We start from the raw sequence: 57,671 nt of genomic DNA on the forward strand, positions 1-57,671 counted from the left end.
CAGACCCCCGTCACGCTAACGCTTTAGCACACTGGGGGTCTGACCCTTGAATTTGCAAAAAAGTACCAGGCCCCATGTGACTCTTCACACAACTCCTAGTACCAATTGATTACACTACTTCAGATAGATTTTTCAACGCCACTCGCGTTTGTTCCCCTTTTCCTTTTCTCAAGCTGATCATAGCAATAAAGGAGATACAGTAGAGGATCGCTAAGTAGCTCATGGCTATTGTGACGTTTGCGTGCTGCAGAATGAAGCCTACAAAAATGGGAGATAAGCCCCCTAATGCCCTGCCAAAGTTAAAGATGGTGTTCGTTGCCGTGCTGCGAACTTCTATTGGGAAGTAATAGCTAATCAGTGCACCGTAACCGGCAAACATTCCGTTCGAAAAGAATCCAACGATGGCGCCGCCAATTAACACACCTGCTGCTCCCGTTGCAAAGGAGTACAAGAATACTGCCACGGCTGAAGCAGCTAGGAAGAATCCATACGCTTTCTTCATGCCAAATCGATCCATCACTTGACCAAATGTTAACATCCCTGCCATCATTCCGACTGCAGTACTAATGGTCCATAAGGCAGAACCGGAAACCGACAACCCTTGTGAGGTCTGCAAAATCGATGGCAGCCAGATCATCAAACCATTATAGCCGGCAATTTGCACCGAAGCCATGATCGCTAATGCAATGGTCGTATAGGCTGTCCGTGGATTTGCAAATAATTGTTTTACATTTCCTTGCTTTACAGCTGCTTGCCGTTTTTCCTTTTGCGCTGCCAGCCATTCTGGTGATTCGTTTAAATTTTTCCTGACAAAGAAAGCAAAGATCACCGGGATAATGCCGACAAAGAACAACCCTCTCCAACCAAATGTCGGCAGAATCATGGCACTTAGCAGGGCAGCTAGGATCACCCCAAATTGAGCTCCAATACTGACATAGGATGAGGCACGGCCTTGTTTATTCTTTGGCCATGCTTCAGCGACAAGCGTCATACCAATTCCATATTCTCCGCCTGCACCTACGCCTGCAATAAACCTGAAAAGGTATACTTGCTCAACATTTCCCGCCAAACCTGTTAACGCTGTTCCAATTGCGAATATTAAGACCGTATACGTAAAAACTTTCACTCTTCCAAACTTATCTGCTAAGATCCCGAAAAGGATTCCCCCAAATAACATACCTAAGTTGGTGATAGAGGAAATCAAACCTCCTGTTGCCATGTCTAGATGAAATTCAGCGATGATCATGGACATAGCGAAGGAAATAAACATAATGTCCATTCCTTCTAAGGTCAAACCTGTTACCGATGCGACAACTGTCTTTTTCTGATAATTCATTCTGTGTTTCTCCTTTCGAGCCTCACTGGACTTGATTAAAAGATTTATTTAGCAAAAAAATGCCCTTTCATCCGAAGGACAAAAGGGCATTCATAGATACACAAATAGCATATATGAAGTGTAAAGTTCACCCTTTTTAGCCTCTCTGGACTACCTTTAAAGGAAATTTCTTTATAATCCTATCATGCCTATCGGCCGTTGTAAATTTTTTTTACGAAAACTCTTAAAACTTATTAGTGATTTATATCACTATATAAAACTGCCAATTTTTATATACAAATGGATCACAAATCATGGAAAGAGGTAATGATGGTACAAGGATGTCAGAGCGGCATGTTTGGAAATGGTCCTGTCACACTTTCAGAGGGACTAAATAAATTGGTGAGCGAACATATCCCATTACGGAACAGTTTATTTTAAAATCATTTGGCGTAGGCAATCCAGAAGCACAGATGACTCCTGTCAGTGCTGACATTTTTATGGTCATGTGTCCCATTGCTCTACCAGCAAACAAACCTTTCATCGCACTTTTTCCACCTGATTTTTCAATGATAATCCGAGTTTCGTCAACCAATACTTTTGTACCAGATTTAAAGTCGAATGTTTTCATCTTTATCTCCTCCCGCTTTACTTTAGTGGTTATATTTTCCACTATCTGTGATAATTGTCATAGTAAGAATAGAAACTATCATTTAAAAGCAGCATTGTCACTTGTCGAATTATCATGTTTAAGTCTATATGTATGATTCATCATACTTTTTCACAAAACTAAAATGCAATTGTAAATTTATGCTAAAATATTTATAAAAATTTCAAAAAAGAGAATAAAAAAGAGGTTAAGGAGAGCGATTATATGGACAGAATTATTTTATTCGACGGTGAGTGCAACTTTTGCGACCTAAGCGTACAATTCATCATTAAAAGAGACCCAAATGGACTCTTTAAGTTCGCTTCGTTACAAAGTGATATTGGAAAAGAGTTATTACATAAATATAATGCTCCAGATGATCTAGATAGCTTTGTTCTTCTGGAAGATAACCATTGCTACTTTAAATCTTCAGCAGCCCTACAGGTATGTAAGAACTTAAAAGGAGCGTGGAAGTTACCGTACTGCCTATTAGTCGTCCCGAAACCTTTGAGAGACTTTTTTTATGAAATTATCGCTAAAAATAGATATAAATGGTTCGGTAAAAAAGAAAGTTGTATGTTACCAACTCCAGAAGAAAGAAAACGGTTCTTATAAGACCGAAATATCTAAATAACAGTAATCTTCAGGTCGGAGATACCCCTTTTTTAATAGCCAAGAAAGCATCCCTCTGCTTGACCCGGTAATTAATGCGACCATTTCTTTTAAACCTAAATCCATGATGATCTCCTATCTGGAACAATGCTATTTTGATTATCTGATCACTTAATTCTACAAAACCATCAAATCTCCTTCCTTATTAATCCCTCTTAAAACACCCCGCAATAGCAGGAAAGCTCATGAAATCCTTCCTCATCTCCCGAAACGAAATCACTTCTTTTCCTCTAGTAAGCTGGAAATCTAACGAATATTCGTGACAGTTCAATGGGGTTTGATGAAATGTGGTGCGATAGAATTGGATTGCCTCTTGCTCGCTGGCTGCGAAGATAAAGATAAAATCCTTCTGACTCCTCTTCAATGAATAGATGCCAATCTTATGAAAACCTAACACATTGTTTTGAATCAATTCCGCTACTTTCTGATGATCCGCTTGATTTAAGTCTATTTTAGATATGTTGTCATCTAAAGAAATTTTATGCTCTGTTAGTAAATGGTAGATATAATGAGCTAATGAGGATTCTTCAAAGAGTAAACAATCTTGATAAAGATCTTTCACAACCATGTGATCACACCCCGTTATTAGATAGATTCATCCGTAGACTTCGTTCCTAAAAACTGCCTAAAGCTTATACCAGTGCAAGATTCAGTTCCTTTTGGTCCTCAATCGCCCCTGTATGCTCGTTATAATTCACCGCGATCGTTCCAACTGGACCATTTCGATTTTTCGAGACAATGATTTCAAGGGAATGATTCTCTGACTCTTTGTCATAATACGCTTCCCGGTACAGGAACAAAATGACATCAGCATCCTGTTCGACACTGCCCGATTCCCGAATATCAGACATCATCGGCCGTTTATTGGCCCTTGATTCCACCGAACGATTAAGCTGGGCCAAACAAATGACAGGGCAATCAAAATCCTTCGCCATCATTTTGAGGGATTTGGAGATTTCCGTGACTTGTAAATGGGCATTCCCACCGTAGAATTGATTTGAATGAATTAGGGTCAAATAATCAATAAAAACGATTGGTTTCTTGTGCGGAAATCGACTGATTACCTTTCTCATTTTCGCTCTTATTTCGGAAATCGTTTGTCCCGCCCCGTCAAATATTTGCATATTGGTTTCATTTAAATCATTAATTACATCGGACCAGTTGTTCTTTTGACTTTGACTTAACATCCGTTTCGGATCGCGCATTTTTGCCCGATTAATGCCCCCAGTTGAGGCAATTAAGCGAGAGGTGATCAGCTTTTCTGGCATTTCTAAGGAAAATACCAGTGGCAGGAATCCCGTCCAACCAGCCATTTTTGCAAAATGAAGCATCACATCGGTTTTTCCCATCGAGGGTCTTGCCGCTAGAATCGTCACTTCCCCGCCTTGAAAGCCTCCTGTCACATCATCAAGTTTTTTAATACCGGTTGTTACACTCTTAAGAAGTAGTTGATCTTCCCAGGGTGCCTCATAGATCGTGGACAATGCTTGTTGTAAGGACGTATGATCATCCATCTTCATTTGGTTAATTTTATCCAACTCGGCAATGACTTTCGCAATCTCCCAATCATTCATCGCTGCAACCGTTAAGATGTTTCTCTTCTCCCGTTCTTTCCACAGTTCAAGAATGAGCTTCTCCGTTCCGTCAAATTTCTCTACATCCGCATACGATAACAGCTCCGAAAGGTAAGACATTCCACCTAATGATTCAAGGTCTGGTAAGGTGGTCAAGTGAATCAAATCAACATGCTTACCTGCTCGATGTAACTCAACCATTCTCCGCATGATTTCTTTATGCCGTGTACTTTCCAGCTGTTCCGGTTGTACCACGGTATCCTTGAGTAAGTACTCCGCCTTCATTAAACTTCCTAAGAATGCTCTTTCAGCCATACTCATCACGCTTCACCTCTTGTTAGGTCGAGTTCAAACGTGCTTGGAATATCTCTTCCCGCAGTTGCTTGTCTTGTCTTTCGTACAGGCTCTTGGTTTTCCTGATGCACATCAATTTCTTCTACGGTCAGTAATGATTCGTTATCCCAGTTTTTGAGGATCCCCACAATATAATTCAGCTTTCGCTTGTTATTCGCACAGGCAATATTCATCGCTTTTAAAATCAATTCTTTTGGCTGTAAAAAGCTAGAATCATCTAACCAAGCTAACAGCTGCTGTTTTGCATTCACATTCGTCAAACCAAATCCATTTGCGTCCCAAAACTCCACAATTTCTTGAACCTCTTCTATTCTTTGTTTACTCTGTGATGGATGCTCTTTGGCTGGATGACTCTCAACATTTTGCTGACAAGCTTTTTGTTGTTGTTTTTGTTTTTCTTTTTGTTTTTCTTTTTGCCCACCTATGGTCTGAGGAGACAAGAACGATTCGTCCAATTTTTCAATTTCAGTTTCATATGTATTATTTTCAGTTTGAGTGCTAGCTTTCTTGCCGTAACACGGCTCTTCTTGTTGACAAAAAGCTTGATAGAGGCTGCGAATTTCCTGTTTGACTATCGATTCCGATACATATTCGATGAGAGAGTGATCCTCGACCTCTTTTAATTCAGAAACAATACAATCCATCACTGGCTTCCCACCGGCATTCAGGTTATATTTCCCCCAGTTTTTAATCGCGAGTTCTCTTGTTTCAGAATTGTAACGAATCACTTTATGATGCAGGATGAATCGGTCCATTAACGATTGAACAGTTTCAATTGAATAGCCCAAATCAAAAGCCATTTGTTTTTTGGTAATTTTATAGACTCCTATTTGAGTCGTATTTGGATTAGTAAGAATATAAAGGTAAAAATATTTGTCCTCCGGAGTCATCTCCTCTGAAACAACCGGATTCTTCCAGAAATCCGTACGGACTATTCGATACTTTGCCATCTTTAACCACTGCCTTTCTTTTAATAAAATTCCTTCCTACTTGTTATGTAATTAATTGAAGAAAATGGTTATATGTTTTTCATTAGAATATTTTATGACACCCTTCCATCCCCTGTCCTTAGCGAGATCTTTATGTAAAAACCTTCGTCTTCAGCACTTCTACAATATCGAGATTTTCGGGGTATTGCGAACTTCCTTTTACCATTTCTGAGGGGATTTTTAGAGCGAAACGACAAAAAAACGCCTTCAAAAATGATTTTTGAAGGCGCTTTTTGCCATTTTGGGTTATTTTTAGCATATTTTTCGAAAGTTCAGTTGTTTTTTTATAAGCAATTATTTAAGGAAAGTAGATGTCTTATAAACATTCTAAGCCCCTTAAGGGGCTTAGAATGTTTTTGATCAACTGAAATTTCTCTATTCAATGTCCCAGATTACAAAATCGTCATCCATGTTTTTATTGCCGTAGCCAAAATCAAAATCCCCATAATCCCTTGCAAAACTTTCGTATTAACTCTTTTCCCAATATGGGCTCCTATAGGTGAAGCCATTAAACTGGCAGCTACCATGATCATCGAAGGAAGGATTGGCACTTGACCTGTTGAAATTTTTCCAGAAACAGCTCCAATGGATGAAATAAGTGTAATGGCTAAGGACGAGGCAATGGTCATTCTTGTTGGAATCTTTAAAACCACGAGCATAATTGGTACTAACAAGAATGCTCCTCCGGCTCCTACAATACCAGCTCCAATCCCCACGATAAAAGCGAATAGTGCTGCAAACCACTTGTTAAATTGAACTTGTTCCAATGGAATATCATCCATTCCTTTTCTGGGAACAAACATCATCACAACGGCAATCAATGCTAAAATTCCATAGACAATGTTAATGCCGCTTTCCGGCATGTGAGTAGAACCAAATCCTCCCATAATGCTTCCAATCAATATACTACTTCCCATGTAGGTAATAAGTGTTTTATTTAAATATCCACCTTTACGATAAGCCAGAACCCCACCTAATGTCGCAAAGAATACTTGAATAGCTGTAATGCCTGAAACTTCGTGTGCAGTAAAATGACCGACACCCAGCATAACAGGAATATATAGCAACATAGGAAAGTTAATAATAGCTCCCCCTATTCCTAACATACCTGAAATAAAAGAGCCTACAAATCCAATTAGGAAGATCGTAAACAGTAAGCCACTATCCATGTTGTCCTCCTCTTTTGAAAAGGGAACCTTCATTGGTTCCCTTTTCGTTTTACCCTTTTTTGTTTGTACAATCGGCGTGGGACATGCCAAGTTTGGCATCCACTATTTTCAACTAATCCCTCCTTTTTACCATTAACGAATAGCACAACGGTTTGGACCGATTTCCATTTCACGTTGTTGTTCAATATCTGGGTTGACTTTTCCCATATTGGTTTGACGAATCTCTTGATAAGCGTTTGGCTGCGGTGGCAAGTTTTCCGTTACCATTTTTCTGAATTCTTCTTCGTCTTCAATGTTTAGACCATGATTTTTAGAAAACAATGTCCCTAATTTTTCTGACACACTTCCATCATCATTTAACTCATCCAACATCATAAAGTGTGCTGGTAGAACAATAAGTTCTTCTGATACTTCTCTGTAACGTATATAAAGAGTTTCTCTTAGATCTCCTACCCAGTCTTCTGCCTTACCTGCTAGATCCGGTCTTCCGATTGAATCAATGAACAAAATATCACCTGAAAGCAGGAACTTTTCATCTACTACAAAGGACGTGGAACCAATCGTGTGACCTGGAGAATACATTGCGTGAATATTTATAATCGTATTTCCGATTATTACGTCATTACCGTCTTCTAATGGTTGGTATCCAAAGGTTACTTCTGTTGCATCCTTTGATGGAAGCCAGTAGGTTGCACCCGTTTTTTCTGCAATTAAGCGTCCACCAGAAATATGGTCCGCATGAAGGTGTGTATCAAATACATGAGTCAATTTCGCACCGATTCTTTCAGCAAAGTCAAAATAGGTTTTTGTCATGCGTGTTGCATCGATCAATGCTGCTTCCCCGTTTGACACCACCATGTAGGATAAACAGCCTTTACCGATTCGAACAAACTGAAAAATTTCGCCTCCATCATTTAGGTCTCCCACTTTTACCGGTACTAAATGTTCACTCCATGCTTTCATTCCACCCTTAAGGTAGGACACGTTTAACCCAGCATCAGAAAGCATTTCTGCCACCATTACCGATGAACCTTCCTTTGCACAAACGACCAATACTTCTTTATCAGTAGGGATTTTTTTAATGATTTCTTCTACACCATCAAGCAATTCAAAATAGGGAACATTTAAATACTCAAAGTTTTCTCCTTCAATTTTCCAATCTTTAAAATCACTTTCATTACGTACATCAAGAATAAATAACTCTTCTTTATCAAAAATCTTTTTCGTTACCTCTTTTGAAGTCATCCCAGTTATAGTCATCTACCAATTACCCCCTACCGTATTATTTTATTTAAAAAAATAGGCTGATTTAAAATTCAGATTTAATGGAATTCCTATCCATTCCTCCATTATTTATGGATACCTGTTGTTTTCCCAGTCCACTGATTCATACCCGGTACAACATTCATAACGTTTGTAAAACCTTTTTTAGTTAATTTTTGTGCAGCAAGATCACTGCGGTTTCCTGTCCGGCAAACCACAAAAATTTGATCCTGTTTGTTTAATTCATTCAATCGGTCTTCCAACTCACCTAATGGAATGGAGATGGCGCTCAGAATATGGTTGAAAGCGTATTCTGCAGCTTCTCTAACATCGATAATTACGATATTTTCATTTGATCCAAGTATTTGCTCAAGATCTTCATTATTGATAACATTTGGATGTTTCTTTTCAGTGGCATCCTCGTCAGAAGATTTACGAAGATAATGGTTTAATACTTCGCCTGCTGCAATTGTCCCTAAATATTGATGACCGGCACTTTCAGCCCAGGCTTTCATGTCCGCTTTGGACCCTTTATCTGTCGCTTGCACTTTTAATACTTGCCCTGCGTCCAGATTATTCATTGCTTTTTTTGTTTTTACTATAGGCATCGGACATGCTAATCCTTTTGCATCTAAAATACCGTTTGCTTTTATGTTATCCATGTTGGACCTCCTGATTTATACCCACAAGGGGATTGTTTTTGTTAAAAAATTTATTCCACTTTACCTTCCCAAGCAAGCATACCACCCATCATGTTGGTCACGTTAAATCCATAGCTTTCAAGGAATTGTGAGGCACGACCACTTCTGCCTCCTGAACGGCATACCATGATATACTCTTTTGATTTATCTAATTCATGCATGCGAAACTCAACTAATCCTAATGGAATGTTTACGACACCTGGGATTTTTCCAGCTGCAACTTCATCCACTTCACGCACATCTATTATATTTAATTTCTTTCCTTCGTTTAATAATGTTTCAACCTCTTTTGCTGTCATTTGTTTCATCTTCATGTTCCTCCTGTTATGATGGTTTAAGTCCAAGCACTCATGCCGCCTTTGACGTTTGTTACTTTTGAAAATCCTAATTTTTTTAGGACCTTACTTGCCTGCCCACTTCTCATCCCACTTTGACAAATCACGATTACTTCTTTTTCCTTGGAAAGCTCTTTCTCTGCTTTTTGGTCAAGCTGATGAAGGGGGATATTTTTAAAACCCCTAATATGATTTCCTTTAAACTCTGCAAGTGTACGGACATCAACAAATTGTTTGTTTTTGTCATTCAATTCTGTTTTCAATTCTATTGTCGAAATAGTATTAACACCTTTAGTTGGCAAAAAGCGTTTCATTAGAAAGAATAGAATTACTACGATAACAAGATAATTTACATATTCCATTTGCTTTCCTCCTCGATGTAGGGGGAATCTCCCCTATCAATAAGTTTTATATAAACAGATTCACATTACCTTCCTGTGCATCTGCTAAGTATGCGGCAACTCCAGCATATTCAATGTGATCTAGAAGTTCTTCTTCCTTAAGACCCAACAGGTCCATCGTCATGGTACATGCTACAAGTTTTACATCCTGTTCTTGCGCCATTTCGATTAATTGCGGTAAGCCAAGAGCATTATGCTTTTTCATAATATCTTTGAGCATTTTCGGACCGAATCCTCCAAAGTTCATTTTAGAAAGGCCCATTTTATCAGCGCCTCTCGGCATCATTTTTCCAAACATTTTTTCCATGAAGCCTTTTTTTACTGGAATGTTTTCTTCTTTACGCAAGGCATTTAATCCCCAAAACGTATGAAAAATGATTACTTCATGATCATAAGCAGCTGCACCATTTGCAATGATATAGGCCGCCATTGCTTTATCGTAATCTCCACTAAATAAGACAATGGTTGTTTTTTTCTTTTCAGTCATGTTATGAACCTCCTAGATGTGATTTCATTAATACCCATATAGGTATTAATGAAATCAAAAAAATATCCGTTTTAAAGTTGATTACCGTTACCCCTATGGGTATTTATAATAGTAAAAATAAAAGAGGGTGTCAACCCTTTTTTATCGACTTTTTACTAGCAAATTAACAGCTTCTTGTACTAATTCTTCCATGGTTTTTTCACCTTGTTCATTTGCATTTTGAACACATTCCACTAAATTGGAACTAACAATAACTCCAATAGTACGGTCGATGGCACTTCTAGTTGCTGATAACTGGGTGATAACTTCTTTACAATCCTTGTTTTCTTCCATCATTTTTAAAATTCCTCGTAACTGTCCTTCAATCCGTTTTACTCTATTTTTCATTTGATCATTGTATTCCACTGTTTTTGCCTCCTTTATCAATTAATTTCTATTTTCAAGGTCTGTCCTACAAAAGAAAATGGCTTTGATTACATAAAATATTGATTAAAATGTTACCGGCTAAAATTAAAAATATCATTGACAAGTTCTATAATATACCCCTATAGGTATGTTGTCAATAATCTAATTTGAAAATAAATTAGAAGAAAAAGACTGCAATCTACAAGGCGGTCAAAGAAGGATTTGAAATGTAAATAATAAAATCATATACTTTTATCCTATCTCATTTTTATTCTATAACTGTTTCCCCACGGTCGTTTGTTGTTTCAACCTTTTTGTTTAGATTACCTCCAAATACAGAGGAATATGTTTTCCATCCTCCATCTAAATTCATTGCCTTAAACCCACTTTTATTTAAGATGCGTGTTGCCAGATATCCTCTTAAGCCAACCTGACATGAAACATAAATTGGTTTATCATGTGGCAGTTGAATCATTTTACATCTTAAATCATTTAATGGAATATTAATGGATCCTTTAATAAATCCAAACTCACGCTCCATTGGCTCACGAACGTCAATTAATAGTCCTCCCCCAGCAACAATTTCATCTATTTCATGCCATTGTATTGTTTCCAATTCGCCTTCCATGATATTAGAAGCCACATATCCAGCCATATTCACAGGGTCTTTTGCTGAAGAATATGGTGGTGCGTAAGACAATTCAAGATTGGTTAAATCTTCGACCGTTAATCCACCTTTAATAGCAGTAGCAATCACATCCATGCGCTTATCAACCCCATCAGCTCCAACCGCTTGTGCACCAAAGATTTTTCCAGTTTCTTTATCAAAAATTAATTTTAAAGCAATTGGTGCTGCACCAGGATAATACCCTGCATGTGAGCTTGGATGAATATGAACGACCTCATACGAAAGGCCTAAATGTTTCAATATTTTCTCATTGTTGCCTGTTGCTGCAACCGTTAAATCAAAAACTTTCGCAATCGAAGTACCTAATGTTCCTTGGTATTTTTCTTTTTTGCCCATCATATTATTTGCCGCCATGCGTCCTTGACGATTAGCTGGTCCTGCAAGTGGAATCATTGCCCTTGTACTGCTTATATAATCGACAACCTCTACCGCATCCCCAACTGCATAAATATCCTCATGAGAAGTTTGAAGAAATTCATTTACCACGATTCCCCCACGCTCTCCTAACTCCAATCCGGCAACTTTGGCTAATTCATTTTCCGGTCTGACACCGATAGAAAGAATGGTCATATCTGTTTCGATTTCTGTTCCATCAGAGAGATTAACCTTCTTTCCTTGGTCGGAAAATGACTCGATACCATTTTCAAAAATTAACTTCACACCTTTTTCTTTTACATGCGTGTGGAGAATACTAGCCATTTCTATATCGATTGGGGCCATAATTTGATTACTCTTTTCGATGATCGTCACTTCTATTCCTCTATCTGCCAAGTTTTCAGCCATTTCAATCCCAATAAATCCTCCACCAATGACTACAGCTTTTTTAGGATGATGAGAATCAACATAGTTTTTAATTTTATCTGTATCAGGAATATTTCTTAACGTAAATAATGTCTGATTTTCATTTAATCCTGGAATAGGGGGTACAATCGGTCTTGCTCCTGGTGATAATAATAACTTGTCATAGGATTCCTCGTACACTACTCCAGTTTTTACATTCTTTATCGTTACGTTTTTGGCTTCAGGATGTATGTTTACTACCTCGCTTAAATTGCGAATATCAAGGTTAAAACGTTCTGACATTCCTTTAACCGTTTGCACTACTAATTTTTCTCTGTCCTTGATCGTTTCACCAATGTAATAGGGTAATCCACAATTAGCAAAAGAAATATGTTCTCCTCGTTCCACTAGGATGATTTCCACTTCTTCACTAATTCTTCTTAATCTTGCTGCAGCTGTTGCTCCACCAGCTACTCCACCCACGATGATGATTTTTTGTGTCATGTTTTTCCCTCCAAATTTTTATATGGTAATTTCATTCTTTATAAATGGTATTTTTTTTTAGATATACCCCAGTGGGTAGTATACCTATATGGGTATTATAAAATCTAAAAAATATATATGAAAGTATTTTAAAAGATTTTCACAGAATCTTCACAATCAAAGGGAAAATATTCATATTTAAGAGCCATCTATAAAAGAACCCGTTTATATAAATATGCCATCTAAAACCGCTTCACCTGGAATTTGTCCGTAGCTCAGTTCCTCCTGTGCTCGGCGTATGGCTTGCAGCCCTTCTTTTTTCGCTAAATAAGCTCCAATTACCCCAGTTAGAATAATTAAAATTAATGTCGGCAACACACCCATCGTTTTACCAGAAAACAGCAAAACTCCTATATCCATCGCAGGAATAATGATGATTAATAATAATAAAAAGCGCATCTTTATCCACCTTTCTATAGACTTGTCTATAGTATCCTTGATTCCATTTTCATAAATTATCTAGTAAACTTGATCATAAAAAATATTGGTCGGTATGAAATCAATCCCCTCGCCTGTCTGTTTGACCAGAAAAAAGGGTCAGACCCTAAAGCATGCTAAAGAGTTAACATGCTGGGGGTCAGACCCTAAAGCACTAGGTCCTATCTTTCACTACTTCCATTCTTGAATCATCCACCATCATTTTCAAATCATGACCTGATGGATTCTGAAATAAGCGAAGTCCAAACTCTTGGGCTACGGCGAAAAGATGGTCAAAGATATCTGCTTGTATCGATTCGTATACTTCCCATCCTATATCATTTGAAAATGCATAGATTTCAAGTGGCAGCCCATGTTCTGTTGGCGCTAACTGTCTAACCAACAAGGTCATTTCTTGATTAATTCTAGGGTGAAGTTTCATGTAAGTGCTGATATAAGCCCGAAATACACCGATATTGGTAAGGGACCTTCCATTCACTGGATTGCTCCGATTAATATCGTTCTGAGTATTATACTCTTCAATTTCACGTTCCCGATCGATCATATAGTCCGAGAGAAGATCGATTGTATAAAATTTCTTCATCATTTCCCCGGTACAAAATGAAATACTTGTTACATCAATAAATAATGATCGCTTGATCCGTCGACCCCCAGAGTTTTGCATCCCTCTCCAATTTATAAAAGAATCGGATATCATAGCATAGCTTGGAATCATGGTAATCGTTTTGTCCCAATTTTGTACCTTTACTGTATTTAAAGAAATATCAATAATATCTCCATTTGCCCCGTATTTCGGCATTTCAATCCAATCACCAACCCGAACCATATCATTGGAAGCCAATTGAATCCCTGCAACAAGTCCTAATAACGAATCTTTAAAAACCAACATTAGTACTGCCGAGAGAGCACCAATCCCGCTTAGAAAAACAAGTGGACTCTTTCCGAACAGGTTCGCAATCACCAATATTACCCCAAATGTTATTACAATAATTTTAATTACTTGAATGTACCCTTTAATTGGCTTGGTCTTAGATATTTCATAGGTTTGATAAATATCATTAATCGCACTTAATAAGTGGTTCAACACCAGTAATCCTATAATGATTAGATAGGCAATTGCACCCTTTTCTATCAAATTCTGATAGCTTGGAAAGGTTGGTGAAAACAAATAAATAATGATTGCAGGAACAAAATGCGCTAATTTATGAAAAACCCTTCTCTCCAAGAGTATATTATCCCACGTGAATTTGTTATTTTTCACAATATGAGTTATTACCCTAATTACTACTTTTCTCGTGATAAAATGCGCTACAACACAGATTATCGATATAAATAGAATCATAATCATAACAGAAAGATACCCAGCGATGGTGGGATCTATATCAAAGTCTAAAAGCAGACCACTTATATAATTCAAATATTTTTCCTCCTTGATGTTACTTTGAAATATCTACAATAATAACAGAAAGTCGCTCATTTATATGGGGGCCACAATATTCACATTGAGGATCCTGATTTGATCGTCAAGGCGATTCAAAGAGTTCTTCATGTAGGAGCATATTCTACCATTCAATAGCCTAGTACGTAAATAAATCTATTTTTATTCGTTAAAACAGATGAAAACTCCAAAGAACCTACTCAGATTTTGAGTAGGTTCTCATTAAGGCTCAGATTCAATAAACTTTAAATAAGTTATTTTCATACTTCGAAAAATATTCCCTTTTCAAAAATGGGAATTTAGAATTTTTTCATTTTTCTGTTGAGCTACATATGATAAAGCATCGATAACTTTAAATGGAAGGAGGAGTTGATGTTGAGTGAGGAGAAAAAAGGTAAGTCTCTGTGGAAACCGCTTTTGGCTGCTCCCGCTTTATTTTTTCTTGCCCCTCTGGGCATCGGAATGTATCTAACACATCCCTTCCCGGCAAAAACCACGAAAACACCAAAAGAATACGGTCTTGAATTCGAAGATATTGAATTTTTCAGCCGAAAAGATCAAATAATGCTGTCTGGCTGGTGGATTCCAGCTGCTTCAAAGCAAAGCAAGAAAACGGTCATCACTGCACACGGTTATATGAACGAACGGGCCATGGAAAGGATTGAAGGACTGCAGCTCACCAAGGTTCTTTCAGAACAAGGGTATAATGTGCTGATGTTTGATTTCCGCAATGCCGGGAAATCCAAGGGGAAAACCACAGGAATCGGATATTTTGAAAGGCACGATTTATATTCGGCGATTGACTTTGCCATTCAGGAAAAAAATCAGGAAAAGATCGCTCTACTTGGCTGGAGTATGGGAGCTGCTAGCGCGCTTATTGCGGGATGCGAACATCCTGCTGCTTCCGTCATCATTGCCGACAGTCCCTTTTGTGATTTAGAGGCTTTTTTGAAAGAAAATCTTTCTCATTGGACCAAGCTACCAAAACGTCCATTTACGCCGATTGTTTATCATTCGATGCGAAAGATCCTCAAAATTAACCCCGCTGAAGTTTCCCCCATCAATCATGTTAAAAACACAAAAGGAAAATCCTTCTTCGTCATCCATAGTCAGGCAGATAAAGCCATTCCTTATACCGAAAGCGAAAAATTATTTCAAGCTATATCATCCGATAACCATAAAGAATTGTGGCTGACGAAGGAGTGTGAACACATCCATTCGTATCTTTCAAATAAAAAGGAGTATACACGTCATGTACTCCAGTTCCTAAATAAATACTTAAAGTTGGACTAAAGTCATTCATTTTATTGCCATGGATTCCTTTATTGGAAGTTTAGAACTGAAATTTAATAATAATGGCACTTTAAGTTATTCCACCATTTGCTGAATAAGAAAACTCGAGAAAATAATTGGTATTCAAAGGAGAAAAACTCCTTTATGTCGAAAATAGTATATAAAGGGGATGACCCAATGAATAAAGTTGGTTTATTAAAAAATCTACGCCATGCCAGTCGAGGGAATCTATTTTCAACAGAGATTACTAAGACTACAAAAGAAGATGAAAAAAAGATTGAAGAATGGGTTGGAGAATTAGAAAGTGAAGGAAAAATTAAGTTAAGAGAATGTGTTCAGCGAGAATACTCCATTTTTTTACATGGAATTATTAAGTATGCATCCGAATAATCGGGTGCTTTTTTGGGTTTGAATTTGGGAGGCAGTAAAAAATGCAGGCGGAGGGAAAGACCCTTAATCTTTTCTTCCGTATGTGTTTGTCAAATTTTTTGTAACTGTTGGAAACTAAAGAAATCATAAAAAATATTTCATAAAAAACCAACATAAATTAACAATCCAGTGTTAATTTATGTTGGTTTCCCTTTTTATTCATCTCTTTAAGCGATTATTATAATGAAAAAGTTTGTCTAAATCTGCAACCATTCTGCGGCACTTATTATAATCCTTTTCACGCTGTTTTTCCACTCGCATTCTCACTGAATGATGTCTTCTGTAGTCTTCATATCCTACTCCATGAGCACTACGTATCGCTTTTTCCATTTCGCTCGTATAACTTAATTGTAAATGATTGATAACAAATCATTCCTTTCAGATTTTTTCCGATGGCGAATTGATTTTTGAGTAGGTTTCATCTTACCAAGAAATTCATGGTCACACAAAGTCGAAAAATCGGAGGAATCTGCTGTATTACGGTATGTCATCCAAACACGGTAAAATACCACTGATATCCTTACCTTTTCAGCCACATCCTTCCATATAGTGCATGTCCTAAACATTTGGCCAAAGATATGCTGCGTCAAAGACCCCCCCCTCAATAGCTATTAAGGAAAGTAGTTGTCTCCCTGCAGGTATTGGTTTTGGAATATATAATCGTCATGATGCTTTTGATTTTCGTGTGATTAATATCACAAAACTACTGAAAAATTTAGCGTATCCTATATGTAGATATCATTAGATTCGACCGCCATCAAAGATGATAAGAATTACGAGTGAATAGTGAATGATGGTTAAGGAGGGAATTTTCAGGGGGACTTCAAACGTTGGATTAGCTGCTCCACTGCAACAATTAAAGGACGAGCATGTGCGTTGAAAGTAGAATTGTAATAAAAAGATTATAAAAGTAATAGGCAATTTTTTTACTCACTACTATTTGTATTATTTTTCTAATAAAGGAGATTTATAAATGACTGAAGATAAATTGTTAGATTTAATTAGTCCTGAAGCTGTGATTAATTTTGAAACTGGTGCGATTAAAGCAAGTACTTTGGATTCAATTATCAACCTTTTGCCATTTGAAATGGGCTTTTGCGATGCCAACGATATTTTCCGCTGGTATTCAAATAATCCAAACCGCGTGCATGGTCGCCGTAAAGAAGCGATTGGTCGCCCTGTGCTAGAGCTTCACCCAAAAGTGGCTCACCACGTTGAAAAATTGTTGAATGATTTCCGTTCAGGAAGACGCGACGAATGGGAATTTTGGTTCCCAAAACACTCCGGAGAATCAGGTCAAATTTACCAAAAATTCATGGCAGTACGTGATGAAAATGGAAAATACCTTGGCTGTATGGATGTGACCGTTAATATTGACCTATTCCAAGGAAAAGAAGGTAAAAATACTCCTGAAACTATTGAAGAATTTAAAACTGTTATGCCTAAATAGTAAAAAAACACCTTTCTCATTTGAGAAGTAGGTGAAAAACACATTGAATTCTTCATTTAAAGGGTTCTGTTTTGAAGTGCTTTTCTTAAAATACGTGCCGAAATGACAGTCGTATTGGCATAGTTATTAGTATTTATAAAAGTAAACTCGCCATCATAATTGGCGAGTTTCTTTATAGGAATTCAACATCCTGGTTTTATATAGAACCTACTTACTTGTGATACGGTTCACCTTAATGCATCAAAATGAGGTTCCCTTGCATTTTTGAGATACTACCCAATAATAAATACGAATTAAGCCGAATTTTCCGGCTATTTATCAGCTCGGTGCTTAACCCGATTCCCCCGATTAAAAAATGCGGCCCTCTTGATTCTAGAAGCGGGAATGGAACACGAGCTTCTGAATGGATGTGGATGCAAAAGGTACTGTATCCTCCAATCACTTGAATTTATCATTTTTTGTCGAACTTTTTTGAATTATTTATATCCTTTGCTTTTACTATTTATAGTATTATGAATATAGTTCATTGATACTACAAACTAGATAAAGGCAAACCTCTCGAAAGATTGGGACGCAAAGTTACAGGTCTAAGGTTCTAAACTAGGATGGCTGTGCTGCCTCACTGAAGAGGAGAGAAAATGTATGCAATTTGACCGAAGCTATCCAGCATATTATGATGGGAGATATTTAGACCAAATAACAGAAAGAATTCGGGAAAATCAAAAAAAGTGCCATACGGTAGTTGTAAAACCAGAAATACCAACGGGTATAGCATTACAATTTCGTTATCCACACCCACTAGAAGAACAATATTTAAATGTTTCAGCTAAACATTAACAGATAATTATGATTATAGATCGGGTACAGTTTAATCTGTACCCTATTTTTATTTTGTTTGGTGATAAAATACCAAATTTACAAAGATCTATCATCGTTTGGTTTTAACCTTCTGCTTGGGGAATGACCCCAACTTCTCCAAGCAACTAGTTCATATTTAGTTCATAAACAATCTATATAATCCGTTTATCAAATGTTGAAAGGATTAGATATAGATGGAGAGTATTACAAAATATAAAGAACCAGTTTTAGCTGATAAGAGTAATAAAATTCTGGTGATGATGGGTTTAATCATCGGACTGATTTTTTCGGAGTTGGATGAAACAGTTGTGAATACAGCCATGCCGACAATCATTCGTGATTTAGGCGGATTAGCGATGTATGGATGGGTCGGAGGTGTGTATATGTTAACCATGTCCGCATTCATGCCAATATTGGGGAAATTAGCGGATTTAATGGGGCGCAAAAAGATATATTTAACGAGTATGGCCTTTTTCATAGCTGGATCCATTGTCTGCGGGTTATCAAATTCTATGACCCTTCTCCTGATTGGACGTGGGATTCAAGGGTTGGGAGCGGGAGGTTTAATGCCGCTTGCGATGACCATTTCAAGTGATCTATTTCCAGTTGAGCAGCGAGCAAAAGTCCAAGGATTTATGGGACCGATTATGTTTATTCCCATGTTATTAGGGCCATTAATGGGTGGATATTTTGTCGATCAGGTAAGTTGGCATTGGATCTTCTTTGTGAATATTCCTGTCGGAATCATAGCAGCCCTTCTGCTGGCAAGTGGGTTACGTGAAACAGCTATTAAGAAACAAGTGGTGATTGATTGGGGAGGGGCATTTTTATTAGTTGCTTCCATTGTCTCCTTACTGATCACACCTGTTCTTGTTGAAAATAATGGGTACACTTGGGGGTCCCCGTTAATTATTAGTTTGCTTTCTCTAGGGGCCATTTTGATTGGAATATTTATTTGGGTCGAGTCGAAGGTAAAAGAACCAATTGTTCCTTTGCATTTGTTTAAAAACCGCAACATTCTTATTTTATCTTTAATTGTCTTTACTGTAGGAGTCGGTTTAATGGGATCATTTGCTTCCTTCCCATATTTTGCACAAAACGTGCTGGGACTTTCTCCAACAGAGGCTGGCTACCTGACATTGCCAATGATGGTAGGAGCAGTGGGGTCAGCTATGGTAAGTGGATTTCTCTTAACAAAAGTGCGCTACCGCGAACTATTTGGAATTGCCTTTATCATGCCAATGATTGGGTTCTACTTGTTTTCTCATATGAGTATTCATACAACCATTATTCAAATTATTATCTTCTTTTTCATAACAGGTCTTGGGTTAGGCGTTTTATTTGGCGGGGATAACCTCATTGTTCAGGAGTCTGTGGAAAAAGAACATAAAGGAATTGCCCTTGCAACCGTTCCATTATTCCAAACCATTGGTGCTACAGTTGGAGTAAGTCTGTTTGGAAATTTGTTATCATCTACCCTTACCTCCAAATTACAAAGCTTAGGTGATAAGCTTCCTGAAAGTATGGCAGCAAATATGAAGAGTCTTGCTGCTGCGGGGGTTCCTCAAGGGTTACCGACAGGGCTAGTAACACAAATTAAAACATTATTCATTCAATCATTTCAGCATATTTACATGTATTCATTTGTCATTGCGATCCTTTCGTTTGTCTTATGTTGGTTTTTGAAAAAAGAAGTACTATCCACGAAATCCGACGAAGAAAATATGATAGAGGAATAGCTGTGGTAAATTGAAGATCCAAGGGGACGGTTCTGCTGGTTTTTTTGTGTATGGTAAAGTGAGAAAAGCCATGAGAACCGTCCCTGTGGTTATTCCATATCTTCGTTTAGAAAGGTCCTCTGAAAATCTCATTAGATTGAATATTGATATAGAAACTTTGTTTTTGTTCATCCATCCGATCATCTCCTATCGTTTTTGCATGTTTACCACAACTTTGAATGTATTAACCATTTCTCCATTCGATGCAATCATTCTCTTATACACTTCCTTTACCGGAACATGCAGTCATCAAAACTAAAAGTAAGACCATCATGACTAACTAGCTGCGAGATTTCCTACATTTCAATATCGAAGGACTTCCGTCTATAACTTGTAGGGCAAATGCAGGCAACAATATAATGATGATTACAGAATGAAACCACCCTTCTGTTCTACACGAGGGCGGTTTTATGTATTCCTTGCCTATGAAGAAAGAGAAAAAATTTGAACGACTTAAAGCCCTTCCGATGTGAAGCTTAATGAAGCAACAGACCATCCAAATCGAGGATCTCCATTTTTTTCTGTGGGTGTTGCTTAATTAAGCCCGCACTCTCAAATTCCGTAAACTTGCGGCTGATCGTTTCGGGTGTTGTTCCAAGGAAAGAGGCTAAATCCTTCTTACTCATTGGAAGAGTAATCACGTTCGAGTCCCCTTCTCCCTCAAGACATTCTGCCAAGAATAACGCAATCCTGGTTTCCACCTTTTCGGCTGCAAAACGGGCCGTCTGCCGTTCCGACTGGGCCAGCCGTCGGGAAAACTCCGCCAAAATCTCCAAGGCAATCGGTGGATAGCGCAAAAGAAATTGCTGTAAGTCTGAACGTGTAATCAAACAAATCCGCGTATCGTTCATCGCTTCCGCAAAGGATTCATGACACCCTTCATTAAAGAGCGCTAATTCACCGGTAAAATCACCGGGATACAAAATCCGCAGCAGCTGCTCTTTGCCCGTATCAGACAAACGATAAATCTTGACCCTCCCCTTATTCACAATATATAGGGAATCTGATAGATCTCCCGCCTTGTAAATCATTTCTCCTTTTTTAAAAGAAACACTTGTGACACACTTCATGATTTCATTTAATGGTTCTTCCGGCAAATGGTTAAAAATCGGTACCAAAGAAACACATGCTGACCCAAGAACATGACAACTTGTATGATCACATGCCATCCTTCCACTTCCTTCCCAATCTCACCTACTATAACGCTTTTCCTCTTCCCTATTGTCTCCAGACACCATGTCCTTGCTCGATTGAAATCCAATCAGTCTCATAGCATTCACTATGACTAACAAGACACTGGCCTCATGAATGAACATACCCGACGCCAAATGGACAGACCCAAATAACACTCCTGCTAATAAAACCAATACAATCACGACAGCAAAATACGTATTTTGCTTTATATTTCGAATCGTTGCTTTCGATAATGTATACGCATGTGCCAATTGCTCCAACCGGTCAGCCATCAACACGACATCCGCCGTTTCTACTGCCACATCCGTGCCGCCTCTCCCCATTGCTAGACCAATATCAGCCGTTGCAATCGCCGGGGCATCGTTAATCCCATCTCCTACCATCGCTACTACGTACCCACTTTCTTTTAATTGTTTCACAAAAGCCGCTTTCTCTTCTGGCAGCAACTCTGCAGCGTATTCATCCAACGCTAATGTTTGGGCTGTTAACGCAGCAGTATGACGATTATCTCCCGTCAGCATCACGATTTTCTTAATACCGTTTTTTCGCAATTCAGCTATGGCATTCGGCGCATCTTGACGTAATTGATCCGCAATCGAAATAACCCCGGACAATTTGCCATCAATTGCCGCAAACACAGCCGTACTGCCTGATTTTTCTTGATGTACAGCGTATTCTCCAACCTTAGGCAGAATCACAATCTGTTCTTTTTCCATCAGCTTTCGATTTCCTACAGCTATCGTATGCCCATTGATTGTGGCACAGATTCCCAATCCTTTCAATACTTCCCCCTGCTTCGACTCATTAGTTATCGGAAAATTTCTCGCTTCAGCCTCTTTGACGATCGTTTGTCCCAGATGGTGCTCAGAAATGGTCTCAGCTTGGGCAACTAAATGGAGAAGATCCGCTTCTCCATAACTGCTAAAGGTTTTAATATCGACAACTTCGGGTTTTCCATTTGTGAGCGTTCCTGTCTTATCAAAAACCATCGCATTCACTTTGGCAAACGTGTCCATGATCTCACCGCCTTTAATTAGGACACCATGCTTGGCGCCATTGCCGATGCCCGCTACGCTCGAGACAGGAGCGCCAATCACTAATGCACCTGGACAGGCAATCACTAAAAAGGTAATCGCCATATGTATATCCCTTGTTCCGCCCAAAACGAGCATGGATAAGAGAACTACTACAGGTGTATAGATGGCAGCAAATTGATGGAGGAATTTCTCCGCAGGAGTTTTCGATTCTTGCGCTTCTTCGACCAGCTCCATGATTTTGGCAAACGTCGTATCATCTCCCACTCTTTCCGCAGTGATTTCAATATAGCCATTATCAACAATCGTGCCGCTAAACACTAGGTCACCTTGGCGCTTCGTTACTGGGACCGCTTCCCCCGTAATCGCTGCTTCATTCAAAGAGGCCTGTCCGGAAACAATCCGTCCATCCACCGGAACCTTTCCGCCAGAGCGGATCATTACCCGGTCCCCTACGACCACTTCTTCCACTGGAATCGTCATCGGTGTTTCAAAGCGGATGACCATTGCCTCCTGCGGTGCCAGATCGGTTAATTCCTTCAGTGACTTGCGCGTTTTTGCGAGAGTCCGTGCTTCTAAATAGTCGCCAAATAGGAATAGGAAGGTGACCACCGATGATTCGGTATATTCTCCTAGTAAAACGGCACCGATGACTGCGATGCTTACTAATAATTCTATACTAAACACTCTCATGCGCAGGGCCTGAAAGGCTTTTGTGAAAATAGGCAAACTGGCCGAAATGGTTGCGATGAGAAGCGCTAAGTTCTTTCCATCTTCATGATGAAAAAATCCTAAAATAAAGCCAACAGCAATCAGTACAAACGAAATGGCTGTTATCTGGTTTTTATACTGGTGGATTCTTTGAGCCATCTTCTCTTTCCTCCTAAACTATTGATGAGAAAAGGCTAATTAGGATACTTTTGCAGATAACACCGAATACCCGAGTTTCGTAATCGTTGTTTCTATTTGTTGCGGAGTTAGTTGTGCCTCGTTAAAATCGACTTTTACCTTGCTGGATTGAAAAAGGACCTTTACTAAATCGACACCAGTAGTTTTAGTTAAGGTAGTCTCAATCTTTTTAATGCATGATGGGCAGGTTAATGGTTCTAATTGAAATACAGCTTTTGCCATCTTCTTTTCCTCCTCTAAATTGATTGCAAATTTTCTCGTAGCCACTCTTGAAATATCTTTTACATCAACAGAATACTCCATGATTGCCATAAAAAAATTGACCACCGTCATGTTCTAGTAGGAAAAATTCTCAAATCAAATTATGAACCCCAGCCATATCCTTCAAGCATTTTTATACATTGGTCAAGGATTCGTAAGCCTTCTTTTCGTTTCTGAGTCATTTGATTCTTGATTAGGTAATAGATTCGGTCTGGTGGTGGGTCCTCAAGCCGGTATATCCTTTTATCTGGACACTTGTTTAGTTCATTGGCGATAGATAAAGGAATAAATACTATCAACCGCTCCAATCACTGGCAGAAATATAAAATCAACTTATAAAGAACAACTCAAAAAGACGCACCAATATCGGTACGCCCTTGGATCTATAACAAGAAGATTCATCAAGAATGAATACCTCATTCATGATAATACCAAGCCCTTTTCCTAATTTATGTCATTCAGTCAACTAAACTACTATTTGTTTCAATTCTTACGATATTGTTGGCGATAAACTCCGCTATTTCTTTGTCAGAAAAACCCAATCGGTCTAAAATCTCCTCTGAATGTTCACCTAGAGTTGGAGGTGGGGTAAACTCTATTACAGCAATGCCTGGCCTTTTAATCGCAGCACTGGGAACAGGCACATCCGTATCTCCCATATTTATCGTATTAATCATATCTCTATGTTGGATTTGCGGATTATTGATAACTTCTTCTAAATTATTGACTGGACTGCTAGCAATCCCCTTTTGTTGTAAAAGTTGAAAAGCTTCCTCTTTTGTATGTTGAATCGTCCACTCAGCAATCGTCTTATCGACTATTTCTCTGTTTTTGAATCTTCCTTCTTCCAGAAAGAAGGGTGAATGGCTTTGACCCCATTCACTTTTGCCAATTAGTTTAGCCAATTCGATCCACTTTTTTTCCGGTGTGTTTATATAGGCTCCTAAAAATACATACCCATCTTTTGTTGGAAATGCTTTCGAATATTGAAACCGATCACTCGTTCCCCACCTTTGTTGTTTGATTCCATGTAACGGGGCAGATGTTCTTCCAACTTCCCCATCCAGTCGTTCAATCTTTATGACATCCGCACCATAATCAGCAAGTGTTTGGCTGCAATAAGGACCCGCAATATAATGGGTTAAATCCAAAACTCTTACTCCTGATAGAACAGTCATCCATTCCACCTCATTTTTTTAGAATGCTATACATCATTCCTCGTTTGCTGAGCCGGAATCGTTGCAATTGCCGTAACTTTGGAACTCACTAGAGCATTGCCACTGAGTTCATTTTTGCGGAAGTTCCCAGGTGAAGTACCAACAAGTTTTTTAAACGTCTTGATGAAATGATAGATGTTATTGTATCCGACATCATTACTGATCTCTGCTATATCCAAATTAGTGTTAACCAATAACTCTGCGGCTTTATCGATTCGTAGTTTATTAAGATACAGATTGATGGTCATGCCGGTATTTTCTTTAAATGTTTTACAAATATAATTTTTGCTATGACCAACATACTGTGCAAGCTGGTCCAAAGAAATTTCATTCTTATAATTTTCTTGTATATTCTCTTTAATTTGATCGACCACCTTTGACTTTTGGGGATTTGCCGAAATTTCAATTCTTTGAAATCGAATCATATAGTATAGCGCAGCGATGAAAGTATGTGTGGCTATTTCCAGATACCAAGGAAGTGTGTCAATTCCTTCTTTAAAAACTAGCTCAAGCATTTCTTCAATAGTATCTGAGCCCTGGCAGACAATCGGAATCTGATTTAGACTTTCTTGAAACTCGTTGTCAAACACCACATACTTTACTTCCAGCATTCGTAAGGGTTTTCCGTCTACATCTCGTGAGTTGGAGATGCCATGGATATCATTCGGTCTTGTAAATAGATACATCCCCCGACCCATTTTCACTGTTTCATTCCCTACAATAAAATCTCCTTCTCCACTAATAACATAGTAAATCTGATAGTATTCATGTTTATGAGGGGTAAGACTACTACCAGACGGGTATTCACTTTTAGCAAGCCAAAGTATATTGATCATATGTTTATTCATTTGTCTAATCACCTTAAAAAAATTTTAGTATTATAATATTTCGTGACCCTCCTCTTAAATTCCTGTTGATCGGTTCATCAAGTTGTAGCTCCTCCACTTAGAATGAGACACTGACCTGATATGAAACTTGCATCATCACTGGAAAGAAAAGATACCGCACTTGCGACTTCATTCGGGTGCCCAAGTCTTCTTAAAGGAATTAGCTTCATATGTTCAGCGATGATTTCTTGAGGAACATCATTGTACATATCCGTTTCTATATAACCTGGAGCAACACAGTTCACTGTAATATTTTTCGGTCCGCCTTCCTTCGCCAGCGTTTTTGAAAATCCGATTAAACCTGCTTTTGAGGCGGCGTAATTAGCCTGCCCTGGATTACCGAATGCCGATACTGATGAGATGTTGACGATTCTTCCGTAAGCATTCTTTCGCATAATCGGGATGACGTATTTACAGAGGTGGTACGCTCCCTTGAGATTCACATTTAAAACCGCGTCCCAGGCGTCATCTGCCATCTTGTGAAACATGCTGTCCTTCGTGATCCCTGCATTATTGACGAGAATGTCAACTGTACCAAAACGTTCTATAGCTTGAGTAACAGCGTGTTTCACTTGTGCTTCGTTTGAAACATCACATTGGATCGGTAGGACTTTATCGCTTATTTCACCCAGGTTCGAAATCATTTTTTCCACAAGCCTGACATCATATTCTAGGACCGCAACCCCTTCCATTCCATCCTCCAAAAAGCGTTTAACGATTGATTCACCGATTCCTTTTCCACCGCCAGTAACAATGGCGTATTTTCCTGACAAATTCCCCATAACCGTAACCTCCCGTTCATGAAACTAATTTCTATCTTACAATCTAGCAAAATTTCAAACTTGCGATATTCCTTATGAATAAACTGTTAAGATTCAATCTTAAATACTAGAATAGAGAATGTTCAGCATTTTAGGCTCCATTAGAGGTTTAGGGCTGTATAGCGTATGCTGTGCAACGAAATAAGAAAGCCTGTTAGCTGGATCGATAAAAACCTGTACACCGCCGAGGCCACCCCAAGAGAAAGAGTTCTCAGGAACAAGCCTAAATGCTGCCGCAGCATCCATCACCACGGATACGCCCAGCCCATATCCGATCCCTTCAGATATAACCATTTCCCGATAATCGCTAAGGCATTGTCCTTTTAGCTGGTTTCTTCGCATCAGATTGATGGTATTTTCACTTATGATTTTGTTGCCGTCTTTGCTAACTCCTCCGCAGGCAAGGGCATCGGCAAATAAAATGTAATCTTCTGCAGTCGTGATTAGTCCTCCGCCCCCACTTTCATGTCTTAATCCGGCGGCGCCAATACAATCACTGCTTACTCTTACGACCGATTCCGTTTCATAGCTGTATTGGTACTGTGGAGCAATTCTTCCGCGTTTTTCCTCTGGTACGGAAAACCCGCTATCCTCCATTTCCAGAGGGTCAAAGATGTTTTTCTTTAGATATTCTCCTAATGACATTCCGGATACGGCTTCAATGACTGCACCAAGAACATCATGGCAATAGCTATAATTCCAGCCTTCGCCCGGTTCAAACAGAAGAGGTTCCTTTGCTAGTGCCCTAACAAAATCCCTCGTACTAAAATCTCGGCCGGTATCAGCGATAAGTTTCCGCATTTCCGGAGTGTCAAGCTCATAGCTGAGACCTGCACACATAGTAAACAGATCAACGATTCGGATATGCTGCGTTGCCGGTTTAATCACAAAAGTTCCCCTTTTGACCTTCATCTCCTTGAATTCTGGCAGGTATAGAAAAAGAGGATCATTCAAAAGAAGCTTACCTCTTTCAACTAGCTGCATCGCTGCAACGCATGTGATGATTTTTGTAGCTGAATAGATGTTATAGAGAGCGTCTGGCTGCATCGGAATCTGATTTTCTATATCAGAATACCCCGCTGCATAGCGGAAAATTAACTTATGATTCTTATATACGATACAATCGATGCCTGAAACGCCAAGCTCGGGTACCGTGTCCATAAAGTTTCGTAGATCATCAAAATTAGCCATCGTTTTCCTCCCAAAATATGATTCTTACTGGAATATGATGTTCTATAGATGCGAGATTAAATGACCCCAAGTTGTTTTAATTCATTGATATCCTCATCTGATAGGTCAAGTAAACCTTGATATATCTCGTTATTATGCCATCCTAATGGTGCCCCTGCCCAGTTGACTTGACCTGGTGTCTTTGAAAACTTGGGTACGATACCTTGCATTTTTATCTCCTTATTTAATTCATAATCAAATACGGAAATAATATTCTCTCTGTCTTGTACATGCGGATCATGAAATAGGTCAACAACCGAATTTACTGGAGAATAGGCAACCTCATGCTTTTCTAATAATTCACGTAAATATTCAAGTGTGTGCTCAGAAAAGAAAGAAATGATATATTCATCTAATTGATCGCGATTACTTACTCTTAGTTGATTGGTAAGAAATCTTGGATCTTTCACTAATTCTGGATGTCCGATGGCAATCATTAATCTCTCAAACATATTTTGCGTAGAGGCAGGAATAACCATCCACTTATGATCTTTTGTATCATATAGATCATTTGGGGCAACAACAGGGTTATAAGTACCTTTTCGCTCAGGAATTTTTCCTTCTAGATCATAGTCTGCGATGTAGTTTTCCATCACTCTTAACAGAGGTTCATATAATGATAAATCGACTAGTTGACCTTCTCCCGTCGCCTTAAAATGATAAAGCGCTAGCATGACAGAAAAGGCGCCATACACTCCCCCCATTGCGTCAGCGATTGGATAACCTGAGAACATTGGTTTCCGATCTGGGTAACCCGTCATATAGGTTAATCCGGAGAACGATTCCGCCACCCTAGCAAATCCCGGTTTTTCTGCGTACGGACCATTTCTTCCATATGCTGAAAAATGAATCATGACAAGATTTTCTTTTATTTTCACTAAATCAGAATAATCGATTTTCCATTTTTTTAACGTTCCAGGTCTGAAATTTGTGATCACCACATCAGCCTTTGCGACTAATTGATAATATAGTTGAACACCTTTCTCATTGTTAAAATCTAACGTAATCGCTTTCTTGTTTCTATTGGTAACCTTCCATGTCCCTTCGCCAAAACTACGGGTTTGATCCCCCTTACCTGGTTGTTCTATTTTAATGACTTCAGCTCCGAAATCACCAAGCAAGTTGGCGATCAAAGGGGCTGCCAAGACCGTAGAGGCATCAATTACTCGTATTCCTTGTAATATATTATTTTCTGGCAATACATTCCCCCCTTGCCGTAGCAAGCTTCCTTCATACAAACTCACATGATCATTTTATTTGCAGTGGATACTTCTTCTTCATATAATAAGCAAGCTGTCAGACTATCATTTGAAGTTTGGACTAGACTTGGCTCCATACCTTTACATTTTTCCATGGCGACAGGACATCGCGTATGAAAACGACAGCCTGTTGGCGGGTTTGCGGGACTTGGCAAGTCTCCTGTTAAAATAATCCGGTCTCGATCCCGAAGCTTGGGATTCGGTAAAGGTACGGCAGATAATAATGCCTTGGTATAAGGATGATGTGGATTCTCAAATAGTTCCTCTTTGTCTGCGATTTCTGAGATTTTCCCTAAATACATGACGGCAATTTTATCACTGATATGCTTGACGGCTTGGATCCCATGGGCGATGAATAGATAGGATAGACCCAAATCTGTTTGAATTTCTTTTAATAGATTTAAGATTTGGGCTTGTATGGAAACGTCTAATGCCGAAACGGGCTCATCACAGACAATCAGTTTTGGCTGTAAGGCAAGGGCACGCGCAATCCCAATTCTTTGTCTTTGTCCACCTGAAAATTCAATCGGATATCTGCTGCCATGATAAGCAGCTAGACCTACTCTTTCAAGTAGTTCATCCACCCTTTTTCTTCGTTCTTTTTTTGTTCCAGCTTTATGAAGAACTAGGGGCTCCGCAATAATATCGGCAACAGTCATTCTAGGATCAAGTGAAGAATATGAATCTTGGAAAATCATCTGCAGATTCTTACCCAATTCTTTTTTATTTTTATATTCAGACAGTTTCTTTCCTTCAAAATAGATATCCCCAGCTGTTGGATTTGAAAGCCCCACAACCATTCTTCCGATTGTTGATTTTCCACAGCCAGACTCGCCAACCAACCCGAGCGTTTCTCCGGGATAAATATCAAGATTGACACCGTCCACAGCTTTTACAAACTGATTTTTTTTACCAAAAAGCCCACTTCCAACTGGGAAGTGTTTTTTGATCCCTTTCAGTGACAATAGCGGCTGATTCTCTGTCATCTTCCCTCAACTCCTTCCTTGATGAGTGGATTCCAACAGGCAACACGATTCCCTGAAGTGTGCTTCTTCAATGTGGGAGAGTCCTCGTGACAATTTTCTGTTGCAAAGGCACAGCGTGTCACGAAATGACAGCCTTGTGGCAGTTCAAGCGGATTCGGTACAATCCCTGGAATGGCATCGAGGATGTCCTTTGAGGGTCCGTATAAAGATGGAATACTATCCATTAGCCCCTTTGTATATGGATGCCCCGGATTTTCAAAGATTTCTTCGACATTACCTTCTTCAACAATTTCTCCGCAATACATAACAAGAACGCGGTCAGCGGTTTCAGCTACAACACCAAGGTCATGCGTAATTAATAGGATTGAAATACCAAATTCCTTCTGTAAATCTCGTAAAAGATTTAAGATTTGTGACTGAATCGTAACGTCAAGGGCGGTTGTCGGTTCATCGGCGATTAATAGTTTCGGATTACAGGCAAGGGCTATCGCAATCATTGCTCTTTGCCGCATTCCACCGGATAATTGATGGGGGTAATCATTGAGACGTCGTTCCGCATCAGGAATACCGACTTTATTTAATAAATCCAAGGCTAATTTCATCGCCTCTTTATAGCTAACTTTTTTATGAAGAATGATCGATTCGGCAATTTGCCTGCCAATCGGATGGACCGGGTTTAGCGAAGACATGGGATCCTGGAAAATCATTGCAATGTCATTGCCACGAATTTTTCGTAATTCCTTTTCTTTTAATTTCAATAAATCTTGTCCTTCAAACAGGATAGAACTTTCCGGACGATACTTGATGGCACTAGCATTCAAGCCCATGATGGAAAGCGAAGAAACACTTTTCCCACTTCCTGATTCACCCACTAAGGCTACAATCTCCCCTTTCTTAATGGAAAATGAAATATCATTGACAGGCTTAATCTCCCCTTTTGATGACGGGATATAAGCTTTTAAATGATTCACTTCTAGTATTGGTGTTTCTGTATTCAACTGGTCTCCCCCCTTTATTAGGAACTTTTTTGTTTTGGATCAAGCGCGACCCTGAGACCATCACCGAGAAAGTTCCCAGCTAGGATGGTCAGCAGGATGGCAATCCCAGGATACACCATCATCCATGGATTCATGTCAATCATACTGTAGCCTTGCTGAATCAAATTCCCCCAACTGACATCAGGAGCTTGGGCCCCCAGGCCAAGAAAGCTAAGTGTGGTTTCAATCAAAATGGCAATACTGAGATTAAAGGAAGCTTGAACAACGATAGGAGGAGAAATATTTGGAATAATATGTCTCACCATAATCCAAACAGATCCTGCACCGGAAATTTTTGCCGCCTCCACATACGGTTCTGAACGTATTTGCAGCGTTTGACCTCGGGCAAGTCTAGCAAATTGCGGGGTAAAGATAATCCCAATCGCCATCATGGCATTCCAGAGGTTAACCCCTAAGGCGCTCGTAATTCCTAAAGCAAGAATAATGGCAGGAATCGCAATAATTCCATCGATGATTCGCATAAAAATATCATCAACAATACCACCAAAATAACCGCTTAAAGTCCCCAATGGCACCCCTATAAAGAGTGGAAGCAAAATCGCAAACAAGGCAGCCTTAATCGCCGTCTGTGAACCATTTAGTAGTTGACTAAAAATATCAGATCCTAACCCATCTGTACCTAGCCAATGCTTGGCACTTGGTGGAGACATGACTTCCGATAAATCTTGCTTGAAAGGGTCATAAGGTGCAATATAAGGAGCTAGAAGGGCAATGATGACGAGAATGGCGAGAAAGATAAAACTGATGAAAGCAAGTTTTTCTGCCATTAATCGTTGGAAGATGGTTTTAAAACTCATTTCTTAAGCTCCTTTCTAATATTCGATTCGTGGGTCTAATAAGGCATAAACAATATCTGTAATAAAATTAATGACAATTACCATGACAATCATGACAAGTACAACCCCCTGTACCATCGTAAAATCACGCTGTTCAATCGCATTCACTACAAGCTGACCCATTCCTGGAATCGCAAAAATATTCTCAACAACAACAGTCGCTCCTAACGCGGTTCCAAATAACAAACCAATGGTCGTTACAACAGGTAACATCGCATTTTGAAGACTATGTTTAAAAATAGCCCGATAGCGGCTTACTCCTTTGGAATAGGCGGTACGTACATAGTCTGCATCCATGGTTTCCAATAAGGAAGAGCGCAAATGTCGGGTAATGACGGCAATCCCGGCTAAACTTAGTGAAAAACCAGGGAGGATGATTCCTTTTAAAAAGGTTCCCGGCCCATCGATAAGACTAGTAAACCCAGTCGCGGGAAGCCAATTAAGCTTTAAACTAAAAAATATAATCAGGATCATGGCAACTAAAAAGGTTGGGATCGCTGTACCTAAAGTTCCGAAAAAGCGTGCCACATAATCCATCCAGCTATTTGGAAAATAAATGGAGGTTACGGCAAAAAATATTCCGCCTACAATGGAAAAAATCATCCCCACCACCACTAGCTGCATTGTAACAGAAAGGGTCTGCATTAAGGCTTCATCAACATGTTGTCCTGTAAAGATCGATCTCCCTAAATCCCCATGAATTGCATTATTTAACCAATGAAAATATTGAAGCATCACAGGCTGATCAAGTCCTAATTGTTGGCGCAATTCTGCTATTTTTTCATGTGTCGCACTATCACCAAGCATGGCCAAGACAGGATCACCTGGTATGAGTAAAATTAACGAAAATACGATCAGAGTTGTAATGAATAGCATCGGGATGACGTAAAGCAGCCGGCGTAGCAGGAATTTCAAAAACATAATTACCCCTCCTTTTAAAAGAGAGTGAAGCAGGACCTAACATCCCACTTCACCATTCGAATCATTTTTCTACCCAAAGTGTTGAGAAGATTGGCTTTCCAAGCAAGTTTGGCTCAAAGCCTTTGACCTTCTTGCTCATTGCATGAGTGGCCGGCGTAGTGAATAGTGGAATGGCTATCCCTTGTTGGATGATCGCCTCGTTGCTTATTTTCCCGTACAGCTCAGCACGTTTATCCTGCTCATAGGTGGAAGCAGCCTCAGCAATCAGGGCTTCAAGTTCTGGAGTAGAAATTTTCCCTGGATTATAAAAGCTATCTTTTGAGTAAAGACTATTAATCGTCATTTGTGGGTCCGGCCGTCCTGACCAGCTGCCTGTCAGTGCATCTGTGTTATTATCAGTCATAAACTTCTGAACCGCCGCGTTGGCTTCTAATGTTTCAATCTTTACTGTTATGCCTACCTTTTCCAGCTGCCCTTTAATGGCATTGGCTAACCTTGACCAATATTCAATTGGATAGGTTACTAGTGTGAAAGAAACATCCTTCAGTCCGGCATCTTTCAGCAACTGCTTTGATTTTTCAGGGTCATAGTTTAGGTTAATGCTATCGTCATGTGCCCAATACCCTTTAGGGAATGGCTGATCCGCAACCTCCCCTTGCCCAAAGTTAATCGCTTCAATCAATTGCTCCCGATCAATTCCATATAATACAGCCAGCCTGACCGCCTTGTTATTAAATGGTTCGACACTTGCTTTCAGATAAAGCATAAAATGCCCTAAAGTGTTTTCGCTGTTTAAGACAATATCAGGATTTTTCTCTAATGAAGAAGAGATTTGTGCTGCAACCCCCGGAACAAAATCAACTTGGCCGGATTTCAAGGCATTGATTTGCGAATTGGCATCAGGAATCACTTTGACAGTCATTTTATCAAGATAAATCTGTTCTTTATTCCAGTAATCCTTAAAAGCGGCATACTCTATCTGTCCATTTGGAATATGATTAGACACTGTGAACGGCCCTGCACCAACAGGATGCTGCGAATAATCTGCTCCATATTTATTAACCGCGGTTGGAGAAACCATCATCCCGCCTCGATCAGATAAGGCTAACAAAATGGATGAATCTGGTTTTGCCAAATGAACCTTCGCTGTTGAATCGTCCACAATTTCAACACTTTCAATACTCTTTAAATCACTAATTTGTGAATCCTTTGAATTGACACGTTCAATATTAAATTTCACTGCGTCTGCATTGAAGGGGGTACCATCTTGGAAAGTTACACCTTTTCTAAGATGCAGAATCATCGTCTTTTCATCTGGAAATTCCCAAGATTCCGCCAGGCCTGGTTCAGGTTTCATATCAGGAGTGAATTTCACTAATGGTTCATATACAGGCCATAATAGTGCATGGTCGTTTCCTGTAGTCCCTTTGATGGGGTCAAAGTTCGTAATATCTACAGCATAGGCGATCGTTAATTCACCACCTTGTTGAGGTTTCCCTTGTGAAACATTATCCGATTTCGTCTTTCCTTCAGAATTTGAGCTTGTAGAATTACTACACCCTGCCATGACCATCGTCAATGTAACTAAAAACAGTAGGATCATTTGAAAACTTTTCCTTCGTTTCAGCATTGCATTTCCCCCTTTTTTACTTTCTATTTTGAAAAACTTGTTCCCACTTCAAACGGTTTTGACGATCTGGGTCATTGACAACTTTATTTTTTGTATTAAAAAGCATGGTAGATCTGTCTTCCAAATCGTATTTCGGCCAATCAGGTAATTTCGCTATATTCGGATCACCATGATGCGCGAAAGCAATCCATGCATGTTGCATCTGTTCCGCAAGTTTGTAACGATGAGGATCATTACCTGTCATCTTTTCTGTTTCTGAATTCACTAAGTTATTCCAAACAAAAGGAATCTCAAGGGCATGAAAAGCTTTTAATTTCCCATTAAACACCTTACTTTCATAGTCAAATCGGTACATCCAAACAGGCGCACCATGCTTTGCTTGACTTTCACTAAAAAAAATCGCTGGAATGGTGAATACATAATGTGTCATTACTTCTTCATAGAGCGTTTTACTTAGCTCTCTATCTTGTAATACATATTGGGATACATTCTTCCAAAAGGGCTGGAATGAAAGTTCAAACATCGTCTTTACCTTTCTTTGATCCAGTTGTTCCCAGATCGGATCAAATTGCGTAAAAAGTAGTGATTCATCCATATTCGTCCCGACGATGACAGGAATATCGCTTGCAAAACCTTCCTCTAGCACTTTTTCTGGTTGGGGGGAAATAGTGATCCCAGCTCCAACAGGGCCGAATGCTGTTCGGGGGAAAATTTTAATCGCCTGTAAAATGGTTTCTGCTGGTATCTTTTCTAATGCGGATAGGTCGTTATGATCGACCTGTAGTTCAGAAAGAAGCTGTTCAGTCATTTCATTGGCTTTTTCAACTGCTACCTTGCATCTGGCAGTCCCACTTTGCAGAATAGCTTTATGAAAAAGCCCTTTTGCATTTGGCATGGATAGAAGGTTACCGACACTGACAGCTCCAGCCGATTCACCAAAAATGGTTACGTTATGCGGATCTCCGCCAAAGTCTTCTATATTTTCCTTGACCCATTTTAAGGCAGCCACTTGATCGAGAAGTCCACAATTTCCTGACCCTTGATAGGCTTCACCCCCAATATCACTTAAGTGAAGAAAGCCAAAAACACCTAGGCGATAATTGATCGTGACAATTACTACATCTCCTTGTTCCGCAAATGATTTCCCGTCATACAAATGGCTTGAACCAGAACCATACATAAAGGAACCGCCATGAATCCAAACCATCACAGGCCGCCTTTTATGATCTGCACCTGGGGACCAAATGTTGAGATATAAGCAATCCTCATCTTTATTCGCAGGTGAGTCACCCAGAAATTTCATAGCTGGGCTCTCGGATTGAACTGGTGCTGGACCAAACTCTTTGGCTGCTCTCACCCCTGCCCAAGAATCTGGTTCTTGCGGTGGACGAAATCTTAATGAGTGAATGGGTGGTGCCGCATAAGGTATCCCTTTCCAAACGCAAATCTCTCCTTCCCTACTACCTTGCACCATACCAAAACGGGTTTTTGCCAAAATTTCCGACATTCTATTCCCCCCTATTACGGTTCTTCTATTTAGGTAACCAGTCATATCCGTTTAATCCAAAAAACGATTAGTAACACCTTTAAGTAAACGCTTTCTTTTTGCGTTGAGGGGCCTCAAAATCTGTATGTATTTCTCCTCCTCATTAATTGTTATTTTTTTATTTTCTAAGAATCGTAGCGGAATAGGCATTGGCTGACAGTATATGAAGTATCTTTTGAGGTAGTTTTAGCGGAACTGTTAGTTAAACTGAATTTGCATCATCACGAGGGATTTAATCTCACTTTTCGTCTAAATGTAAACCCTTACATTTCACTCACCACCTTTTACTATTCAGGAACACACGAATAATATATGACAATCGTTATTAATAAATTAATCTATATTAATCAAACTGAATTTTATATTTTCTATCTTTTTAGAATTATCAGACTAATTTAACAACAATATAACATGTGATATATTTTTAAGTCAATAAAAAATTGATATATAGTAATCAATAATTTGGGATACTATGTTCCCAAAATCTTACTTGATCATACCCATTTTTAATAACTCCTCGATGGCCTTCTCCAGGTGCTTATCTAAAAAATGAGGACTAGCCACATTGGGTTAGTCCCCTATTCATGTATTCAAACAAGGAAAAAGTCATATAGCCATGAATAATATATTGGCTCATACTATTTTTCTATCAAAAACCTTCCTATACGCCAATCAATCTCTCTGCTAACTTTGGAAAGTCAATGCTTACCGTAACTGCCGTTTAAATGCTTGAATGGCGAAGAAGTAAGTGATGACCATGATGCCGACGCACCAGGCAAGCGCGATCCAGATATCGTTGCCAACAGTCCCTCCATACAAGAGAGCACGAATGGCATTCACGATGGAAGTCACGGGCTGATTCTCAGCGAACGCACGGACAATTTTAGGCATGGTTTCGGTTGGGACAAAAGCCGAACTGATAAACGGCAGGAAAATCAACGGGTATGAGAAGGCTGTCGCCCCTTCCATAGACTTCGCTTTCAATCCGGGAATGACCGCCAACCATGTCAGCGCCAGCGTAAACAGCCCTAGTATTCCAGCTACCGCGAGCCATTCCAGGATACCAGCGCTGGATCGGAAACCCATTATGAGTGCGACGAGGATAACCACCACGACAGTAAGCCCATTAGAAACAAGCGAGGTCAACACATGAGCCCACAATATCGACGAGCGCTTGATCGGCATGGTAATGAAACGCGCCATCAGCCCGCTCTTTACATCCCCAAACAGCCGAAAGGCAGTGTAAGAGATGCCGGATGCAATAGCCATCAGCAAGATTCCCGGTAATAAATAATTGACGTAGTTTTCCGTTCCTGTCTTTATGGCGCCGCCAAATACGTAAACAAACAACAGCATCATCGCAATCGGCGTAATCGCCACCGTGATAATCGTATCCGGGCTGCGCATGATGTTGCTCATTAAACGCCCTAGTAATACCCCTGTGCTGCTTTTCATTTTACATTTCCTCCTTTTTACCGATGATCGCAAGGAAAATTTCCTCTAATGTTGGCTGCTTCTCGATATACTCCACTTTCGCTGGCGGAAACATCTCCTTTAGTTCGGTAAGGGTACCGGTCGTAATGATTTTTCCACCATGCAGGATGGCGATGCGATCCGCCAGTTGTTCGGCTTCCTCCAAGTGCTGGGTCGTCAGCAAGATGGTCGTGCCGCTGCCGGCAAGCTCTTTGACTGTATCCCAGACTTCAAGCCGTGCTTCAGGGTCAAGACCTGTCGTCGGTTCGTCGAGAAAAATGACATCTGGCGTCCCGATCAGGCTCATGGCGATATCAAGCCGGCGCTTCATCCCGCCAGAATACTGATCTGCCCGGCGGTTGGCCGCGTCACGCAGGCTGAATTTTGCGAGCAGATTGTCGGCGACTTGAGCGGGATTGGAAACTCCCCGCAACTTGGCGATCATCACCAGGTTTTCCCTTCCTGTGTGCATGCCGTCTATAGCTGCAAATTGCCCTGTCAGGCTGATAATCTGGCGAACATGATCCGGTTGGCGCTGGACATTATGGCCGCAAATATCTACTTCACCGCCATCGGATTTCATCAATGTCGAGAGGATGTTGACCGTCGTTGTCTTGCCCGCTCCATTTGAACCCAGCAGTGCGAAAATTTCGCCACGCTGCACCTCAAAATCCACCCCCTTTAAGACTTCCTTATCTTTAAAGGATTTCTTTAACCCTTTTACAGAGATCGCTGTATTGCTCATACTTTTTCCTCCTTATAAAATGAGTCTTGTAGAACTAAATTGTTTATACGCCCCTATTTAGTCTGACTGATAATCAGTACTACTTATTACTAAGTCAAAAATATAACTGAATAGTAAAGGCGGTGTTTTACATTTGTTATCAACTATTCAGTCGGGATTCTATATTGAGTTTATTTCTTGCCTAATCGCTTCTTAAGTTGCTGATTCAAATCTTTACAATCCTCTACTTCGTTTTATCCGTAACCTTTTTCATGGCATTGTTAACTTTTTGGTCTACAGATTCTTGATAGATTTCAGCGTAAGTTTTTGAATCTTTGATTAGATCGTCGCAGAAAGCCGCTACGTCACTACCTGTCACTTCAAGCACGCCTTTCCCCAAGGCCGCGCCATCTTCAAAAAGATCAATAATTCCCGAGAGCAAACCCGTTCCTTCGGTTAGCTCGACAGGGCCGACCTTAAAGAGATATTTTTGAATTTCTTTGTAAACAACACGATAATCTTTCGGGAGCGCTTTGACACGCGCCATGTGCGCTCGCCACTCTTTTTTGCCTTCGATGATGTCTTGTATACTCATTTTTATCCTCCTTATTTGCCCAATTTTTTGGCAATATTACTGTTGAGTTGCTTACGCCACTTGTCGCGATAAGACTTTGCCTCTTCTTCGCCGGCCAGCGCCGAACAAAAGCCTTTAATATCGTCGCCCAAAACCTCTTTGACACTTTGACCTTCCGCCGCCGTTTCTTCGAAAAGGCCAAGGACACCGTCGAGAATTGGCATGAGGTTGCGACCAGTGAAATCTGAATACGACCAAAGATTGGCCTTAACTTTTTCCCATGCCGCTTGATAATCAGATGGCAGTTTTTTAGCACGCGACTCGAAATTTTTCATTTCTTTAGTCATATCACTACCTGTTATTTTTTCCCAAAAATTCATTATTTTTCCCCCTTTATTAAGCTGAACAAAAAATACCGGACGATACAATTTATGAAGCTAGATTGATTTCAAGGCATTGATTTTCGAAGATACAAAATCCCATTTTTTCCAAAAAAGTTCAAGTTCCTGGCGGCCAGCCTTATTAAGTGAGTAAAACTTGCGGGGAGGCCCCATATCTGACGGTTTCTTTTCTATGTTGACCAGCTTTTTCTTTTCCAATCGCACGAGGATGGTATAGACCGTCCCTTCCACGACTTCAGTAAACCCAAGCTCGTTAAGAAGGCGGGTAATCTCGTAGCCATAGGTTTCATGACGGCTAATGATTTCAAGCACGCAGCCTTCAAGTGAGCCCTTCAGCATTTCAGTTAAATTTTCCATGTTCAGAACCCCCCTATTTTGTCTGACTTATATTCAGTATAACGTAGTACTAAGGAAAATTTTACTGAATAGCTTTTGGGAAATCAAGCTATTCAGTATTACTTATTACTAATATAGCTTAATACTTAGTAGTTGTTAATGTCAACTATTTTTCTTAAAAATAAATTTTTGACTCTCACTATTCAATGGTGCTGGTATTAAGTGTTACCTACTATGGGTATATCGTAACACATAGTAGCTTGGGAGGTCAACTGGATTTTCTAAAATAAGAAAAGCGCCTATTTCACCAGAAGATATATCTAAGTAAGCACTTACACTATTTCGATATACCCCTCTGTTCCGTTGACAAGAATTCGTTGCCCATCTTTTATAAGTTTGGTGGCATTTTCCACTCCAACTACTGCTGGTAAGCCATATTCACGTGCGATCACTGCTCCATGGGTCATCAGTCCACCAACTTCGGTGACTAGGCCCTTTATGGATACAAACAACGGTGTCCAACTAGGATCAGTAAAAGAAGTGACTAATATATCTCCATCTTCTAGATCAGCATCTTCCATGTTTAAGATAACACGAGCTCGTCCCTCTATCACTCCAGAAGAAACAGGTAGACCTACGATCGCTTCGGCTGGTAAATTTTCTCGTTTGTACGCCCCTGCAATGATTTCACCATCAGACGTGATAACACGTGGAGGAGTTAGCTTTTTATAAAATTTGTACTCATCTTTTCGTTTGCTGATGATCTGGTAATCTGCTTTTCTTGTGCCTACGACTTCACTAAGCTCTTCAAAAGTGAGATAGTATATATCTTCTTTTTCCTCAATAACGCCCTCTTGTACGAGTTTTTCAGCTTCCTTCAGTAATGCCTGCTTATAAACAAAGTAGCGATTGACCATGCCGTATTTTGGATATTCACGATACCCTATGAAATTCCGGATGTTGCTAATCATTCGTTTTGTCTCTTTGGCCTTTTGTTTACCATCCGGCAATTGCTCCAATCGTTCTACTAACTCTTGTTCTTTTTTCAAGGCAAAACAAAGCCCTTGCTCAAATTTCCGCTCGCTAGCATTCGGCTCAAAGTTTTTGATATGACTGAGAATCAAAGGGACAAGTATAGTTGGCTTTTCACTCCAACGACTTCTAGTAATATCGATTTCTCCAGCACATCTCATGCCATATTTGTTGAGATAAACTATTATGGCGTCGCGGGATTTTTGTCCACCTTCAAACATATCCAGTTCATCCAAAAAGTTATCATCTTTTACTTGCTGTAAATACTCAATTACTTCCGGATAAGGACGAATCACATCTGCGACATCCAATAATGCTAAACCCATTTCCGAAGTAATATTGTTTGGTACAGATTGAGAAAGCGTGTCTGCAGCGTTTTTTTCCCCTAACCACTTCTCCATTTTTTCATTAATCCATGACGAAGCGTTCATAGCTGCCATAAATACCGCGGTGCTCTGTGGATCAAATAAAATCTTCTTTAATTGCGGGATATCTTCTAGAATAAAATCCAATAAATCTATTCCTGATTTCATTTGGATGTTTCGCTTTAAATCTTCTACCGATGCTTGATTCCGTTTTATCAACTCATGAACAATTGTCGGATTGTTTTCGATTTCTGATTGTATATCTGTATTGTTTTTGCTGGGACTCGGAGTTTTTTCATCATCTGGTACCAATTTTATAAAATTTTCTCGCTCGACGATGGTCATAAGTGCGTCTTTACTGAGTGGATCGTGTTGTCCCATGTTTTTTAATAACATATTTCTGCTGTCAGGAGAAGCCAGTATATGTGTGACATCAACAAACAACCTTCCACCAGCTTTAAACCTAGGTCCGAAGGATGTTAACTGGAATAAAGACATTCCCAATGGTTTTATGGGGTCTGTCATCATTTGTTGATGACCGACAGATAAATAGACATGATTTTCTAGATCATTCGCTTCAGGGATCGGGAAAAGCGTCGTGATTGGCCGACTCTGAACAATATAAAATGTAGCATCAACCAAACACCATTCGATATCTTGTGGGCAGCCAAAAAAGAATTCGATCTGTCTTCCAATGCGTGCCAGTTCAATAATTTGTTGGTCAGTTAGTGTTTGAGTCTTTTGTTGATCAGGATCAATCGGGACGGTGTCTGTTCCGCCTTCTTTTCGTGCATAGATAGCTAGCTTTTTACCTGTTATCCTTTTATCGACGATTTTATTTTCCAGTACTTTATAACAATCAGCAGATACTAAGCCAGAGACCAGTGCTTCTCCGAGTCCAAAACTGGCATCGATTGATAGTAACTTTCGATTGGAGGTAATCGGATCAGCAGTAAATAAAATTCCTGAAGCCTGTGGAAACACCATCCGTTGAATAATAACGGATAAATATACTTGGCTGTGGTCAAATCCGTTGTGCATACGGTAAATCACGGCACGATCCGTAAATAGGGAAGCCCAACATTTGCTGATATGATGCAAGATCGCTTCCTTTCCGATGATATTTAAATAGGTGTCTTGTTGACCAGCAAAAGAGGCATGTGGTAAATCTTCAGCGGTCGCACTAGAACGCACTGCATACGCATGTTCTTCGCCAAACTGAGAGAGATAATCTGCCACTGAGCACGCAACATCGGAAGGAATTTCAACTTCCATTAGGATTTGTCGAATCTTCCTGCTAATTTCACTAATTTGATCTCGATCCTCTACCTTTAGCAGTGTTAGTTGATCCGACAATGCTTGAAATGTTTCGTTATGTTCAATGGCTTTTTGAAATCCCACTGTTGTAATACAAAATCCTTCTGGTACTTGTATTCCTTGAATTTTTGATAATTCCCCTAAATTCAACCCTTTTCCACCAACGAGCAAAAGCTGCGTCTTATCTATTTCCTGAAAACTGAGAGCCAAAGAACTCATTCTACATCTCTCCTATCCATCAATGTTCTATTGATGTTACCAGTAATAAATGGGAATAAATAGTCTATTTTTACCATTTTTTATATGCTATAATTAAAGTAGGAAGAGAACAAAAATACAAAATAATAGTAAACTCTCCTGCTTTGTAGCTAAAAAAGAGACTAATTCGTCAGTGACGTATTGTTCTAGTATTGTAGATTGAATTGATACTAACGGTACCGTTCTTCTTTAAATGGATTGGCTGTCATCGAATAGCCTAACTCTTCCCAAAAACCGGCTTCGTCTTCTTTCATAAACTCAATCCCCGACACCCATTTGGAGCCTTTCCATAAATAAAATACTTCTGGTGGAATAAACCTTAGTGGATAACCATGTTTAGGATCAATATCCTGCCAATCATGATGTTCATCCTTCCAACGGTATACAAACAATGATTCGTCCCCTAATAGAGGCGCGAGCGGTAGATTTGCGGAATAACCAAATCTGTCTCCATTGTAGTAACCGTAAATTTTAATGTATTTTACCTCTTTATCGATCTCAACAAATTTTAATAACTCTCTCAGTGCAATTCCTTCAAAAGTGGTATCAAATTTAGACCAAGTGGTCACACAATGCATGTTAACGGTTGAAATGGTCTTCGGAAGCTTCAAGAATTCATTATAGGATAAGACCTTTTCTTCCTTTACCTCACCAAACAGTCTGAAATTCCATGTGGCACTATTAAAAATAGGAACATCCCCTTTGTGCAGTATAGGCCATTTTTCTGTTTCGAATTGGCCAGGCGGGAGCTGCTTGTTCATCATACATCATCCTTTTCCTCTTAAATGTATTTAAAGTAACGTGATTCGTATATTCTCTATCGTACCATAATAAAATAACCGCCCATAGGCGGTTAAATCATTTAAACTACTTCGATGCAGTTGCTAAAGTGGCTTCAGGCGTTGTAACTTTATCATAAAATTTGACGAACTGGTCACGTTCATCGCTACTACGATAAGCCATCGCCACACGTGGATGTTCATTCAGGACACCAGAAATCATGTAAGGAATGATATAGCCCCACTCCCACTTATTTCTCATTTCGACCATGTGCTTTTCAATAACTCCAAGAATCGGCCTCAATTCATAGCTTGATTTTTGTATATAACTAACAAGAAGTTCAGTGTTACAATTACCTGCTGCACGTCCCATACCATAAACAGATGAATCTAGGAAGGTTACTCCATTTTGATACGCAGTCAATGTATTGGCGAACGCTAATTGCATATTATTATGGGTATGGTTCCCGAGCTGTTTGTTAGGGAGCATCGTCTGGAATTTTTTCACTTGATGCGCAATACCTGCAGGATCCAAGCTTCCAAAGGAGTCAACAATATACACTACATCTACAGGGCTTTCTTTTACCATTTCCATTGCATCAATCAGCTGATGTTCAGGCACACTGGATAAAGCCATGATGTTGAGTGTAGTCTCATAGCCCAAATCATGAAACATTTGTACAAGCTCTAAACCTTTATCCACTTCACGGATATAGCATGCCACCCGAATCATATCCAATACACTTTGCTCACGTGGCAGGATGTCATTTGGATCCACACGACCAATATCTACTAGAGCCGATAGCTTTGTGAACTTCTTCTCCGGAATGATTTCTTTTAGGAAATGATCATCAAGAAATCTCCATGGATTAGGCTCAGTCGCGTTAAGAAGCTTAGCAGAATTTTTGTAGCCAATTTCCATATATTCCACTCCAGCTTTGCTTAGTCCATTATATAAGTCTTGAACAAATTCGATACTGAAATCCCAATTGTTTACTAACCCTCCATCACGGATTGTACAGTCTACTATTTTGCTGCTATGTACCATAATTGCAACTCCCCCTGTGGTATGAACATTAGTTATTATTTTTTATTAAGCTTGCAAACGTCTTTGCCCACTTTTTTTACCTCTTTACAGATTATCCTGCCTAATCCCATTATAGACAAAAAGGTGTACCGAAAATAGTACACCTTTTCAATATTTACAGAATTGTTAGTAATTCTGTAGGATCTTCCATTGCATTTTGTACCTATTCTCAACGATTCGTGGTAACTTCTTTTATTTCATTTTGTATGAAAACTAGTAAATTATTCTTCCTTATAAAACCGTTCATTCGTAGCCGCATTAAAATAAACAACTAATTTTTTCTTTGTGGTCGGATCGATTGACACTTCATTTGTACGGACAAAGCCTTCAGGCACTTGCTGACCATGCTTTTTTTTGAAGCGGCGGTCCCAGATAAACCACGAACCGATGAGTAAAATACCTTTCTCGACAAGCTGGAAAAAGGTGAGATGCTATCCCTCCTTTGTTTTCCTATTTACATCAGTTCTAAAAAGGAACAAATCGTTAAGATCCCTTTATCAAAGTTTTCCAAGTTAAAATGTTCATTCGGTGCATGAAGATTTTCATCTGGCAAACCGAATCCCATTAAGACTACGGGAGCATGTAGGGCCTGGTTGAAATCCGATACAATCGGAATCGAGCCACCTTCTCTTTTATAAACAGGTGATTTCCCATAAACTTGTTCATACGCTCGAGCCGCTTTTTGAATCATCGGACTGTCAATCGGCGTTAAGAATGGATTACCTGTATCTTGAAGCGTCACTTTTACCGTGCATCCTTCTGGTGCATGTTCTTCAATATGCTTTTTGATTAAGCCCTGGATCTTTTCAGGATTTTGATTGTTGACTAGTCGGCAGGTTATTTTGGCATGTGCCTCGTTCGGAATGACGGTTTTTGTGCCTTCCCCCTGAAATCCACCCCATAAGCCATTTATTTCTAATGTTGGCCGAGAACTGATTTTCTCAGAGTAAGGAAAATCGTTTTCCCCACCAGTCAAATCCGATAACCCTAATGATTTTTTTAATTTTTCTTCATCAAAGCCCAATGCTTTAATTTGTTCCTTTTCAAATTCAGTCAATTCTAAAACATCATCATAGAACTGAGCAACATTTACCTTTCCGTTTTCATCATGAAGAGTAGAAAGCAGCTGCACCAATAAATGGTTGGCGTTCTGAACTCCCCCGCCAAACATGCCGGAATGCAAATCCGTATTCGCCGTTTTAAGAGAAAATTCCAGGGCACACAATCCTCTTAACGAATAGGTAATGGCAGGAACTCCTCTATCCCACATATCAGAATCGGAAATGACCACCACATCACAGGCTAATTTTTCTTTATTATCGGATAAAAACTGCGGAAGATGTGGACTTCCGATTTCTTCTTCTCCCTCGATGCAAAATTTTATGTTTACTGGTAATTTATTTTCTAATTTCAGTAGTGTTTCGACTGCTTTAATATGTAAGAATGTCTGCCCTTTGTCGTCTGTTGCCCCTCTGGCAAAAATCTTTTCATCTCGAATGTCTGGCTCAAACGGAGGGGTTTCCCATAAATCAATCGGGTCAACGGGTTGTACGTCATAATGACCGTATACTAAGACAGTCGGTGCATTTTCTTGATGAAGCCAGTCCGCATATATAATCGGATGACCATTTGTCTGGGTGATTTCAACATGTTCCATACCAATGGTTTTTAACTTATTGGCGATCCATGAAGCTGCTTTTTGGATGTCCTCTTTATGCTCAGATAAGGAACTGACGCTGGGAATACGGAGTAATTCTTTTAATTCCTCGACATTTCGATCGTGATTACTGGATACAAACTCGGATAATTGACTCATGTTCTCACCTTTTCTGTTTTATTTACTATTCTATTTTATACAAAAAATAAGAAGAAACCTACAATAAACTCTGAAAAAGAGAAACGAATATTGTTGAGGTGATTTCGACCATTGTTGGGAGTATCAACAATTAATATTTATCAATCGTCGCCCCTAAAACAGATGCCCGGATAAAATCAAGCTTCTGAAACCTTTTCAACTCTGCTGGCGTACCAGTAACGACAGCCCCATTTAAACGAAGGTTGCCATTAGTAGCTTTTGAATTCTCCTTGATCCCCTTTAATGCCTCTTGCACAGAACTTTTATGGCTGCCTTCTTTCTTCAACAGCTCTAAAGTCTCGACAAACCATTTCCCGTTATTGTCAGAAAAGGACTGTCCAGGCACGACATCGAACCCAAAGGCGCCACCCCCGCCCTTCGTCTTCACACTGTCCTGATCCAGCGTGCGTTCCATCCTTTCCATTTGCGCAGCTGTCGAGGTATCGACCCACAGCCAATTGACATTTTCCTGTCCCAACTGCTTAGCTGCCTCTGCTATCGTCATCGGCTCCTTAAACGAAAGTGCTACCTCAATTAACTTGTTCTCATCCAAGCTCGTAGCGATATCAAGCTCGTGTGGTAGATAGTCATATGACAAACCAGGATAATAAAAATCTATTTTTCTTTCATTATTAAAATCATTGTACCGAACGTATCTATGAGCCTCCTTATTTAGCGTATTGACCTCCATCATCCCGCTTCCTCGTTCAAGGACCTCCACTCTTCCAAAAACAGGGACTTTTTCCGTCTTCTTATCCCAAAGAATCGAGCGATCCCCCATCGTTTTTCGATAGGTTGTTTCTGCTGTAATACTAAATAAATTGTAGTTAAAGGAGGTACCTCCTGGTGAAATATTGGCTCCGTGAACACTATCGTAGTATATATCCTGATTCTCTATTCTTTTCGTGAGGATATATTGGCTGCCCATAAAAAGAATCGTCAGTAATAAAGAGGTAGTAACCACCGTAATGATGACATACTTAATCGTTTGTTTCCGTTTTGTTTTTTTGACGGCCTTTTGTAACGAAGGACTGCTGACAAAATTGATTTCCTTCTCATTATTTGGTTCGTGATTTTCACTCATGGATGGCCTCCTTATACATCTTTTCTAACTTCTTCCTTGCTCTAAATAGATTCGTCTTAATTGAACTCACACTCATATCTAAAAGCTTGGATATTTCTTCGTATGTAAGTCCTGACTGATACTTTAACAGCAACAGCTCTTGAAATAACGGTTTTAACTGTGTGAGGGCCTTTCCAAGCTCACGGTTCCGTTCATTGTTTAGAAAAATGGTTTCAGGTTGTTCTTTTGTATCAGATATTAAAAGAGCTTCGTTTACGTTCAGTTCGTACCTTCCACGCTTACGACATTGATCATAGTAGGAATTTAACGCCACTCGAATTAACCAACTACGGATTTTTGTAGTTTTTATAGAATCGTAGTACAGCAGATATTTATAAGCCGCTTCCTGAACGGCATCTTCTGCATCGACTTTTAAAATGCCCAACTTTCGTAAGTATCTATAGACAATATTCAATTCTATATTGAGTTCAGTTTGCTTATTTATTTCATCCATTATCGTCCTCCCAGCAACAAGACGTATAACATTGAGAAAAGTTTACAATTGTTTTAGAAAAAATTTCCCTTTTAGCCAATATACCATCCATTCATTTGCTTTAAGTTACTTTTTTATTAGACTTTGACTGCATGGATAAATAAAAAACACCATCCAGTTATGGATGATGCATGCAATCACTAATAATACTTCAAATACTCTTATAATGAAATTTAAGTTAAAAAACATCCAAACGGTTCTTATCGCTTATCAATGCGGTGAGACCACTAGAACCGTCCCCATGGTTTCTTTTACCCTTTGAAATATAGTAAAGCGATTAGGATAATAATCAATCCGATTATGAAAATAGGACCAAGACTTGTAGTGTATACGAAATAAATTCTAATATGAAGAATGGCATGAACAATTAGAATGATGAGTAAGCATAAAAGCAATAAAATGGCTAACTGTACATTTTTATTCCGTTTCAAAGCATTTGCTCCCTTCTAGAAGCTATACAGGGACATTCAATGTACCAACTTACTTATATAAATATTTTTCGTTAGCTTGAATTATTCCTTCCTTACCTAGCCTGCATTCGATGACACTTCTAATCTGAATAGCACTTTCCGCTGGGACAATTCCGATTACTATTCATGAGTTAGGGCCGACCACAAAAATCGAATCCATGGTCGAGAAACAAAATTCATTGTACAATATCTTTAAAGAAGTGGAGGTAGGAAAATGAAAAAAGTGATTATTTACACTCAAGAAACGTGCCCGCCTTGTCATGCGGAAAAGCTTTGGTTAAAAGAAAATGGGATTGAGTATGAAGATAGAGACATCCGTAAAAACGATCAATATCTCAATGAACTAATTAATCTCGGTGCCGCTGCTACACCAGCAACCATCATCAAATCCGAGGATAAGGAGGAAGTTATCCTCGGATTTGATCAACCAAAATTAGCAGAAATACTAGGGATATAATGTATATTACTTCTATTTAATTGAGCTTGAAAACAATAAAGGAGAACAGTAAATGTCACTGTTCTCCTAAAAAAATAGATGCACATAATTCAATGTGGAAATATTTGTAGTCCTATTTCTTTTTCTGACGAAATAAATCAACAGATTTATACCCTTGTGATAAAATATCAACCATTTGGGCTTTTCGTTTTTCTTGTGTGCTCTGTTGTTTCGCAGAAAAGATATAGCGAGCCCAATCTCTTTGATAACCAGGAGTTAATTCCTTGAAAAATTTGAGCTCATTTACTTTCATGGCTGGAAAGATTTCATCTCTATGTACAAAGGTAGGTTAAATTGCTATTCTTATTTTCCAATCATTACATGACTATCCAATACCCGATCTATTTCTAAAATAATATCGATTAATTCCTGATAATCATGATAAATTTCTTCTTGAGCATGGGCGGTATTATTCCTCAACACTTCGATATTTTTGAAAAATTCCTTGCACTTCGTCGTTGAGTCAAATCCTAATTGTTTAATCAAATGGGGCGTTTTCCTAACAATAGTTCCCTTATCCCCCAATTGGATATTATCCAACAATGTTAACGCTTCATTCTTTTCACTCCGTTTTTTTAACATTTCCTCTGCCTTTCCTAATCTATCTTCTGATAGCTTCACCTTCCAGTTATCTTCTGAACATGCCTCTCTTATTAAAGATATTAGAAGCATTTCCAATAAAGAAATCAGACTAAACGCTAACATGCGAATCGGTTGTTTCTGTAAATCAGCAATGGTAACAATTTTACACACTTTATTCTTTTCAAGAATGAAAACGTATTTCCTTTCTCTAAGAAAATCCAGTAATTCAATTAAAGAAGTTGAGTCAGAGATCAGATCCTCCATACGAAACTGTCGATAAAAATCTTCAACCCTTCCTTCAAAAAGTTCTTCTCGCAATATGTAGCCAGTAATTTTCCCTTTATCCTTCACCCCATATACGTCATAGTCCCGTTCAATCATTTCATTTTTTATTCTTAACGAATGATCATCAAGTGCACATGTATAAATATCCTCTGCCAGCAAATCCACACTTAAGTTTTTTTCATACATAGCTCTTAACTTCTCATACCCTTTTATCGTTCTTGAATTCAAAGCATTCCCTCCTTATGAGATGGGTGAGTGATGTATTTTTTTGCAAAAAATCCATTGACTAACTGTTAGTAAACTTTATCTCGCCACCAATGATTATCCAATTCTATAAATATATTCATATACATTCCCTCTATAAAAAAAGTGCCAACTTCTCTTGAATAGAAATTGGCATTGATTCGCTATACGCTATCGTGTCGCTTTTGGCGGTTGGCACACGTCACATTTACGTTGGTTATTATTTTTAAATTTCGTTAATGTTTTTTCAAAGTTGCTACCACATGCACATTTAAATAGTAACTTTTGAGAAAAACCGTGATATTCCGTCGTTAGCAATTTGCTTTCCGAATTGTTCTCAACAAATTCATTAATTTTATCAATCGTCCATCGTTTATTCATTCTCTTACACCTCCATATTTTAACGCTATGCGGAGGCTTTACTTGGCATCCGTTCAATTTTAGGTAAACGTAGGAATTATCCTAAGTTATTCATTATAACATGAGCCAGCACTCAATTAAACAGATGGAGGACATCTTATTAAAATAAACTGCACGTAAGTTTAAGTACCCCCTTGATATGAAATAATCATTTGCATTTTGTCATAAATAATTGCATGAAATATTATTTTTAATTTATTGGCGAATGGGTCATTCTTGTCACTTTTATTCCTTAATGATATTCCATCACAAAGACAAGAAAGCTCCTACTCTAAAGTAGGAGCTTCCAATGAAAAAAATTTTTATAATGAAGTTAGTTTGTGAGATGCTGGTAAAACTCAAAAGCCTCCTTATCTGAATACCCTTCATGTACAACCTTACCCACGGCTTGAATCATTTCTTCAGGGTATTGGGATTGGAAAATATTCCTGCCCATATCTACACCTGCTGCTCCTCCTTGAATAGAGTTGTAGGCTAGACTTAGGGCTTCTTTTTCTGGTAATTTCTTACCACCTGCCACTACTAATGGGACTGGACAAGCTGCTGCAACTTTTTCAAAATCCTCACAGTAATAGGTTTTAACTATTTGAGCACCAAATTCCGCCAGCATTCTTGTAGCTAACAAAAAGAATTGATTGGTTCGTTCCATCTGTTTACCAACAGCTACCACTCCCAATGTTGGAATAGAGTATCTAGAACCAAGGTTAACAGCTCGGTTTAACTCTTCGATCGTTTCCTTTTGCCCATCCGAGCCAATAAAGGTTTGAATTGCGATGGCACTTGCATTCAGCTTAATCGCATCTTCTATGTCAACGACCATAGATTCATGGCTTAGATCATCCTGGAGAACACTAGATCCAGAGGAAGCTCTAAGTGCTATCGCCTTATTATAGGTCGGTGGAACACTGCTTCTAATGGCCCCTCTAGTCCCCATTAAACAATCAGCATAATTTGCCAACCGAGGAATAAGCAGATCTAATCTTTCTAACCCTGAAGTAGGACCCATGAAATAACCATGGTCAAACGCTAACATGACGGTCTTACCAGAGGCAGGATTAAAGATTCTTGATAAACGATCCTTCATACCCCAATCATAATTATTTGCGCCTTTAACATGGTAGTTCCCATTGTTTGCAAAAGGAACACTCTCAGAAAAATCTTTTGCATTTTTGTTCCCCATTAAATCTGCCAAGTCACTCTCTCCCTCATTCCTAAATTAACAACCATGATTTACATGTTTAACTCTAAAAATCGTAGTCGTTTGTATTGTCTTTCGTAAATACAATCCGCTCAGGTAAAACGATAATTCCTGAATCATCTACCTTATAATCGTAGCCTTGAATGGTGTTCGGCTCTACTTTAACCGTACCCATATCAGGAACATCTATAGAGTCCCCAACCTTCAGATCATTGCCCTTGGCTAACCAATAAGCTACATATACGGCAAGGGCACCCTGATCTGTTACATCCCATAAACCATGGTTGTTAATGGTTCCATTTTCAATAAATTGTCTCATTGAATTGGGTGAAGCAAATCCTGTAATAATGACATCATCTGCTTTTAACCCTTTATTTTCAGCTGCTTGTGCCATTGCTGGTAGTGCTGTTGAGTCGGGACAAATTACGGCATCAATATCAGGGTAAGAATCTAAAATACTTTCTCCAACTTGTAAGGATTTTTGTTCATTGGCATCCCCAAATTGAGTTGTTACAAGTTCCCATTTTGGATATTTTTCTTTAATATATTTGTTTGCATAGTTCACCCATGAGTTTTGGTCCGGAACGGTTGGACTTGAATAGAACCAGCCGATTTTCTTAGCATCATCGGGATTATCCATTTGCTGCGCAGCCATATCAACAAGCATTTTACCTAAGATTTCTGGTGTTCCTTGGTTTACGTAAACAGAACGATATTTTGGATCCACATCCGAATCCCATGTGACCACTTTAACGCCGGCATCTAATGCCTTTTTCAATGCCTGGTTCAAACCATCAGAAGAGACAGAAGAAATAGCTATCGCATCAGCACCGCTATTTACAGCACTATTTATTATTTGTACTTGGTTCGCGACCGTACCTTCTGGAGCACCATCGTACTTTACTTTAAAACCAACTTTTTCACCCATTTCCTGCGCACCATCGTTTCCAGATTCAAAGAATGCATTCCCGGTCATTTTTGGAATGAATACCACCTGAATATCTTTATCCTCTTTCTTCTTGCCTCCCCCTTCAGAAGCGTCATCATTGGATCCGCAAGCAGCCACAAATAACATCACAATTGCCACAACAATGATTAGTTTAATAGATTTTAATTTTCTCATCGTCACTTAACCTCCATTATTTTGTTTTTGTGTGATGATCCGTTTTACATTAAATCTGAAATCAGGATTTATTCCCAGGAATGCAACTGAAACTATCAGAAGGCCCCCCGTTGCCAATCCTATATATTGGGTGGAAACCCCAGCCATTTGCAAGCCTATCTGCATAAATCCCAATATGATACTGGCCAACGCTGTCCCAACAACCCCCCCTTTACCTCCGGTGATTAATGTTCCTCCTAACACAACGACAGTTAGAATCGGCATAAGATATTCAGCACCATAATCAGATCTCGCGCTTCCTAAATAGGAAGTTAATACAACTCCTGCAATTCCAGCACTTAACCCTGACAGTACATATGTACTAGTAATTATTTTTTTAGTATCAATCCCAGAGTACTCGGCTGTGTTTTGATTAATTCCTGTTAAGTATATATATCTGCCATACTTCGTGCGATGCAAAAGTATATATGCGATGATAAACATGATGATAAATAAGATAACGGCATTCGGGATTCCCATGACTTCTCCATTTGCAATCCAGCTAAACCCCTCCGAAAACCCAGAAATTCCTTCATAGGTACTAACATCAGACACCCCTACCAACACAATGGCAATCCCACTATATAAAAGCATTCCGCCAAGGGTGATGATCATGGCTTGAACTCTTCCATATGCAATTAGGACCCCATTGAGAAAACCGCACAATCCACCAACTAAAATAGCGCAAATGATTGAAACCCAAATATTGATTCCAACCACTTGAGATAAGAGACCCGTAATTACAGAGGTTAACCCAATAATCGAAACTCCAGAAATATCAATTCCTCCTGTAATAACGACCAGTGTCACAAAAAATCCAATAATCGCTATGGCAACAAAATCATTAAAACTATTTAACAAAATCGTCACATTCCAGAATCTGGGATTCATCATCCCAAATACGATCATTTCAACAACGATTAAGATGAACAAAGTAAGGTTCCATTTCGGGATTTTATTTAACATGTCATATCTAAGCCTCCTTTTGTAGAACTCTTGCATTTAATCTTACTTTCTTTGCCTTTTTATTAGCGTTAAATGCAAGCAAGGCATCAATCACTACAATGATGATTAAGAGAGCACCCGAAATTGTATCATTCCAAAACGCTGGAACTTTCATAAAAACTAGAGCAGAATTGATTGATGTTAAAATAATGGCTCCTAACGCTGCGCCCACTACCGTTCCAATCCCACCTGCTAATGACACTCCACCAAGAACGCATGCTGCAATAACAGTTAACTCAATTCCTACTCCGGCATTTGTTGAGACAAAGCCAATTTGACTAACAAAGATTAAGCCTGCTAAAGAAGCACATATTCCAGAAATGACAAATGAATAGGCAATATATCTCTTCACAGGAATCCCTAATGAAATGGCTCCGTCTACGTTGTCACCAATAGCAGTGTAATATCTTCCCTTGCTGTTCTTTGATAGGTACACCTGAGCGAATATGACTCCAACAATGACGATGATAGATAATAAATTCACTCCAAATATGTCTATTTTTGAGAGTTCTTTCACGTTTGCCGGAATGTTTTCTACCCATTTACCATCTGTATAAATAACTTGAACCACTCTCGTAATGGAGAGTAAGGCTAACGTCATAATAAACGAAGAAATTTTTAATTTTATTAATCCAAACCCATTAATAAGTCCAATGAATGCTCCTATTCCTATAGCAGCGAGTACAGCTAGAAAAATATTCCCCCCGTCTCTAAGAATGGTTCCGCAAACGGCTGCACTTAAGCCCAGGGTTCCACCAATTGAAATATCTAAATTCCCCGTTAACAAGACAAAGGTCATCCCTACCGTTAGAACAATATAAATCAAGCTGCTTTTCAGAGATTTATCGATATTCTGTAACGATAAATAGTCAGTATTTATGAAACCCACAACCACAAAAAGAAGGATTAAAAATATAAAAGTTCTAAATTCTCGTTGTTTGATTATTTTTGAAAATCTAGTCATGTGCCCTATCACCTCCTTCAAATGTTCCAAAAGATGCTTTCATCACATTGACTGCATTAATTTCGTCTAAGTTTAAGCAAACCTTGCACGTTCCCTGATAGACAGCAAAGATGCGGTCACTTATTCTTTCGATTTCTTCAAGATCAGAAGAAATGAGCAGAATGGAAAATCCCTGGTTTTTTAATTCTGTTATGATGGAATAGATATCCCCCCTTGCAGCCGCATCAATTCCTCTTGTTGGTTCATCCATAATGATTATTTTGGGATTCACGGATAACGCCCTTGCAATCACAGCCTTCTGCTGATTTCCGCCTGATAGTGATTTGATTTCATCCTCCTGAGAATTCACCTTAATTCTTAATCTATCAATATACTGATGGGCCACTTGTTCTTCTAACTTTTTCTTAATAAAAAAACCGCTCCGTTTCATCATTTGTGAGGTGATATTATTCCTTACAGAAGTTATCGAAAAAATACCGTTTAAAAATCGATCTTCAGGTATATAAGCCAGACCGCTGTCCACCGTTTCATTGATGGACAACTTTGTGATGTCTTTTCCATCAAGATAGACCTTCCCGCTCTGGATAGGATTAATTCCGTAAATCGCTTCAGCAATTTCCGTTCGTCCAGCCCCAACCAGCCCAGCGAGACCAACAACCTCACCCTTATAAACGTCAAAACTAATATTCTTAAATCCATCTCCAACGATGTTATCCACTTTAAGAATCGGTTTTTCTCCCTCATGGTTGGATTTTCGTCTTTCAAACGTCTCTTGGTGATGATCCTCGTTTTCAGCAGGAAGCAGCCCCTGAATCAGCATTTCTTTCGTAAATTCAGCTATTTTTCCTTTCAAAGTTACTTTTCCGTCTCGTAATATGACTACATGCGTGGAAATCTGAAAGACTTCATCCAGTCGGTGGGTAATATAGAAAATTCCAACCCCGGCATTCTTTAACTGCTCAATGACTTTGAAAAGAGCCTCTGTTTCTGAAAACGTTAAAGTAGAAGTTGGTTCATCCAGAATTAACACTTTTGACTTTCTTAAAAGTCCTCTTATGATCTCTAGCTGTTGTTGCTCCGCAATACTTAGTGTAGCTGCTATTCGTTTCAGATCGATATTCCAGCCTAATTCTTTAATTAGTTTTATTGACTCTTCCTTAACTTCCTTTTTATCCTTACGAAATCCAATCGTAAGGTTTTGTTCAACCGTCATATTAGGAAATAACAGCGGCTCCTGGGGCACTAAATAAATGCCTCTTTCATGCGCTGCAAAAGGATTTAAATGATCTGCCTTTTCACCATTAATTTCAATTATTCCGCCTTCTGGTTTGTAAATTCCTGTGAGAATTTTCATTAGGGTGCTCTTCCCTGCCCCATTACCACCGATAATAGAGATAACCTCGGACTCATTCAGTTCTAATGAAACCCCTTCTAAAACTGTATTCCGATTAAAAGACTTTCGAATATTCTCCAATCTCACTAAGTTCTTCGGCGCCTGCATCCTATCCACCTACCTTAGCACTATTCATGTAATCGCTTACTTTTTTATCATTCTATTACTGATTCATACATTTTATTAACAAACAAACATTTTATTATTTTCTATATTTTAGATTTTTCAAGTTTATAAATAACCCTATATACCTTCATAGTAATCCCTCGTAGATTATATGAACTATGCATAATTTTCATTACATCCTTATTACAATAGATAAAGGTTATGAAAATTCAACAGAGCGGAGTTTTGCTGTTACTTTTGTTTTACCGAAAATCAAATGTAACACAATTGTTTTAACATAAAATTTTTGTTTTAAAAATAAACTAAAAGGAGTGATGACCATGACATATGAAAATAGCCTTATCATTAAAATCGCATGGAAATATTACATTGAAGGAATGACACAAAATGAAATAGCAGAGTCTTTAACACTATCAAGAATGAAAGTGATTAAATACCTAGATATAGCTAAAGCAAACAACATTATACAATTTAAAATCAATCTAGATAAATTTGTTAACATGGATCTGCAAAATAAAATAAAGAAGCAATATAAATTGCAGGATATTTATATCGTTCCAGCCTCTAACAATCATTCGATTGATAGTCTTACAAAAGCCGCTGCCCAATATATAGAAGACAGAATTACCAGCGATACCATGATTAATGTAGGTTATGGGCAAGCCGTTTCAAGAACCTTGGGACACTTAAATATTTCGACAAAGTATAAAGTCACTTTTGTTTCTTTATCTGGCGGAGTAAGATTTTACATTCCGACAGCAGTAGAATCATCATCCGATTATTACACAAATCCTAATTACAACCATTACATTATGCCTGCCCCATTATTGGTATCCTCAAAACAGCTTGCTGAACAGTTAATTCATGAAAAACCAATCAAAAAAATCTTTGAAATGATCCCTTACTCTACGATCACGATCATTGGCATTGGAGCGGTAAATGAACGGGCCACCATTGTCAAGGAAGGATATTTGAACACCAATGAAATGGAAATCTATAAATCAATGGGGGCTGTGGGAGATTTATTAAGCCAATTTTATGATATTAATGGCAATGTTTTAGATCTTAAATTGCACAAACAACTAATTAGTACTGATATCAATCTATTAAAATCACTGAACCATGTTGTTGCCGTGGCTGGTGGCCTCGAAAAAAGAGAAGCCATTATCGGGGCATTAAAAGGGGGCTATATAAATGTATTAATTACAGATGAAGTCTTAGCCAAAGCTCTTCTTGAATGAAGGGTTTCTGATTATTCATCTCTATTAAATTTTAGAAAGGAAGATGAAGTCACATGGAAAAGTACTTAATGGCGATTGATGCCGGAACTGGCAGTGTCAGAGTCATTTTATTCGACATATTCGGAAATGAATACTGTGTTACACAATCAGAATGGACCCATCTAGAGGATAAAAGGTATCCAGGTTCGATGGATTTTGATATCAACAAAAATATTGAACTAATTATCCATCTAATTAAGGAAAGCTTGGCAAAGAGTAAGGTTAATCCAGAAAAAATTGTCTCCATTTCCACAACAAGCATGCGTGAAGCCATTGTCTTATACGATGAAAACGGCATGGAACTATGGGCCTGTGCTAACGTTGATTCAAGATCCAATGATGAAGTCGCTAACTTATATAAAATAAGTGACACAATCGAATCAGAGATTCATCATGTTTCTGGACAGACCTTTTCATTAAGTGCTATTCCTA

58 protein-coding genes, 1 pseudogene and 1 riboswitch (1 of these 60 running past the window's edge) are annotated in these 57,671 nt (G+C 39.0%); of the genes and pseudogenes, 9 read left to right on the forward strand and 50 right to left on the reverse strand.

What is annotated here, in order from left to right; all coding sequences use genetic code 11:
- Positions 1-109: 109 nt before the first annotated feature.
- Positions 110-1,336, reverse strand: a complete 1,227-nt coding sequence (locus TY15_RS07185; protein WP_040209147.1) for an MFS transporter — start codon at positions 1,334-1,336, stop codon at positions 110-112.
- A gap of 352 nt (positions 1,337-1,688) precedes the next feature.
- Entirely contained in the window at positions 1,689-1,946 is a 258-nt protein-coding gene (locus tag TY15_RS07190) for a hypothetical protein (RefSeq protein WP_040209148.1), read from the reverse strand.
- Between the two features lie 243 nt (positions 1,947-2,189).
- On the opposite strand from TY15_RS07190, the gene TY15_RS07195 reads away from it, so the two are divergent.
- Positions 2,190-2,579, forward strand: a complete 390-nt coding sequence (locus tag TY15_RS07195; protein WP_040209150.1) for a thiol-disulfide oxidoreductase DCC family protein — start codon at positions 2,190-2,192, stop codon at positions 2,577-2,579.
- Here the strand turns inward: TY15_RS07195 and TY15_RS25100 are convergent.
- From TY15_RS25100 to TY15_RS07260, 14 genes are all read right to left on the reverse strand, one after another.
- Complete coding sequence (locus tag TY15_RS25100) at positions 2,574-2,702, reverse strand: hypothetical protein (RefSeq protein ID WP_257000308.1); 129 nt, start codon at positions 2,700-2,702, stop codon at positions 2,574-2,576. The genes TY15_RS07195 and TY15_RS25100 overlap by 6 nt on opposite strands.
- 79 nt (positions 2,703-2,781) lie before the next feature.
- Positions 2,782-3,204: a hypothetical protein gene (locus tag TY15_RS07200; protein WP_040209151.1), complete on the reverse strand. Its 423-nt coding sequence runs from the start codon at positions 3,202-3,204 to the stop codon at positions 2,782-2,784.
- Between the two features lie 64 nt (positions 3,205-3,268).
- Positions 3,269-4,531: a replicative DNA helicase gene (locus TY15_RS07205; protein ID WP_040209152.1), complete on the reverse strand. Its 1,263-nt coding sequence runs from the start codon at positions 4,529-4,531 to the stop codon at positions 3,269-3,271.
- Entirely contained in the window at positions 4,531-5,514 is a 984-nt protein-coding gene (locus tag TY15_RS07210; RefSeq protein WP_042374249.1) for a DnaD domain-containing protein, read from the reverse strand. Before TY15_RS07210 ends, TY15_RS07205 begins: the two co-directional genes overlap by 1 nt.
- A 431-nt stretch (positions 5,515-5,945) precedes the next feature.
- Positions 5,946-6,722: a sulfite exporter TauE/SafE family protein gene (locus tag TY15_RS07215; RefSeq protein WP_040209475.1), complete on the reverse strand. Its 777-nt coding sequence runs from the start codon at positions 6,720-6,722 to the stop codon at positions 5,946-5,948.
- A gap of 132 nt (positions 6,723-6,854) precedes the next feature.
- Positions 6,855-7,982, reverse strand: a complete 1,128-nt coding sequence (locus TY15_RS07220) for an MBL fold metallo-hydrolase (RefSeq protein WP_040209153.1) — start codon at positions 7,980-7,982, stop codon at positions 6,855-6,857.
- 89 nt (positions 7,983-8,071) lie between these two features.
- Positions 8,072-8,647 (reverse strand): sulfurtransferase TusA family protein, encoded by a 576-nt coding sequence (locus TY15_RS07225; RefSeq protein WP_040209155.1) that lies wholly within the window; start codon positions 8,645-8,647, stop codon positions 8,072-8,074.
- A gap of 50 nt (positions 8,648-8,697) precedes the next feature.
- Positions 8,698-8,994, reverse strand: a complete 297-nt coding sequence (locus TY15_RS07230) for a rhodanese-like domain-containing protein (protein ID WP_040209156.1) — start codon at positions 8,992-8,994, stop codon at positions 8,698-8,700.
- 26 nt (positions 8,995-9,020) lie between these two features.
- Positions 9,021-9,383 carry a rhodanese-like domain-containing protein gene (locus TY15_RS07235; protein WP_040209157.1) on the reverse strand — a complete coding sequence of 121 codons (363 nt, stop codon included), beginning with the start codon at positions 9,381-9,383 and terminating at the stop codon, positions 9,021-9,023.
- Positions 9,384-9,429: 46 nt separating this feature from the next.
- Positions 9,430-9,909 carry a DsrE/DsrF/DrsH-like family protein gene (locus TY15_RS07240; RefSeq protein WP_040209158.1) on the reverse strand — a complete coding sequence of 160 codons (480 nt, stop codon included), beginning with the start codon at positions 9,907-9,909 and terminating at the stop codon, positions 9,430-9,432.
- A gap of 141 nt (positions 9,910-10,050) precedes the next feature.
- Positions 10,051-10,314 (reverse strand): metal-sensitive transcriptional regulator, encoded by a 264-nt coding sequence (locus tag TY15_RS07245; protein ID WP_040209159.1) that lies wholly within the window; start codon positions 10,312-10,314, stop codon positions 10,051-10,053.
- Positions 10,315-10,582: 268 nt separating this feature from the next.
- On the reverse strand, positions 10,583-12,286 hold the full coding sequence (locus TY15_RS07250; RefSeq protein WP_042374252.1) for a CoA-disulfide reductase: 1,704 nt from the start codon (positions 12,284-12,286) through the stop codon (positions 10,583-10,585).
- 204 nt (positions 12,287-12,490) lie between these two features.
- Positions 12,491-12,724 (reverse strand): FxsA family protein, encoded by a 234-nt coding sequence (locus TY15_RS07255; RefSeq protein ID WP_081799351.1) that lies wholly within the window; start codon positions 12,722-12,724, stop codon positions 12,491-12,493.
- A gap of 193 nt (positions 12,725-12,917) precedes the next feature.
- Positions 12,918-14,180: a mechanosensitive ion channel family protein gene (locus TY15_RS07260; protein WP_040209160.1), complete on the reverse strand. Its 1,263-nt coding sequence runs from the start codon at positions 14,178-14,180 to the stop codon at positions 12,918-12,920.
- A gap of 396 nt (positions 14,181-14,576) precedes the next feature.
- On the opposite strand from TY15_RS07260, the gene TY15_RS07265 reads away from it, so the two are divergent.
- Complete coding sequence (locus TY15_RS07265; protein ID WP_179301870.1) at positions 14,577-15,494, forward strand: alpha/beta hydrolase; 918 nt, start codon at positions 14,577-14,579, stop codon at positions 15,492-15,494.
- 177 nt (positions 15,495-15,671) lie between these two features.
- Positions 15,672-15,884 carry a hypothetical protein gene (locus tag TY15_RS07270; protein ID WP_148335998.1) on the forward strand — a complete coding sequence of 71 codons (213 nt, stop codon included), beginning with the start codon at positions 15,672-15,674 and terminating at the stop codon, positions 15,882-15,884.
- A gap of 198 nt (positions 15,885-16,082) precedes the next feature.
- Here TY15_RS07270 and TY15_RS25440 read toward each other — a convergent pair whose 3' ends face one another.
- Positions 16,083-16,253, reverse strand: a complete 171-nt coding sequence (locus TY15_RS25440; RefSeq protein ID WP_476738870.1) for a YuzK family famiily protein — start codon at positions 16,251-16,253, stop codon at positions 16,083-16,085.
- 643 nt (positions 16,254-16,896) lie between these two features.
- On the opposite strand from TY15_RS25440, the gene TY15_RS07280 reads away from it, so the two are divergent.
- The 3 genes from TY15_RS07280 (at position 16,897) to TY15_RS07290 (ending at position 19,970) form a co-directional block, all read left to right on the forward strand.
- Positions 16,897-17,373 (forward strand): PAS domain-containing protein, encoded by a 477-nt coding sequence (locus TY15_RS07280; RefSeq protein ID WP_040209163.1) that lies wholly within the window; start codon positions 16,897-16,899, stop codon positions 17,371-17,373.
- Positions 17,374-17,911: 538 nt separating this feature from the next.
- Positions 17,912-17,995, forward strand: a riboswitch (cyclic di-GMP riboswitch).
- Positions 17,996-18,015: 20 nt separating this feature from the next.
- Complete coding sequence (locus TY15_RS07285) at positions 18,016-18,210, forward strand: hypothetical protein (protein WP_040209164.1); 195 nt, start codon at positions 18,016-18,018, stop codon at positions 18,208-18,210.
- A gap of 215 nt (positions 18,211-18,425) precedes the next feature.
- A complete protein-coding gene (locus tag TY15_RS07290; protein ID WP_040209165.1) occupies positions 18,426-19,970 on the forward strand; it encodes an MDR family MFS transporter in 1,545 nt (514 codons plus the stop codon).
- A gap of 515 nt (positions 19,971-20,485) precedes the next feature.
- On the opposite strand, the gene TY15_RS24180 is transcribed toward TY15_RS07290, so the two are convergent.
- The 25 genes from TY15_RS24180 to TY15_RS07420 all read right to left on the reverse strand — a co-directional run bounded on the left by TY15_RS24180 (position 20,486) and on the right by TY15_RS07420 (position 47,576).
- Entirely contained in the window at positions 20,486-21,178 is a 693-nt protein-coding gene (locus tag TY15_RS24180; protein WP_040209169.1) for a Crp/Fnr family transcriptional regulator, read from the reverse strand.
- Between the two features lie 21 nt (positions 21,179-21,199).
- Positions 21,200-23,107: a heavy metal translocating P-type ATPase gene (locus tag TY15_RS07305; protein ID WP_040209170.1), complete on the reverse strand. Its 1,908-nt coding sequence runs from the start codon at positions 23,105-23,107 to the stop codon at positions 21,200-21,202.
- A gap of 39 nt (positions 23,108-23,146) precedes the next feature.
- A complete protein-coding gene (locus TY15_RS07310; RefSeq protein ID WP_040209479.1) occupies positions 23,147-23,368 on the reverse strand; it encodes a heavy-metal-associated domain-containing protein in 222 nt (73 codons plus the stop codon).
- 497 nt (positions 23,369-23,865) lie between these two features.
- Positions 23,866-24,585 carry a CoA transferase gene (locus TY15_RS07315; protein WP_096911907.1) on the reverse strand — a complete coding sequence of 240 codons (720 nt, stop codon included), beginning with the start codon at positions 24,583-24,585 and terminating at the stop codon, positions 23,866-23,868.
- 26 nt (positions 24,586-24,611) lie between these two features.
- Positions 24,612-25,472 carry an AraC family transcriptional regulator gene (locus tag TY15_RS07320; protein ID WP_040209172.1) on the reverse strand — a complete coding sequence of 287 codons (861 nt, stop codon included), beginning with the start codon at positions 25,470-25,472 and terminating at the stop codon, positions 24,612-24,614.
- Between the two features lie 77 nt (positions 25,473-25,549).
- Positions 25,550-26,293 (reverse strand): SDR family oxidoreductase, encoded by a 744-nt coding sequence (locus TY15_RS07325; RefSeq protein ID WP_040209173.1) that lies wholly within the window; start codon positions 26,291-26,293, stop codon positions 25,550-25,552.
- 99 nt (positions 26,294-26,392) lie between these two features.
- Complete coding sequence (locus TY15_RS07330; RefSeq protein ID WP_040209174.1) at positions 26,393-27,523, reverse strand: serine hydrolase domain-containing protein; 1,131 nt, start codon at positions 27,521-27,523, stop codon at positions 26,393-26,395.
- Positions 27,524-27,579: 56 nt separating this feature from the next.
- Positions 27,580-28,761, reverse strand: coding sequence for a CaiB/BaiF CoA transferase family protein (locus TY15_RS07335; protein WP_040209175.1), 1,182 nt, complete (start codon positions 28,759-28,761; stop codon positions 27,580-27,582).
- A 41-nt stretch (positions 28,762-28,802) separates the two neighbouring features.
- The gene (locus tag TY15_RS07340) at positions 28,803-29,807 is read right to left on the reverse strand and encodes an ABC transporter ATP-binding protein (RefSeq protein WP_040209176.1); all 1,005 of its coding nucleotides are present in this window, start codon (positions 29,805-29,807) and stop codon (positions 28,803-28,805) included.
- Positions 29,804-30,805, reverse strand: a complete 1,002-nt coding sequence (locus tag TY15_RS07345; RefSeq protein ID WP_040209177.1) for an ABC transporter ATP-binding protein — start codon at positions 30,803-30,805, stop codon at positions 29,804-29,806. Before TY15_RS07345 ends, TY15_RS07340 begins: the two co-directional genes overlap by 4 nt.
- Before the next feature lie 17 nt (positions 30,806-30,822).
- On the reverse strand, positions 30,823-31,662 hold the full coding sequence (locus TY15_RS07350) for an ABC transporter permease (protein WP_040209178.1): 840 nt from the start codon (positions 31,660-31,662) through the stop codon (positions 30,823-30,825).
- A 15-nt stretch (positions 31,663-31,677) separates the two neighbouring features.
- Positions 31,678-32,622, reverse strand: coding sequence for an ABC transporter permease (locus tag TY15_RS07355; RefSeq protein ID WP_040209181.1), 945 nt, complete (start codon positions 32,620-32,622; stop codon positions 31,678-31,680).
- 61 nt (positions 32,623-32,683) lie between these two features.
- On the reverse strand, positions 32,684-34,252 hold the full coding sequence (locus tag TY15_RS07360) for an ABC transporter substrate-binding protein (protein ID WP_040209182.1): 1,569 nt from the start codon (positions 34,250-34,252) through the stop codon (positions 32,684-32,686).
- 16 nt (positions 34,253-34,268) lie between these two features.
- Positions 34,269-35,759, reverse strand: a complete 1,491-nt coding sequence (locus TY15_RS07365) for a carboxylesterase/lipase family protein (RefSeq protein WP_040209183.1) — start codon at positions 35,757-35,759, stop codon at positions 34,269-34,271.
- Between the two features lie 744 nt (positions 35,760-36,503).
- A complete protein-coding gene (locus TY15_RS07370) occupies positions 36,504-37,253 on the reverse strand; it encodes an ABC transporter permease (protein WP_040209184.1) in 750 nt (249 codons plus the stop codon).
- 1 nt (position 37,254) lies between these two features.
- Positions 37,255-38,016 carry an ABC transporter ATP-binding protein gene (locus TY15_RS07375; RefSeq protein ID WP_040209185.1) on the reverse strand — a complete coding sequence of 254 codons (762 nt, stop codon included), beginning with the start codon at positions 38,014-38,016 and terminating at the stop codon, positions 37,255-37,257.
- Positions 38,017-38,239: 223 nt separating this feature from the next.
- Positions 38,240-38,590, reverse strand: a complete 351-nt coding sequence (locus tag TY15_RS07380; RefSeq protein ID WP_040209186.1) for a DUF1048 domain-containing protein — start codon at positions 38,588-38,590, stop codon at positions 38,240-38,242.
- Between the two features lie 11 nt (positions 38,591-38,601).
- Positions 38,602-38,949, reverse strand: coding sequence for a DUF1048 domain-containing protein (locus tag TY15_RS07385; protein ID WP_040209189.1), 348 nt, complete (start codon positions 38,947-38,949; stop codon positions 38,602-38,604).
- A 57-nt stretch (positions 38,950-39,006) separates the two neighbouring features.
- Positions 39,007-39,327, reverse strand: a complete 321-nt coding sequence (locus TY15_RS07390) for a PadR family transcriptional regulator (RefSeq protein WP_040209191.1) — start codon at positions 39,325-39,327, stop codon at positions 39,007-39,009.
- Between the two features lie 311 nt (positions 39,328-39,638).
- Positions 39,639-42,239: a phosphoenolpyruvate synthase gene (gene ppsA, locus TY15_RS07395; RefSeq protein ID WP_040209192.1), complete on the reverse strand. Its 2,601-nt coding sequence runs from the start codon at positions 42,237-42,239 to the stop codon at positions 39,639-39,641.
- 209 nt (positions 42,240-42,448) lie between these two features.
- Entirely contained in the window at positions 42,449-43,039 is a 591-nt protein-coding gene (locus TY15_RS07400; protein ID WP_040209194.1) for a molybdopterin-dependent oxidoreductase, read from the reverse strand.
- Positions 43,040-43,145: 106 nt separating this feature from the next.
- On the reverse strand, positions 43,146-44,105 hold the full coding sequence (locus tag TY15_RS07405; RefSeq protein ID WP_040209195.1) for an aldolase catalytic domain-containing protein: 960 nt from the start codon (positions 44,103-44,105) through the stop codon (positions 43,146-43,148).
- A gap of 493 nt (positions 44,106-44,598) precedes the next feature.
- Positions 44,599-45,960: a dipeptidase gene (locus TY15_RS07410; RefSeq protein WP_040209196.1), complete on the reverse strand. Its 1,362-nt coding sequence runs from the start codon at positions 45,958-45,960 to the stop codon at positions 44,599-44,601.
- A 130-nt stretch (positions 45,961-46,090) separates the two neighbouring features.
- The gene (locus tag TY15_RS07415) at positions 46,091-47,083 is read right to left on the reverse strand and encodes an anti sigma factor C-terminal domain-containing protein (RefSeq protein ID WP_040209197.1); all 993 of its coding nucleotides are present in this window, start codon (positions 47,081-47,083) and stop codon (positions 46,091-46,093) included.
- Positions 47,076-47,576, reverse strand: a complete 501-nt coding sequence (locus TY15_RS07420) for an RNA polymerase sigma factor (protein WP_040209199.1) — start codon at positions 47,574-47,576, stop codon at positions 47,076-47,078. The genes TY15_RS07415 and TY15_RS07420 overlap by 8 nt, the downstream gene beginning before the upstream one ends.
- 723 nt (positions 47,577-48,299) lie before the next feature.
- Between TY15_RS07420 and TY15_RS07425 the strand changes: the two genes are divergently transcribed.
- Complete coding sequence (locus tag TY15_RS07425) at positions 48,300-48,542, forward strand: glutaredoxin family protein (RefSeq protein ID WP_040209200.1); 243 nt, start codon at positions 48,300-48,302, stop codon at positions 48,540-48,542.
- Positions 48,543-48,654: 112 nt separating this feature from the next.
- Here TY15_RS07425 and TY15_RS07430 read toward each other — a convergent pair.
- The 8 genes and pseudogenes from TY15_RS07430 to TY15_RS07465 form a co-directional block, all read right to left on the reverse strand.
- Positions 48,655-48,825 (reverse strand): annotated as a pseudogene (locus tag TY15_RS07430) (YdeI/OmpD-associated family protein); the annotation flags it as partial.
- 59 nt (positions 48,826-48,884) lie between these two features.
- Complete coding sequence (locus tag TY15_RS07435) at positions 48,885-49,676, reverse strand: hypothetical protein (RefSeq protein ID WP_040209202.1); 792 nt, start codon at positions 49,674-49,676, stop codon at positions 48,885-48,887.
- Positions 49,677-49,862: 186 nt separating this feature from the next.
- On the reverse strand, positions 49,863-50,072 hold the full coding sequence (locus tag TY15_RS07440) for a hypothetical protein (protein ID WP_040209204.1): 210 nt from the start codon (positions 50,070-50,072) through the stop codon (positions 49,863-49,865).
- 352 nt (positions 50,073-50,424) lie between these two features.
- Complete coding sequence (gene lsrF / locus TY15_RS07445) at positions 50,425-51,303, reverse strand: 3-hydroxy-5-phosphonooxypentane-2,4-dione thiolase (RefSeq protein WP_040209206.1); 879 nt, start codon at positions 51,301-51,303, stop codon at positions 50,425-50,427.
- Positions 51,304-51,355: 52 nt separating this feature from the next.
- Positions 51,356-52,432, reverse strand: a complete 1,077-nt coding sequence (gene lsrB / locus TY15_RS07450; RefSeq protein WP_040209208.1) for an autoinducer 2 ABC transporter substrate-binding protein LsrB — start codon at positions 52,430-52,432, stop codon at positions 51,356-51,358.
- Between the two features lie 6 nt (positions 52,433-52,438).
- Positions 52,439-53,437: an ABC transporter permease gene (locus TY15_RS07455; RefSeq protein WP_040209210.1), complete on the reverse strand. Its 999-nt coding sequence runs from the start codon at positions 53,435-53,437 to the stop codon at positions 52,439-52,441.
- A 7-nt stretch (positions 53,438-53,444) separates the two neighbouring features.
- Entirely contained in the window at positions 53,445-54,440 is a 996-nt protein-coding gene (locus TY15_RS07460) for an ABC transporter permease (protein WP_042374259.1), read from the reverse strand.
- Entirely contained in the window at positions 54,433-55,941 is a 1,509-nt protein-coding gene (locus TY15_RS07465; protein ID WP_040209212.1) for a sugar ABC transporter ATP-binding protein, read from the reverse strand. The genes TY15_RS07460 and TY15_RS07465 overlap by 8 nt, the downstream gene beginning before the upstream one ends.
- Before the next feature lie 338 nt (positions 55,942-56,279).
- On the opposite strand from TY15_RS07465, the gene TY15_RS07470 reads away from it, so the two are divergent.
- A complete protein-coding gene (locus tag TY15_RS07470) occupies positions 56,280-57,200 on the forward strand; it encodes a sugar-binding transcriptional regulator (RefSeq protein ID WP_040209213.1) in 921 nt (306 codons plus the stop codon).
- Positions 57,201-57,253: 53 nt separating this feature from the next.
- Positions 57,254-57,671, forward strand: the beginning of a protein-coding gene (lsrK, locus tag TY15_RS07475; RefSeq protein ID WP_040209215.1) for an autoinducer-2 kinase. Its footprint extends 1,142 nt past the window's final position; only the first 418 of its 1,560 coding nucleotides appear in the window; it begins with the start codon at positions 57,254-57,256; the stop codon falls past the right edge of the window.

Origin of the sequence: Neobacillus jeddahensis (assembly GCF_000612625.1) — a bacterium.
In the GTDB taxonomy this organism is placed as follows: Bacteria; Bacillota; Bacilli; order Bacillales; family Cytobacillaceae; genus Neobacillus; species Neobacillus jeddahensis.

Excerpts from the sequence above, each read along its gene's own strand:
- TY15_RS07185 (WP_040209147.1), bottom strand. The coding sequence starts at position 1,336 with ATGAATTATCAGAAAAAGACAGTTGTCGCATCGGTAACAGGTTTGACC.
- TY15_RS07190 (WP_040209148.1), bottom strand. The coding sequence starts at position 1,946 with ATGAAAACATTCGACTTTAAATCTGGTACAAAAGTATTGGTTGACGAA.
- TY15_RS07195 (WP_040209150.1), top strand. The coding sequence starts at position 2,190 with ATGGACAGAATTATTTTATTCGACGGTGAGTGCAACTTTTGCGACCTA.
- TY15_RS25100 (WP_257000308.1), bottom strand. The coding sequence starts at position 2,702 with ATGGATTTAGGTTTAAAAGAAATGGTCGCATTAATTACCGGGTCAAGC.
- TY15_RS07200 (WP_040209151.1), bottom strand. The coding sequence starts at position 3,204 with ATGGTTGTGAAAGATCTTTATCAAGATTGTTTACTCTTTGAAGAATCC.
- TY15_RS07205 (WP_040209152.1), bottom strand. The coding sequence starts at position 4,531 with ATGAGTATGGCTGAAAGAGCATTCTTAGGAAGTTTAATGAAGGCGGAG.
- TY15_RS07210 (WP_042374249.1), bottom strand. The coding sequence starts at position 5,514 with ATGGCAAAGTATCGAATAGTCCGTACGGATTTCTGGAAGAATCCGGTT.
- TY15_RS07215 (WP_040209475.1), bottom strand. The coding sequence starts at position 6,722 with ATGGATAGTGGCTTACTGTTTACGATCTTCCTAATTGGATTTGTAGGC.
- TY15_RS07220 (WP_040209153.1), bottom strand. The coding sequence starts at position 7,982 with ATGACTATAACTGGGATGACTTCAAAAGAGGTAACGAAAAAGATTTTT.
- TY15_RS07225 (WP_040209155.1), bottom strand. The coding sequence starts at position 8,647 with ATGGATAACATAAAAGCAAACGGTATTTTAGATGCAAAAGGATTAGCA.
- TY15_RS07230 (WP_040209156.1), bottom strand. The coding sequence starts at position 8,994 with ATGAAACAAATGACAGCAAAAGAGGTTGAAACATTATTAAACGAAGGA.
- TY15_RS07235 (WP_040209157.1), bottom strand. The coding sequence starts at position 9,383 with ATGGAATATGTAAATTATCTTGTTATCGTAGTAATTCTATTCTTTCTA.
- TY15_RS07240 (WP_040209158.1), bottom strand. The coding sequence starts at position 9,909 with ATGACTGAAAAGAAAAAAACAACCATTGTCTTATTTAGTGGAGATTAC.
- TY15_RS07250 (WP_042374252.1), bottom strand. The coding sequence starts at position 12,286 with ATGACACAAAAAATCATCATCGTGGGTGGAGTAGCTGGTGGAGCAACA.
- TY15_RS07255 (WP_081799351.1), bottom strand. The coding sequence starts at position 12,724 with ATGCGCTTTTTATTATTATTAATCATCATTATTCCTGCGATGGATATA.
- TY15_RS07270 (WP_148335998.1), top strand. The coding sequence starts at position 15,672 with ATGAATAAAGTTGGTTTATTAAAAAATCTACGCCATGCCAGTCGAGGG.
- TY15_RS25440 (WP_476738870.1), bottom strand. The coding sequence starts at position 16,253 with ATGGAAAAAGCGATACGTAGTGCTCATGGAGTAGGATATGAAGACTAC.
- TY15_RS07280 (WP_040209163.1), top strand. The coding sequence starts at position 16,897 with ATGACTGAAGATAAATTGTTAGATTTAATTAGTCCTGAAGCTGTGATT.
- TY15_RS07285 (WP_040209164.1), top strand. The coding sequence starts at position 18,016 with ATGCAATTTGACCGAAGCTATCCAGCATATTATGATGGGAGATATTTA.
- TY15_RS07290 (WP_040209165.1), top strand. The coding sequence starts at position 18,426 with ATGGAGAGTATTACAAAATATAAAGAACCAGTTTTAGCTGATAAGAGT.
- TY15_RS24180 (WP_040209169.1), bottom strand. The coding sequence starts at position 21,178 with ATGGCATGTGATCATACAAGTTGTCATGTTCTTGGGTCAGCATGTGTT.
- TY15_RS07305 (WP_040209170.1), bottom strand. The coding sequence starts at position 23,107 with ATGGCTCAAAGAATCCACCAGTATAAAAACCAGATAACAGCCATTTCG.
- TY15_RS07310 (WP_040209479.1), bottom strand. The coding sequence starts at position 23,368 with ATGGCAAAAGCTGTATTTCAATTAGAACCATTAACCTGCCCATCATGC.
- TY15_RS07315 (WP_096911907.1), bottom strand. The coding sequence starts at position 24,585 with ATGACTGTTCTATCAGGAGTAAGAGTTTTGGATTTAACCCATTATATT.
- TY15_RS07320 (WP_040209172.1), bottom strand. The coding sequence starts at position 25,472 with ATGAATAAACATATGATCAATATACTTTGGCTTGCTAAAAGTGAATAC.
- TY15_RS07325 (WP_040209173.1), bottom strand. The coding sequence starts at position 26,293 with ATGGGGAATTTGTCAGGAAAATACGCCATTGTTACTGGCGGTGGAAAA.
- TY15_RS07330 (WP_040209174.1), bottom strand. The coding sequence starts at position 27,523 with ATGGCTAATTTTGATGATCTACGAAACTTTATGGACACGGTACCCGAG.
- TY15_RS07340 (WP_040209176.1), bottom strand. The coding sequence starts at position 29,807 with ATGACAGAGAATCAGCCGCTATTGTCACTGAAAGGGATCAAAAAACAC.
- TY15_RS07350 (WP_040209178.1), bottom strand. The coding sequence starts at position 31,662 with ATGAGTTTTAAAACCATCTTCCAACGATTAATGGCAGAAAAACTTGCT.
- TY15_RS07355 (WP_040209181.1), bottom strand. The coding sequence starts at position 32,622 with ATGTTTTTGAAATTCCTGCTACGCCGGCTGCTTTACGTCATCCCGATG.
- TY15_RS07360 (WP_040209182.1), bottom strand. The coding sequence starts at position 34,252 with ATGCTGAAACGAAGGAAAAGTTTTCAAATGATCCTACTGTTTTTAGTT.
- TY15_RS07365 (WP_040209183.1), bottom strand. The coding sequence starts at position 35,759 with ATGTCGGAAATTTTGGCAAAAACCCGTTTTGGTATGGTGCAAGGTAGT.
- TY15_RS07370 (WP_040209184.1), bottom strand. The coding sequence starts at position 37,253 with ATGAAAAGCAGCACAGGGGTATTACTAGGGCGTTTAATGAGCAACATC.
- TY15_RS07375 (WP_040209185.1), bottom strand. The coding sequence starts at position 38,016 with ATGAGCAATACAGCGATCTCTGTAAAAGGGTTAAAGAAATCCTTTAAA.
- TY15_RS07380 (WP_040209186.1), bottom strand. The coding sequence starts at position 38,590 with ATGAGTATACAAGACATCATCGAAGGCAAAAAAGAGTGGCGAGCGCAC.
- TY15_RS07385 (WP_040209189.1), bottom strand. The coding sequence starts at position 38,949 with ATGAATTTTTGGGAAAAAATAACAGGTAGTGATATGACTAAAGAAATG.
- TY15_RS07390 (WP_040209191.1), bottom strand. The coding sequence starts at position 39,327 with ATGGAAAATTTAACTGAAATGCTGAAGGGCTCACTTGAAGGCTGCGTG.
- ppsA (WP_040209192.1), bottom strand. The coding sequence starts at position 42,239 with ATGAGTTCTTTGGCTCTCAGTTTTCAGGAAATAGATAAGACGCAGCTT.
- TY15_RS07400 (WP_040209194.1), bottom strand. The coding sequence starts at position 43,039 with ATGAACAAGCAGCTCCCGCCTGGCCAATTCGAAACAGAAAAATGGCCT.
- TY15_RS07405 (WP_040209195.1), bottom strand. The coding sequence starts at position 44,105 with ATGGTACATAGCAGCAAAATAGTAGACTGTACAATCCGTGATGGAGGG.
- TY15_RS07410 (WP_040209196.1), bottom strand. The coding sequence starts at position 45,960 with ATGAGTCAATTATCCGAGTTTGTATCCAGTAATCACGATCGAAATGTC.
- TY15_RS07415 (WP_040209197.1), bottom strand. The coding sequence starts at position 47,083 with ATGAGTGAAAATCACGAACCAAATAATGAGAAGGAAATCAATTTTGTC.
- TY15_RS07420 (WP_040209199.1), bottom strand. The coding sequence starts at position 47,576 with ATGGATGAAATAAATAAGCAAACTGAACTCAATATAGAATTGAATATT.
- TY15_RS07425 (WP_040209200.1), top strand. The coding sequence starts at position 48,300 with ATGAAAAAAGTGATTATTTACACTCAAGAAACGTGCCCGCCTTGTCAT.
- TY15_RS07440 (WP_040209204.1), bottom strand. The coding sequence starts at position 50,072 with ATGAATAAACGATGGACGATTGATAAAATTAATGAATTTGTTGAGAAC.
- lsrB (WP_040209208.1), bottom strand. The coding sequence starts at position 52,432 with ATGAGAAAATTAAAATCTATTAAACTAATCATTGTTGTGGCAATTGTG.
- TY15_RS07455 (WP_040209210.1), bottom strand. The coding sequence starts at position 53,437 with ATGTTAAATAAAATCCCGAAATGGAACCTTACTTTGTTCATCTTAATC.
- TY15_RS07460 (WP_042374259.1), bottom strand. The coding sequence starts at position 54,440 with ATGACTAGATTTTCAAAAATAATCAAACAACGAGAATTTAGAACTTTT.
- TY15_RS07465 (WP_040209212.1), bottom strand. The coding sequence starts at position 55,941 with ATGCAGGCGCCGAAGAACTTAGTGAGATTGGAGAATATTCGAAAGTCT.
- TY15_RS07470 (WP_040209213.1), top strand. The coding sequence starts at position 56,280 with ATGACATATGAAAATAGCCTTATCATTAAAATCGCATGGAAATATTAC.